We start from the raw sequence: 53,426 nt of genomic DNA on the forward strand, positions 1-53,426 counted from the left end.
AAAACAAATGGCCCTGCATGTATTGCAGGGCCATTTTTCTTTACGGGCAGCAGCCTTCAGGAATCTTTGTTGACCGGCTTGGCAATATCCACCGCCACCGGGTCGCTGGCAGGGAAGCTTTCCTTCAAGGCTTCATCCAGGGCAGCCTCATCGTGTTTCTTCTTTTCGCCAGGTTTCTGTTGAGACGGAGCGGCGGGCTTTTCAGCCGGTTTTGCATTGCCGGTATTCATGGAAATTCTCCTGGTCATCAGGCTTTTACGCCTTTGCTCCATTGGGAGCGAATAAAAGATGTTTATTTTTTCAGGCTCATGTGGTTGACCACGGTGACAACACCGTCCACGGTCTTGGCCACATCCACTGCATGGGTCAGCTGCGTATCATTGTTGACGAAGCCGCTCAATTGCACCTCGCCCTTGCGGGTTGTGACTGACACATCCAGGCTCTTCATGTCGGGGTCGGCCAGCATCGCCGATTTCACCTGCGTGGTGATAACGCTATCGTCTATCTTGTTGCCGACGGTTTGCGTGCCCTCTTTCAAGCTCAGCTTGTTGTCAACGCCCGCAACGCCTTCTATGCCCTTGGCAACGCTGAGGCTGCGGTCTATCTGCGCCTGGCTGTCGGCGAAACCGCTCAGCATGACCTGGCCTTTATCGGTAGTCACTTTGATGTCCAGGCTCTTGACCTCGCTATCCTGCACCAGTGCCGCCCTCACCTTCGCGGTGACAACGGAATCATCTACCTGCGTGCCAACCGTCTTCGGCGGCGCCGCTGTGGTGGCGTCCTGCGTTTTGTTACAGGCAGTCAAGGCAGCCACTAGTGCCAGTACTGCAATCACGGTGGCACTGGCAGTGGTAGTGGTAGTACGGGCAGAAGAACGATTTGAATTTAATAGTCGGATCATGATGTGCTCCATCCAGGGGGGTGAAAGAATTATCACTATGACCGGATGGTAGGCCGCGGCAGGCGCTTGATCTGTACGCTAGCGAACGCTGAAACATTTCTGCAATGTCATTTTCTGCACAAAAAAAACCGGCATGCTGGAAGCACGCCGGCCGGTTTTTCTATGCAGAAGCTACAGGCTAGGCATAACAGCGCAGCCTTTGTGAAAATTCCACCAGCGGCTTAATTCCGCTTGTTTCTGCCTTGTGGCACCAGTCCTGCAACTGCTTGACCAGCTGTTCCGACGTGGCGGTGGAGCGGCCCCATATCGCGGCAAGCTCATGGCGCATCGCATACATCGTCTGCAAGGCATGCGAGCGGGACAGCGCATCTGCCAGCTTAAGCCGGTCGGCGTCATGCAGCGAATCATTGTCCTGGCCCAGCAAGGGCTTGACCGTTTCCAGTACCTGCGCCTCGTTTGGGGATTGCCGGCGCAGCTTGCCCAGTTCTTCCGCATAGGTGCGCTTCAGCGATTTGGCATACTTGGCCAGCACATCGTAGCGGTGGCGTATCACGGCCTGCAAGACCTCCGGGTCCGGCACCGGCTTGGCCGATGAAAACTGCGGCTTGGGCGCCACATGCTTGACGCGCGCCAGGCCCAGGGTTTCCAGGATGCGGATATACAGCCAGCCTATGTCGAACTCATACCACTTGCTGGAAAGCTTGGCCGATGTCGGATAAGCGTGATGGTTGTTGTGCAGTTCCTCGCCGCCGATGACGATGCCCCAGGGGAAAATATTGGTGCTGGAATCCTCGGTGGACCAGTGGCGGTAGCCCCAGAAATGGCCGACGCCGTTGATGACGCCGGCAGCCCAGAACGGTATCCATGCGATTTGCGTCAGCAGGATCAGCACCCCGGGCACCAGGCCGAACAAAGCAACGTTGGTCAGGCCCATCAGCGTCAACCCAAGTATCACATAGCGCGAATAGACATTGCGCTCCACCCAGTCGTCCGGCGTGCCGGCGCCGTAGCGCTGCATGGTATCGTCATTGCTGCTTTCCTTGACGTACAGCACGACCCCGCCCCACAGCACCCGGTTGATGCCATGGATTTGCGGGCTATGCGGATCATCGACCGTGTCGCATTTGGCGTGATGCTTGCGGTGGATCGCAGTCCACTCCTTGGTCACCATGCCCGTCGTCAGCCATAGCCACAGGCGGAAGAAATGGCTGGCTATCGGGTGCAGATCCAGCGAACGGTGCGCCTGATGGCGGTGCAGGAAAATCGTGACGGACGCGATGGTGATGTGGGTCAGGCCCAGCGCAATAATCACCAGCCCCCACCAAGGCAGGTCAAACAGGCCAGAAAACAGGAAAGCTTCCATTTACCCCTCTTTTGCGTGTTGCATATAGACCGTCAATATAGGCTGGATCAGCCGCAAGCAGGTTGATCCAGGTCAAATCCCGGCAGGAAGCGTTAACACCGGCACATGCCGTCGTTACGGGTTATGCGTTATTCCATATTAACCGAATACGACAAACGATCCGTAAAATGATGCAAAGCATTATCCTGCGCTACCCTTGGAACCGTATATGGCTGCTGTGTCCTGTTATGCAATGTGCCCGGAGCAACATACGCATACCTGCAATTTTGTAAGCCATTGCCTATGCTATATTTTCAGGCCGGTGCCGCTGTGGCCTGCATTAACCTTGTTCAAGAGCAAAAATGATGAATCCGCTATCCCACCATTTCCTGACAATGGCCTATAACAATGCGTGGTGCAACCACCGGTTGCTGAAGGCCTGCGCACAGCTGAGCCAGCAGGACTTCACTGCGCCGCGCACCAGCTTCTTCCCCACCATTCGCGCGACGCTGGGGCACATCATTACCGTGGACTGGTTTTACCTGGATGCCCTGGAGCGCGAGTTGCGCGGTGAGCCGCCCCACGAGGATTGCCGCCGTTTCTTCACCAACCGTGAGCCCTTCGACACCTGCGCAGAACTGCAGCCGCAGCAGGCAGAAACCGACCGCAGGCTGATCGCCTATTGCGAAGCCCAAGCAGATGCCGACCTTGGCCGCCAGGTGACGATAGAACGTCCGGCTAAAACGCAGCGCGATACCCGCACCCGCCTGCTGGCGCACTTGTTCCAGCACCAGATACACCATCGCGGGCAAGTGCATGCGATGCTGTCCGGCACCGATGTGGCGCCGCCGCAACTGGATGATTTTTTCTGCGCGGGCGACGCCGGCCTGCGTGCCGGCGATTTTGCGGACCTTGGGTGGACGGAAGAACTGGTGTGGGGTAAGCCCGACTGAGGAGCTCAACCAGCTCCCTCTTCGCCGGCTTATGCAGCGGCAGTTCGCAGCGCGACCACATCGCGCCGCGGCGGCGCGCCGAACATGCGCGCATATTCACGGCTGAACTGCGACGAGCTTTCATAACCTACCTGGAATGCCGCCGTTTCCACGCTAGCGGCATTGGTCATCATCAGCCGGCGGGCTTCCAGCAGGCGCAGCTGTTTCTGGTATTGTAGCGGCGTCATCGCTGTCAGCTGCTTGAACTGGCGGTGGAAAGCCGACGCACTCATCTGCGCCGCCAGCGCCAGCTCATCTACCCTCACTACTTCGGTAAAGCGTTCGCGCAGGATGTGGATGGCATGCACGACACGCTGCGCATGGCTGTTGGCCAGCGTGAGCCTGGCGATTTCACTGCCGTGCGGGCCGCTCAGCAGCCAATAGCAAATCTCCCGCATGATGGCTGGATACAGCGCCGGTATCGCCTTGGGCGTGTCCAGCAGGCGCACCATGCGCAGCACGCAATCGGCCATCGGCCCATCGAAATCGGTAACGAAGACACCCGAGCCGCCGGCCCCTTTGTCGCCGCCGGCCTTCGGCGGCGCATCCAGTTCTTCCATTACATCTCGCATGATGGCAAGGTCGAATTCGACGATCACCCCAAGATAGGGTTCCTCCGGGCTGGCCTCTGCCACCCTGCCGCTGGCCGGCATTTCCACACTGACGACCAGCGCCTGTCCGGCCCGGTAGTCGAAACGCCGGTTCCCGAACACCGTCCATTTCGCGCCCTGCACGACGACGCATAGCGCCGGCTTATAGATCAGGTGGCTGGGCTGTTTTTCATGGTCTGAGCGCAGGATAGTCAGCCCCTGGACGGCGGTGCGATACGGGTTCGCACCGGGCCTTTCGTCCGTATAGCGTTTGACAAGTTCCAGCAAGGCATCCGGCATGGCGTTTTCCTCAGAAGGTTGCAAGGGATTTTCAGTCAATTCCCTTAGCGGCCATTATAGGCGTGGGTATAGGCGCGGGTTCAGAAAAAAGCAGGAATAGGCAGGAAATGGCTGAGTTCCGGCATTCATGCGCAGCCGCCACGGCAGTACCATGCCCCCACACCACTCAACCAGGAGCATGCCATGAACACCGACTACACCCGCGTTTCCACTTCCACCAAAATCGCCATCGTCACCGGCGGCAGCCGCGGCCTGGGCCGTAATACCGTACTCAATCTCGCCAGCCGCGGCGTTGACATCATCTTCACTTACCATTCCAATACGGCCGAAGCGGACAATGTTGTTGCGGCGGTCAAGGACATCGGCCACAAGGCGGTGGCACTACAACTGGACACCGGCAATGCCGGCTCTTTCAGCAGTTTTGTGCAGAAAGTACAACAAACCCTGGGCGAGCTCGGTGCGCAGCGTTTCGACTATCTGGTCAACAATGCAGGCACCTCGCTGCACAAGGCATTCGAGCAGACGACCGAAGAAGAACTGGATACCATCTATAACATCCACTTCAAGGGTGTGTTTTTCCTGACGCAGAAGCTGCTGCCGCTGATCAACGATGGCGGCAAGATCATCAACGTGTCTTCGGGGCTGACACGCGTTGCCTTCCCGGGGATTGCGGCCTATTCATCGATCAAAGGCGCCGTTGAGGTGCTGACGCGCTGCCTGGCGAAAGAACTCGGCCCGCGCGGCATTTCCGTCAACACCGTCGCTCCCGGCGCCATCGCAACCGATTTCAGCGGCGGCGTGGTGCGCGACAATCCCGAGGTCAACAAGCGTGTTTCCGACATGACGGCGCTAGGGCGCGCCGGGCAGCCGGATGATGTAGGCCCGATGATCGCGTCGCTGCTGTCGGACGACAACCGCTGGGTCAATGCGCAGCGCATCGAAGTGTCGGGCGGCATGGCACCCTAGTCCGCTCAAAAACGGTAGCTTGGGCAAACGCCTCTCTGCCCAGCCTGCACACAGAAAGGCGCATGTCATTTGACGTGCGCCTTAGTCACTTTCAGCGTGTACGCGTCTTGCTGTCCAGCACGTACTTCTCGTCCAGTGCTTCCACGTTGGAATACTGGACGGGCAGCATCAGGCGGATCTCTTTCATCGGGCTGCTGTCCACCTCAAACTTGTAGCCATCCACCAGTTGTGGCTGGCCGCCAACACGGCGGATCACGCGGTAGGTACCGCGCGGCAGGATGGACGGCACCCACCAGGACGTAGTGCCGGGGCTGATGCCGGGGCCGTAGTTATACAAGGGCTTTGTATGTTCGCTCCAGTCGGCAGCGAATTGCGCTGCATCCGCAGTACCGGTAGCGGGCGCGGTTGCAGGGGCGGCCGCCTGCTGCGCAGGCGTCGCACAGGCGCCCAGCGCCAGCAACACCGCGGCGCTCAGGAAAACAGAAGGAATGCGTATGGACATGGCCGATACTCCTTTCAATGCCGAGGGACCGTTCCTCCAGGCTTATCTCATTGTACTGCTTCACAAAAATAAAGCCGGGCTCAATGAAGGCCGCTTTCTTTATGGAACGATTACTTGTATCCTCGCTAAGCAATCTGCCTGCGTCTGGCATGCACTGCAGCGTATTATCGTCATCTCTTACCACTACGTGGTGTTCACCCACATCGCCATCAATGAACTTATCGAAAAATTTTGCCGTCACCATCATCCTGATCGCTGCCAGCGTCGCCGTCGCCCTGCTGTCCAATCTGGGCTCTTCGCATGCTGTGCTGCAATACCTGTATATCGCCGCACCCGGCACGCACGGCTACGACAGCATCGCCGCCGGCCAGCTATGGCGGCTGGTGACGCCGATCTTCATCCATTTCGGCTTCCTGCACATATTTTTCAACCTGATGTGGATATGGGATCTGGGCCGGATGATAGAACTCATCCGCGGAACCCGCTTCTACCTGATTTTTGTGCTGCTGGTCGGCATTGCCTCCAATGTGATGCAGTTCAGCGTCACGCATTCACCCTACTTCGGCGGCATGTCCGGCGTTATCTACGGCCTGCTGGGGTATGTATGGATGCAGTCGCGCCGGCCGGGTGCCAGCTTTGAGCTGCACAAGAACACGGTCGTGATGATGCTGGTGTGGTATGTGGTCTGCTGGACCGGCCTGCTGGGGCCGATTGCCAACTGGGCACACACCGGCGGCCTGCTGATGGGTGTGCTTGTCGGTTACCTGGACAAGGGCCGCGTCCGGCGCTAGGCAGGCGCAATCCACGCCGGATTGCTTGACTGATCCGGCGGCACCCGTATGCCTATGCGGGCTTTACTTCCCGCAAATCCGCCACCGCCAGTTCGCCGAACTGCTCGCCCAGCAGATAGTCCACCAGGCGGCGCGCACAATCCTCGGCCGAGACCAGATCGCCGTTGCGTTTGAAACCTTCAAACTTCTCGCGCTGCGGGAAATTTTCCACCGGCGTGGCGCGAATTTCCGCCTGCATGTCGGTATCGATGATGCCGGGTGCGAGGCTGCAGATTTTCAGTGCCGGCGTCTGGTCCAGCGCGGCAGCACGCGCGTGATGGTCCACCGCAGCCTTGGTCGCACAGTAGATGCTCCAGCCCGCAGTGGCATTGCGGCCCGCACCGCTGGACACATGCAGGATGCGCTTGTCGTCTGCATGACCGGCAGCGGCAGCAAACGCCGCCGCCAGCAGCAGCGGCGCCGTAACATTAACGCTGACGGTACGCGCAATCGCGGCCAGATCATGCGTCTGGATCGCGCCCACCGGCTGCAGCATGCCGGCATTATTGATCAGCACAAGCGATTTGCTGTCACCGATAAAATCCTGCAGCGCGCCGCTTGCCAGCCATGCCGTCAAGGCAGCCGTATCGGACAAATCCAGCGCCGCCTGTTTAAGCGTATCGGGGAAACTCTGTGCCAGCGCGTCATTGCCGGCGCGGGCCAGGCCCAGCACGGGGATGTTGCGCGACAGCAGTGTGGCGGCGATGGCGGCGCCGAGGCCGCGGGTATGTCCGGTCAGTATGGCTTTCATGGGCTATTATCCTTGGATGGTTTTCAGCAAAAGTCGGGCTAAGCTGCTACTCTATCTGAAATTCACCATTCTTGAGAGGAGCCATCATGTCGCTTACCATGTACCGCGTTTCCGTTCCCGTCTTCGTGCGCGGCCTGCGCGTGCTGTCTTCACTGCTGGAGAAGGCATCCGCCCATGCACAGGAGCATGGCATTCCTTCCGAAGTGCTTATCAACGCGCGGCTGGCGCCGACCATGCTGCCACTGGCGGCCCAGGTGCAGCGCGCCAGCGATTCATCCAAGCTGGCGATAGAACGGCTGAGCGGCATCCCCGCGCCGCACTTTGCCGACAAGGAAACCACCTTTGTGGAACTGGAAGAAAGGATAGCGCTGACGATCAACTATCTGGAAAGCGTGGACGAATCGCAGCTGAACGCCAGCGAAGACACTACCGTGGTCCTGAGCTTTGGCGAATTCAAACCCAGCTTCAAGGGCAGCGACTACCTGCTCAGCTTTGCAATCCCCAACTTCTTTTTCCATGTCACCACCGCACATGACATCCTGCGCCACAACGGCGTGGCGATAGGCAAGCGCGACTACCTCGGGCCTTATACGCCACCGGCATAGATCTAGCCTGCATAAAGCCCCCTCTCCCGCGTGCGGGAGAGGGTTGGGGTGAGGGGAGTTAAATTGGGTTACAGATTTTTTACACCAGTGCCGGCAAAGAGCGGTGGCTGACGGCGGTCTATTTTTTTTGCGAGCCCAGGTCCGCAAACTTTTCAACTCAGATTGACGCCCCTCACCCTGGCCCTCTCCCGCACGCGGGAGAGGGGATTTAAAGCGGTGCACCTAATCCCTACGTAGCCTGGGTGGAGCGCAGCGCAACCCGGGATTTGGCTCGCGGACTAGCCCTCCGACTTTGATCATCACACGTGTTTGCGATTGCCGGAATCTGTTCCAGCATCCTGATGTGCTCCCGGATTGCGCTGCGCTCCATCCAGGCTACACGCCACCTTGCTTGTACATCGTCGAAACTGCCTCAGGATTCGCTTGCCGCCAGGCTTTCAGCATGTCTTCCAGCGCCGCCGCATAATCGAAATCCGGCTCTGCCCTTTCTTCCAGCGGCTGCACTACTTCCATCACAAAGCCCTGCTCTCCGTCACGCGCCCAGTCCTGCTGTAGCGCCTTGCAGCGGTGCACTCCGCGCTGTAATTCGAAGCGGTGGCGGTTCATCGCGCCGGTAGTATTGGTGCTGGTATCGACAAAACAGGCGCCGGTGGCCAGGTTGCGAATGACGTACAGCCCGTGCGGCGTCAGCGCCATCTTGTAGGCAAATTTCAGTTGTGCTTTCTTGAGCTTATCCACGGCGGCTCCCCGACAAGGCACGGCGCTGTGCATGCAGGCGCTGCACGCTCAGGTGCTGCCAGGCCGCGCTGCCATAGCCGGCGGCAAGGTTGCGGCCTATGTCGGCCCAGGCAGGGTCGTCCGGGTCCAGCCCCAGGTGGCGCAGGTAGTGTTCGCCGGTGACGACAAACTGGCGCCGGTAAGGCAGCAGGAAACGGCGCGCTTCATTCTGCAGGCATTCCTGCGCCAGTGGGTAGCTGGCAAACCAGTGGTTCAGGAACACGGCGCTTTCACCCTCGCACCAGAAATCACCCATGTCGTCGCCCGCATGCGATTCGCCGCCCAGCACGGTGCGTGCATGCTCCCATTGAGCGAAGCCGTTTTCTCCGGCGACGATGTTGAGGCTGTGCTTCAGCTGCCAGCTTTCAGGCAAGGGCCAGCGGCGCTTCTTGCTGATGCGCTGCGCGCGGGCGAGCGCTTCCGGCTGCGCGCTTTCCAGCGCGTTCAGCAACAGGCGGGCACGGGTTTTCAGTTCGGTGACGGCGGCGCTCATGGCTGCGGCTCCACAATCAAACATGAATTAAGGCAGGGATACAAGCTATGGCCATTTGCAGCGGCCAGGAAAAAAGACGGGGATAACATGACAATGCTCCTGTTCGTTTTTTGGCTACCCCGCTGTCGCCAAACGAAACATGCGCTTATCACATCAAAAGAAATATGATGAACTCTAGGGTGAGAGCCTCTTGTGCGGGCAGGCGTCCCTAAACACCTGAAGCCGGAGTGTAGTGCATGTTGGCGGCAGCGGTCAATAGGCCGGCTCGAACAAAAAAGCGCCTTGCGCAGCGCCTGCCTGCGTTTTAGGCAGGACAACAATACCATTTAAAATCAGTTACTTGCAAACAGCCAAGGCAGCTTATCCACAGGATTGCACACATTTTTTGTGAACAAATAGCGAGGCTCCATTTTTTACGCTATTTGCCATATTGATCAGGTAAAATCATTTGCAGCCGGCGCCCGCCGGTAAAAAAATCGCGCGCCATCCCACAAAAAAACAGCGATTGCCAGTCCGATAAACTGCCGACAGGAGACATGCATGCTCAACTACGCCGCCAACCTCAGCCGCAATGCGACGCTGATGCCCAGCAAGATCGCGCTCCGCTTTGGCGAAACCAGTATCAGCTATGCGCAGCTGGACGCCGCCGCCAGCCAGGTGGCCAACGGCCTGAAGGCCATGGGCATCGCCAAGGGCGACAAGGTCGTGCTGTCCTGTCCCAACCTGCCCTACTTCCCCATCATCTATTACGGCATCCTGAAGCTGGGCGCCGTAGTGGTGCCCATCAACGTGCTGCTGAAAGCGCGCGAGGTGGCCTACCATCTGCTGGATTGCGACGCCAAGGCTTTCCTGTGCTTTGAAGGCACGCCGGAACTCGCCATGGGCAAAGAAGGCTGGGAAGGTTTCCGGCAGGCAGAAAGCTGCCCGCATTTTGTGATGATCACCGCCGACCCGGCCAAGCCCTCCCCCATAGAAGGCTGCCGCACGCTGGGCATGATGATGAAGGACCGCTCGCCTGCTTTCAACATCGAGCTGACGGACGCCAACGACACTGCGGTAATCCTGTACACATCCGGCACCACGGGCACGCCCAAGGGCGCCGAGCTGACGCATTCCAATATCGCGATGAACATCCAGATCTGCCAGAACCTGATGAAGATGGACAGCCGCGATACGCAGTTGCTGGTGCTGCCCCTGTTCCATACCTTCGGCCAGACGGTGCAGATGAACGCCGTCATCGCCGCCGGTGCGACGATGGTGCTGCTGGCACGCTTTGACCCGGACGCTTCGCTCGCCGCCATGCAAAAACACAAGGTCACGATCTTTGCCGGCGTGCCCACAATGTATATCGCGCTGCTGAACCTACCCGGCGCGGCGGAGCGGCATGACCTGAAAGAAATCGCCACCAACCTGCGGCTAGGCCTGTCCGGCGGCGCGGCGCTGCCGGTGGAAGTCATACACCAGTTTGAAGACAGGTTCGGCATCAAAATACTGGAAGGCTACGGCCTGTCGGAAACCAGCCCCGTGGCCACCTTCAGCAACCTGGATTTCCCGTCCATCCCCGGCAGCGTGGGCCAGCCTGTCACCGGCGTGGAAGTGCGCGTCGTCGATGAAAACGACCTGCCGCTGCCTGTCGGCGAGGCCGGCGAAATCGTCGTGCGCGGCCATTGCGTGATGAAGGGTTACTACAAGCGCCCCGACGCCACCGCCGCCGCCATCCGCAACGGCTGGCTGCATACCGGCGACATCGGCAAAAGCGACGAACACGGCAACTTCTACATCGTGGACAGGCTGAAGGACATGATCATCCGCGGCGGTTTCAACGTCTATCCGCGCGAGCTGGAAGAAGTGCTGATGACGCACCCGGCACTGGCGCTGGCCGCGGTCATCGGCGTGCCGCACGAATTGCACGGCGAAGAGATCAAGGCCGTCGTCGTGCTGCGCGCCGGCCAGCAAGTCACGCCGGACGAGCTGGTGGCATGGGGCAAAGAGAACATGGCGGCTTACAAATATCCGCGTATCGTGGAGATAGTGGCGTCATTGCCGATGACCGCGACCGGGAAGATATTGAAGCGGGCGTTGAAGGTGGCTTAGCGAGAATTTTCTTCGCCGTAGTGCCGTAGGGTACGTTAGCGAAGCGTAACGTACCAGCAATGCCCACACGGTGCGTTACGCTTCGCTAACGCACCGTACAAAAATCGGGTTATATCGGAACCTTGGGCAGATGAAGCCTTTCCTTCACAAATCCAGCATCATTTCAAACCCGCCATAAATCATCCGCTTGCCGTCGAAGGGCACCGCGTCCGGGCTCATCATGCCGGCAAAGCGCGGATCCTTGACGGCTTTCTCGTTGATGGCATCGCGCTGCTCGCGCGATTCGTAGACTATCCATGAGAAGATGACGATCTCCCCTTCTTCCAGATTCACGCTTTGCGGAAACGAAGTCAGCTTACCGGGCTTGACGTCGTCGGCGACGCATTCACGGTATTCCAGCGCGCCAAGCTCGCGCCAGATCGCGCCGCATTTGCGCGACATGTCGCGGTAGGCGTCCAGGTTCTTTCTGGGAAGCGGCAAGACAAAGCCATCGACATAGGGCATGATGTTCTCCTCGGAAAAACATTCCGCAGGGCGCGCGGCGTGCCCGCTGGTTTGCCACATCAGCTTAGCCACCGCGGCCGGAGAAAACAAGCAGTTTTCATATTGCGCAAAAGATGGGAAGCCTGCCGCGAGGAAAACAGGGCCATTATCAAGACCACTAATAACTACCAACGCCGCTGCGCGGGCAAGCTTGCTAGATTTCCCCTGCCGTCGCCACCAGGCGTATGCCCAGCAAACCCATGACGCCGCCGGCCACCCTGTCTATCCAGCTTTTGTAGCGCAGGTAGGCGTCGCGCGGCGATGCCGAGGACAGCATCATCGCGACGACGCTGTACCAGCCCGCTTCTATGCAAAAAATCACAAGGGGCAACGACAGGAGCAGCGCCATCGGCACATCATGCGGCATCAGCGATGCGAAAACGCTGCCGTAGAAGATGGCGGTCTTGGGGTTGCTGAGCTGGGTGCCGAGGCCGAGCAAAAAGGAACGCCTGGCACTTTGGCGCGGCGCGCCGCTGTTGCCATCGTTTGCCGTCAATGGCGATGCGGCGCCCATCCAGATCTTGTAGCCGAGATAGGCAAGGTAAGCACCGCCGGCGATCTTCAACAGCATATACAGCGTAGGCACTGACGCCATCACGGTTTGCAGGCCGAGCAGCGCGGCAGCGGCAAACAGGCTACCGCCTAAACCCATGCCGGCAGCAGCTGCCAGGCCGTTGGCACGGCTGGATGTCACCGCCGTGCGCGCAACCATCACAAAGCTGGGGCCGGGGCTCATCGCACCGATGACGATGGCGCCGGCGATGCTGAGGGCTGTCATTGCTGTGTTCATGCTGGCCTGCTCTTTCACAAGGATGAAGGGGATTTCAATTCTTGTGGAAGATTATCAGTTTTTGCGCGGGTATGCCGGGCTAGTATTGAAGATTGGCACCCTACCGAACCATGCCCGTCCTGATGGCGTTTACAGCATCGCCTCCAGCTTGCCCTGCCTGTCCAGCTTCAGCAGGTCATCATAGCCGCCCACATGCAGGTCGCCGATAAAAATTTGTGGCACAGTGCGCCTGCCGCTGCGGGCCATCATCTGCTGCAGCTGCTGCTGGTCGGCACTGACATTGATCTCGGTAATCTCCGCACCTTTGGCGCCCAGCAGGTGCTTGGCCATCATGCAGTAGGGGCAAGTGTCGGTACTGTAGACGGTGACTGTTTGCGTTTGTTCCATCATATCCTCCATATGTTCGTGACGAAAAATCCGTTGCGGTAAAGCGGCGGATGCCTGTTGCGGCAGGCATCCGGCCCTGTGCTTGGCGTCCTGTTATCAGTCCGCCGCAGGGAAATCGATGACAGTGTCGTTCACACGGTTGAAGATGTTGGTGAACGTGATGGCGGCGATGACCATCGAAATGTCGGCAAGCTGCGCGTCGGTGAAGCCGGCGGCTTTTACAGCACCCAGCACTTCAGCAGGCACGGTGCCGCGTGTCGTGATCAGGTAGCGGGCAAAGCTTGCCAACGCGTCGTTATGCACGTCGCCTGATGGCTGGCCATGGCGCAACGCCAGGATGGCTTCGCGGCTCAGGCCCGCTTTTTTGCTCATTGCTGTATGAGCGGCCACGCAGTAGTCACAATCGACTGCTTCGCTGACGGAGACTTTGATGACTTCTATTTCCTTGGTGCTAAGGCTGCTTTTTTTAACGGCGCCATCCAGTGTCAGTACGGCTTCCAGTGCGACCGGGCTGTTGCTGCCCAGCGTGGCATAGGCATTGGGCACCATGCCGGCGGCGCTTTTGATGGCGGCGAACAGTTGAGCGGCTTGGCCGGTGGCTTCGGAGATTGCTGGGTTGTAAAGACGTGTCATGATCATTTCCTTATAAAAGTTGGGGAGTGTTGCGATGTCAACGTCGTGTTGGCATGGAGAGAAGTATAGGCACAAGCATTGTTTATTTTAATGCTCATAAAGCGCTATAATTTGCTCAAACGTCTCAAACGTCTCAAATGTTTCAAACATCGCCAACTGAGGAAAACCCATGGACGCCCTGAGCCGCCTGCTGACGCTCTACCCGCTACGCACCGCGCTGGATGTGCGCTGCCATTTCAAGGCGCCCTGGATACTGGAGCACGCAAGCACGGCGCCCGGCACCGCGTCTTACCACCTGATCGTATCCGGCCAAGCCTGGCTGGACGCCGCGGGGGAAAAAGGCATGGCCTTGCAGAGCGGCGACATCATCGTCTTTCCCAAAGGGCATGCCCACCGCTTGCACATGGAGGGAGACGAAGGCAGCGTGACGGCGGCCACGCCCAACCGGCTGATGGACGGCCCGGAGGTCGTGCGCCTGGTCGGCAATGACGGCAGCGGCGCCGTGACGGAGATCATGTGCGGCGAGTTCACCTTTGAAGCCGGCGCCAATGTATTGCTGAATGCATTGCCGGAACTGCTGTTGGTGCGTACCGCGGGGCGACAGGATTTTGCCGGCCTGCAGGCGCTGATCACGATGCTGCGGCTGGAAACGGATACGATGCGGCCGGGCGCCAGCGCGGTAGTGTCGCAACTGTCTTCCGCTTTGTTTGCGCTGGTGATCAGGGCCTGGCTGGAACAGGCAAAATCAATGTCGGGCATGCTCGCCGTGCTGGCCGAGGAACGTCTGCAGGCACTGTTGCAGGCCATGCTGGCGGCGCCGGAAAAACCCTGGGAACTGAAAGACATGGCCGCGGCCTGCCACATGTCGCGCGCGACGTTTGCCCGGCTGTTTCGCAGCGTGGCGGGCATCACGCCGGCCACGCTGCTGATGCAAACCCGCATGGCGCAGGCCGCGCAATGGCTGGCGCAGGGCAAGCGCAGCGTGGGTGAAATCGGCGAAGCGGTGGGCTACCAGTCGGAAGCCGCTTTCAATCGCGTTTTCAAGCGCAGCTTCGGCGTGGGGCCGGGCCAGTACCGGCGCAATGCAAAGCAGACGGGCTGAGCACTGACGCTGGCTGAAAGCATCTGAAGGTGTCTAAAAGCATCTGCAGCCGGCTGGAGGCGCCGGATCTTACTGCTGCTTCAGCCGATTGACAAACCAGCGGCCCGCCGGCCCCGGCGGCGCGTCCTTGAGGTGGATGGCATGCATGGAAAATGCATGGCCTGTCATCGTCATCGCTTCCAGCGTCACCGGCACCAGGCTGCCGCGCGCAAAATCCTCCTCCACCATGTGCAGCGGCATATGTCCCCAGCCTAACCCGGCGCGCAGAAAGGCGTGCTTGGCGCCCAGATCCGCCAGCCGCCAGGTCTGGGGCGACAGCACGCCGAAGTTGCGGCCCTCCGTCAGCGGAGAGCGGTCGGTCAGCACCAGTTGCACATACTGGGATGCCACCGCGCGCGAAATCAGCCCGCCCAGCACGGCAAGCGGATGCCCCGGCGCCACCACGGTGACCACCGGCGTGCTGAGCAGGTAATCAGACGCAAACTGCTCCGGCACCTCCGGCAACGAGCCCACGATGCCGATGCGACAGCGGCCGTCCAGCACCGGCTGCACCACGGCGCCCAACGCCTCCACATACAGGCGCAACGGCGTGGTGGGGAAAGCAGCGTGGAAAGCCTGCACCGCCTCCGTCAGCCGCGCAATGGGGAACATGACATCCACCGATACCGCCAGCTCCGGTTCCAGCCCTTCGGCCAGCGTGCGCGCCTTGGCCTTGAACACATCCATGCTGTGCGCCGCCGCCCTGGCGTCCGCCAGCAGCGCGCGCCCGGCCTCGGTCAGTTGCGGGTAGCGGCCGGTGCGCTCAAACAGCGCAAAGCCGACCTGCTCTTCCAGATTGGCCAGCGTATGGCTGACTACCGACTGCGCGCGCCGCAGCTTGCGCCCCGCGGCAGAAAAACTTCCCTCTTCGGCAGCGGCAATAAAGGTGCGCAACTGGTCCATGGACATGGCATCAAGCATCTATCTTCTCCTTGGATACATTCCATCTAAATATATAGGCTTTTACGATAACAGTATAGCGCCTATCATTCCTCCATCGCTTCACACACCAGCTTGGTGAATCAAATCAGCTTAACGAAATAACAAGGAGCATCAGATGAACCAGATTTTCACACCCCTTGCCGAAAAGGCATCCGCAGCCGTCGATGCACGCAAGATCATCTACCGCACGAAGGGCAAGGCACATGGCGGCATTACGCGGCTGGTGAGCCCCGGTGACCTGGGAGAACTGATCAAGCCTTTCGTGTTCCTGGACCTGTTCAGCATGTCGGCCGGCGGCCCTGCGATGAACATGCACCCGCATTCCGGTATCGCCACCGTGACGGTCGTGCTGGACGGCAGCCTGGAATACCGCGAAACCACCGGTCAGCATGGCACGCTCTCCAAGGGCGGCGTGGAATGGATGAGCGCCGGCGGCGGCGTCTGGCACGGCGGCAATGCCGTGGACCATGTGCGCGGCTTCCAGTTATGGCTGGCCTTGCCGCAGCAGGATGAAAACAGCCCCGCCCACAGCCGCTACATGGGGCAGGAAGAAGTACAGGCAGAGGGCCCGGTGCGCGTCATCATCGGCAATTACGGCAAGGCAGGCAGCAAGATCACCACCAGCGCCTCCATCAATTACCTGCAGGTGACGCTGCGCGACGGCGAACGCTGGCGCTACCAGCCGCCCGCCGGCCACACGGTAGCCTGGGCTGCCAATGCCAGCGGCAAATTGCATGTGGCCGGCGCAGTGCTGGACAAGGAAGTGGCGGTGTTCCAGGAATCTAACGCGGCACTGGAATTTGTGGCGGAAGGCGATACCGAATTCGTTATCGGCTCTGCAGTCAAGCACCCGCATGAACTGGTCACCGGCTATTACTCGGTACACACCAGCAACGAGGCACTGCAACGCGGCGAAACCGAAATCCGCCGCATAGGCGCAGAGCTGCGCGCCGCAGGAAAACTGTAATTTTTTGCGCCTGCACCGCCGCCGGCCCGGACGACGCAGGCGCAGTACGAATAGCACGGGCTTGTTTTAAACCCTAATACAACACTTAATGCAATATTCACGCACCACTAACGCACAATGTGCAGGAGCTATCATGAACAATACATCCGTCAATTCTTCCTCCGTCCCTTTCATCGGCCGCCTGCTGATGTCAGCAATCTTTTTACTGAGCGGCGTCGGCAAGCTGGCCGCACCCGCCGGCACCATAGGCTATATCGCGTCCAGCGGCCTGCCTTTTGCCACGCTGGGTTTCATTGTGGCAGTCATTGTGGAAGTCGGTGGCGGTGTGCTGCTGGTGCTGGGTTATAAAACCCGCCTTGTGGCCTCGGTGCTGGCTCTCTTTACCATCGCCGCCGGCCTGGCTTTTCACCATGCCTTTGGCGACCAGAACCAGATGATCCATTTCCTGAAAAACCTGGCAATGGCAGGCGGCCTGTTGCAGGTAGCGGCCTTCGGCGCCGGCGCTTACAGCCTGGATAACCGCACACCCGCTATTGCACAGCGCACCGCGTAAGCGAATGGCAAAAATGCCCCGGCCGCAATAAGGCCGGGGCATTTTTTTGCGTAAAAAAGAGAACCGTCGCATTGATGAAGCGCAGCGCAATCCGGGAGCAATCCACAAGTCTTGGATGCATATCCCGGATCGCGCTGCGCTCCAGGCAGGCGACCAGCCCCCCTCGTCCATCACTCCAGCGGCTTCAAATCCTCCAGCATCGTCGGTATCAATTCCGATACCGTGGGATGAATGTGCATCGCGTGCGTAATCGTTGTATACGGCGCCCCCGCATACATCACATCCAGTATGCCGTGTATCGCTTCATCGCTCTCTATGCCCAGCAGCGACGCGCCCAGTATCTTCTTGCTGGCCGCATCCACCAGCACGCTCATGAAACCCTGCGTCTCGCCGCGCTCCCTGGCCCGCCCTACCCTGGTCATGGGCATCTTTGCCTTTAACAACTTGCGGCCGGTGGCGCGCGCCTCGGCTTCGCTCATGCCGACGCGGGCCAGTGGCGGATCGATAAACAGCGCGTAGGCGGTAATGCGGTCGCTGATTTTTCGCTCTTCCTGGGTGAACAGGTTGGCGGCGACAATCTCATAATCATTGTACGAAGTGTGCGTGAAGGCGCCGCGGCCATTGACATCGCCCATGGCCCAGATGCCGGTGACATTGGTATGCAGCTGCTCATCCACGGTAATGTAGCCGCGCGCATCGGTGAGGATGCCGGCCTTGTCCAGCCCCAGGTCCTGCGTATTGGGCGTGCGGCCCACGGCCAGCAGCAGATGCGAGCCCGCCACCTGCCCGCGCTGGCCCTCCTCCCCATAGCTCAGCACCACATCAGCACCATTTTTTGCAGCCTGCAGCTTTTTCGCGTTGCAGAGAATGGTGATGCCTTCTTTTTCCAGGATGGCCTGCACGGCGGCAGACACTTCCGGGTCTTCGCGGCTGACAATGCGGGGGCCGTTTTCCAGCACCGTGACCTGGCTACCGAAGCGGCGGTACATCTGCGCAAATTCCAGCCCTATATAGCTGCCGCCGATGATCAGCAGGTGTGGTGGCAGGAAATCGATCTCCATCATGCTGGAATTGGTCAGGTAATCCACCTGGTCCAGGCCGGGGATATCGGGCACCAGCGCGCGGCCCCCGGTGTTGATGAAAATCTCCGACGCATGCAGCTGCGTTTGGCTGCCGTCTATCGCCAAGGTATACGGGCCGATGAAGCGCGCGTGGCCTTCGATCACGGTCAGGTTGGGCGTGCCACGCAGCCAGTTGGCAACGCCCTCGTTGGATTCCTTGACGACCGCATCCTTGCGGGCCTTGACCTGCTGCATATCGACACGGACAGCGCCGTCTATCAGCACGCCGTATTCCGCCGCGCGGCGCGCCATCCAGGCGGCACGCGCGCTGGCGATCAGCGTCTTGGTCGGTATGCAGCCGACATTGGCGCAGGTGCCGCCGAACAGTTTCCTTTCGACGATTGCTGTCTTCCTTCCAGACTTGGCCAGCTTCACCGCCAGCGAAGGCCCTGCCTGGCCGGTGCCTATGACAATTGCATCGTATCTGGTGTCCATATGCGCTCCGTGGGATGGCTGGTGTAGGATGATTTTACAGGCAACTTGCAGTTGAATGGAGAGCGGCGTGCGGGGTAATGTAGTTCGGATGGAGCATAGCGTAATCCGGGGATGGCTACCTGCGGCCTGTGGAGCACATCCCGGATTGCGCTGCGCTCCATCCAGGCTACAGCCCTCAATTTTCTACATCAGTTGAGAGGAGATTTAATCCGGCTGCGCTTATTTCATTTTTACTTCACCGCCTGCAAACCCGCCAGCAGCGCCTTATGAAACCCCTCCGGATCTTCCATCTGCGGCGCATGGCCCAGGCCGTGGAATTCCACCAGCGTGGCGCGCGGGATCATCTTGGCGACTTGCGTGCCGAGCACGTTGTAGCGGCCTACTTTGGCCTTCACGTCCGCCGGAGCGACATCGCTGCCGATGGCCGTGGTGTCCGCATCGCCTATCAGCAGCAGCACCGGCATTTTCAGCAGCGGGAATTCATAGACCACAGGCTGCGTAAAGATCATGTCGTAGATCAGTGCCGAATTCCAGGCCACCAGCTTGTGGCCGGGGCCCTGGTTCAGGCCCGCCAGCATATCCACCCAGCGCTCGTATTCGGGTCTCCAGCGGCCCACATAATAGGTGCTGAGCTCGTATTTACGCACGCCGTCGGCGGAGAGCTTCAGCTCGCGCTCATACCACTGATCCACATTGCGGTGCGGCACGCCCAGCGCCTTCCAGTCTTCCAGGCCTATCGGGTTCACCATCGCCAGCTGTTCCACCTGCTCCGGATACATCAGCGCATAGCGCGCCGCCAGCATGCCGCCGGTGGAATGGCCCAGCACCGTCACATGCTGCGCGCCCAATTTTTCCAGCAGGCCATGCGTGTTGATTGCCAGTTGCTGGAAGGTGTACTGGTAATAAGCGGGCTTGGTAGATGTGCAAAAACCGATCTGGTCCGGCACGACAACGCGGTAGCCGGCGGCGCTCAGCGTGCGCATGCTCTCTTCCCACGTGGCCCCGCAAAAATTCTTGCCGTGCATCAGCACCATCGTGCGGCCATTGGGCGTGCCGGTGGCGGCCACGTCCATGTAACCCATTTTTAGATGCTGGCCCTGGCTGTCGAACTCATAGCTTTTCAGCGGATAGGGATAAGTAAAGCCTTGCAGCTCCACGCCATAGGAGGGAGCTGCAGGCGCAGAGGTTTGCGCGATTGCGCCGGAGAATGCGCATGCCAGCACAAGGCTGAGCGAAGAAAGTAAAAAACGGGGCATGTGGGGCCTGTTGATGTATGAGCGAAATAGATAGATGTAGAGCGGTCCGGATACGTGGCGCGGCTTGGCGATGGCAGCGGCGCCACACGTAATGTAGCACCGAGTGCGCAATTATGTCGGCGGCGTATCCCGCAGGAAAGCAGACGCGCTGCGAGCGATCAACGCATCGGCACCGTGCACGGCCTCGCCGAGGTTTCTCAGGTAATCGCTGGGCGTGATCCCTATGACCTGCCGGAACATGCGCGTGAAGTGGCTATGGTCGCAAAAACCCAGTTCGGCGGCCAGCTGGGACAGAGGAAGCCCGCCGCCCTCCAGCCGCAGTCTTGCATGTTCAATGCGCCGCCGGGATACGAAGTTCATCGGGCTGTCGCCGGTTGTCACACGGAACATGCGCGCAAACTGCGAATTGCTCATGCATGCGGCGTTGGCCAGGGATGTCAGCGTCAACGCTTCGCCAATATTCGTGTCCACATAGATACGCACCCGTTCCATGGTGCCGGGTTTCAGTCCGCGCGGCGACGTTGCGCGCCGCGTTCGCCTTGATTGATCCATTTTCGGTTCTCCATCATTGATGCGAAACGAAAGCAAAAACAAACGCGCCTGCCGGTAGCCTTGATGCGGTGCAGTGGTGTTGCGGTGCAGGCCGGCCTGTGCCGAACAGTGTTTGAAGATGATAGCCCAGCAGAGTGAAGTCCGCATGACAATAGACAGGTTTTTTTAGCTCACGGCGAAGACAACTAATTACCTTATAGCACCATACAGCACCTTACAACACCATAGAGCGCCGAAGATAGCTTGGCGCCCAGCTTAAGCGGCAGTATCGCCTTTCCGGCCGGCCATATGGAAAGTCGCCGCCTCGGCGGCAACGCAAAGACAGCACAATCGTACTAGAGAAAATGGCCGCCCAAGAACAGACTGGATCGAAATTTGTCCTGATTTTGCCGGGATGAATTTTTCATCCCGATGCTTGCCCAAGCTAGGCTGAGCCGCATTCAAGTCAAACCCCTACCTCTCCAAGGAGAAACCCATGTCAAATCCAGGTGCAACAAAGCGTAGCGAAAAGGGATTGCTTACGCCGGATAACTGTGTCGTGACACTGATCGACCTGCAGCCGCAGATGCTGTTCGGCGTTTCCAACTTCGATCGCCAGAGCGTGATCAACAACAATATGCTGCTGGCAAAGGCGGCGCGGATTTTTAATGTGCCGATGGTGCTGACCACCGTCGAAAGCAAGAGCTTCAGCGGCAATATGTGGCCGCAGATACAGGCGATCTATCCGGACCAGGTTCCCATCGAACGTTCCAGCATGAATTCCTGGGATGACAAGAATTTTGTCGCTGCAATAGAAAAGACCGGCAAGAAGAAAATCGTGCTGGCCGGGCTGTGGACTGAAACCTGCGTTGCGCTACCCACCGTGCAGGCCATCCAGGACGGCTATGAAATCTATGTGGTGGAAGACTGCTGCGGCGATGTCAGCCAGCTTGCCCATGACAATGCGATGAAACGCGTGATACAGGCAGGCGCAAAACCGGTGACCGCATTGTCCACGCTACTGGAATGGCAGCGCGACTGGGCAGAAAAAGACACCTACGATGCCGTCATGGATATCGTAAAAACGCATTGCGGCGCATATGGCGTGGGCGTGGAATACGCCTACACGATGGTGCACGGCGCACCGGCATCCAAACCTGCTTCCTACATGATTCCGCGCTGAGCGGCCCAGGCTCCCTAGCCTGTATTGTCGGCTGTACCTTCCCGGCAGCACCAGTGCCACCGGGAAACATACCAATAACATTGAATAACAAGGCGACCATGACACGACGTACCTCCTCTTTCACCGCAATATTGGGCCTGGCATTATTGACGCTGCTTGCGCTTCCACTGCAAAACGCGGCTGCCGCGGCGCCTACGCTCCCGGCTGGATTTCACACCCGCACCGTCAGGACCGCGGATGGCGTGGATATCTTTGTCAGGTCCGGCGGCACCGGCCCGGCTGTGGTGCTGATCCACGGTTTCGGCGACACCGGCGACATGTGGGGACCGCTGGCGAAGCAGCTGGCTGCCACGCACACCGTCGTCGTGCCAGACCTGCGAGGCATGGGCCGCTCCTCCAGGCCAGCTTCGGGTTATGACAAGATGACGCAGGCTGGAGACATCCGGGCGGTGCTGACCGGGCTGGGGCAGGATCATGCGACGGTGGTCGGCCACGACATAGGCACCATGGTGGCCTATGCATACGCCGCGCGTTATCCGGACAAGGTGGACAAGCTGGTGGTGATGGATGCGCCGGTGCCCGGCGTGGCGCCATGGGACCAGATCATCCTGAGCCCGCAATTATGGCATTTCAATTTCGGCGGAAAGGATGCAGAGCGCCTGGTGGCCGGACGCGAGCGCATTTACCTGGACCGATTCTGGAATGAATTCGCCGGCGACCCTTCCAGGATAGATGAAGCAACACGCGCCTACTATACAAAACAATATGCGCAGCCCGGCGCCATGCGCGCGGCCTTTGCGCAATTCAACACCATTGCCGCCAAGGATGTTGCAGATAACCGGCTTGCCGCACAGACCAAACTGCCGATGCCGGTGCTGGCCATCGGCGGTGAAAAATCATTTGGCGCGAACATGGCGGGTGTGATGCGCAATGCCGCCACCAACGTGCAGCAGGAGGTGGTGCCAAATGCAGGCCACTGGCTGATGGAAGAAAGCCCGGACACAACGATCTCTCTGATTACAAAGTTTCTCAATAATTAAGGCTCTGCAAGCACTACAGACATAAGCGCGTCTCCTGCATTGCCCTGCCGTAGAAGGCAGTCAAGGCAATGCTTGGGCCTTGCCCCGGAAACAGGGCAAGGCTTTTTTACGGCTGCGGCTACTGCTGCCGCTGCTGCCGCAAATCAGCGAGTACAAAGAACATTTATGTGCGCGTATTATGTACGCGTAATCGAAGCGCCGCCGTCCACCAGCGATGCCGTGCCGGTGACAAACGATGAATCATCCGATGCCAGGTATAGCACCGAACGGGCCAGTTCTTCCGGTTTTGCCGCGCGTTTCAATGCATGCAGGCCGGTGACAAAGGCCTGGGATTCAGGTGTGTTGTTCATGTCGCGGTACATGTCGGTATCCACGGCACCCGGCAGGATCGCATTGACGCGCACGCCCTGTGGGCCGAATTCCGCGGCCAGCGCCTGCGTCAGGCCTATCAGGCCTGATTTGCTCGCAGCATAGGCAGCAACACCGGGAAATGCAAAGCTGTGGCCGACAAAAGTGGACGTGAAGATAATGGAGCCGGCGCCATTTTTCAGCATCGCAGGAATCTGGTGTTTCGCGCCCAGGAAGGCGCTGGTCAGGTTCACGTTCAGCGCATCGGTAAAGCCCTGCGCCGAAATACCGGTGCTGGGGCCCATCTCGCCGAGGATACCGGCGTTGTTGAATGCCACATCCAGCCGGCCGAATTTTGCAACCGCCAATTCCACCAGCGCCTGCGCATAGGCTTCCGACTGCACGTCGCCCGCCAGCGCAATGGCAATGCCACCTTCCGCGGTGATTTCCGCAACCAGGCTGTCAAGCTCGGCCTGGCGGCGCGCGCCAACCACCAGCTTGGCGCCTTCCTGTGCAAACAGTTTTGCAGTGGCACGGCCTATGCCTGCACTTGCGCCTGTAATGATGACGACTTTTTCGTTTAAGCGATTCATGATTGTTTCCCGGTATGGTGGATAAAGGTGTTTCACATTCCGGTAATGCGGTCTTGCTGCGGCGCGGTCTGTACAGCCACTATATGTTTCATCAGCCTCGCCAGCAATGCGCCAGGAATTGATGCATCGTTCATCATTTATGAATCATGGGTGGTTTGTCCCGAAGGCGGAGAGGATAATCTTGGGAAAGAAAATGCCGCAAGTTGAGGTTAAGCAATTTGTCCGCTATAGCCCCATTGCGGTCCTTCGCGCTTCGCAATAGTGGACATTCAAAAAATTCGAATTCCTCTGCTAGAGGTATTCCGATAAGCTATTTATTCACGATGTCTCTAACTGTTCCAAAAATATTTGGCCATCGTCCAAGTCTTTTACATCGTAAGCACTGACTTAGTTCTAAGAAGCTTCTATAACCATAGACCGAAGCAATTGAAGCCTTTCGTCGTTGGCAAGCGACATCATTTCGTATGCTTTTTCGAATTCGCTGAACTGAGAGGATGATATCTTCTGGTCGCACTCGTCAAGCCAATCAATAATGAATTCAAGCGCAAGAAGCCATTCGTCGTAGCGAAGAATATATTCAAGTGCCGCTTTTTTTTGTGCTGTGTTAAGCAAATCGAGCACGCCAAGCGCGGCGGTCTCGCATTGCAAAATTATATTTTCTCGCTTCACAGGCATTGTTAATTACCTAGAGATTCTTTACTAGTTCAGAGATAGTTCTAACCGTCCGCTCCTAGCTGGTTGAAGGCCGAATGCTCAAGTCTCCGCCGCCTTAATCTCAGTAAACTCAGGCCAGCTACACAGTGGAGTGAAGTCCATCTTCCATATGTCAACTTCGAAAGGAGCGTCGCTCTCATCGAGATTCAGAACTGCTGAAACTAATACCCCATCGGCATCCTTGAACTCACAAGCTGCGACGGTGACCGCATATCGAGCAGCTTCACCCCCATCAGTAAATTTCAAAGAACCCATTCCACCATCGTCCATGACCTTTACATATAGTTGAGCTGGATTTTCCTGCCGCCCGGATGCTTCAAATAGGAACCGGACCACGGGTAATTCATGCGGATAAATTAATCTCATACAACCTCATGTGAGTGGGTAAGGTCCGCTTTCGGCTCGTCAGAGACCGTCGCCTGCCGCGATATTCTCATGAACGGTTTAAGCGAGGGTATACAGCATTAAATAGTAGGCGTTTTAGAACGACTGCTCTTGGCCGATTTGGGGCATTGTGCAACCGGTTATTACTTAACAACGACAGCCTGCAAGAATTCAAGCAATGGCGCAAATTCTGGGCGTTCCTTGCCGACTTTTGAAATGTGAATATCAAACCATTGGCCATCAACGTATGCACTGGCAAGCAGATTTGTCTGGTTGATTGGTGTGCCCTGTGGATGGTCTATAAAGAATTGGGCTATTTTGAATTGCCCGTCATCTGACTTCTGGAGTTCCTTGGCATCTTTGTACTGTGAGTTCTTGAGCGCAGTTTCCAGGCAGGTATCCGATGACTGGCACACGTTGGTCTTGTCTATGTAAACCGAAAAGAACAATTTACGGCGCTCACTGGAAAACATATAGTACACAGCAGTGTCACCTGGCCTAAGCTGTTCCCTGGTCAACGTCCAGTCTTCGCGGGGCATGACTATTCCGCGCACGCTACCGGGAATGGATAAGCGGCGTTCCGTTGGTGTGTCTTTCACGTCGGCCATTGCGGCGGTGTTAAAAAAAATGAGAGTAACTACAAAAAAATGACGGAAGGCGGTAAGGAAACTCATCGGAACCTTTCTCGGGTGTTGCATAACATGCGAACGGGAATTTAACTTCAAATTCGGTGGAATCACACACAGTCTTGCATCCACGACTAACTGACTATCCTTGGCCATTTTTTGCTAGCCTTTATCTTTAACCTATCCTTAGTAAGGACACCTCCTGGTCACTTAACGCCAAGCGGTTCAGCGCGTATCTTGGCGTTGAGATTCATAGGACCGCTTTTCAATAATGGCTCCACTTCCTCAAAGGGCTTCCGTTCTTTCCAATTTCGGATGACTTCAGTTAAAACCCTGGTTGCTTCTTCCTTTGCCGGCCCGGTCGGTCCGCCACCGCGCGCCTCTTCTTGAAGCATTCCTTTTAGATTTCCAAGTTGTTCGCAATCTCGAAAATTGGTGATGGCGCCTGCAGCATCACGCTCCACACGCCCTGGCCAGTAGGCATCAATGATGCCATGAAGGATTAGGGCGAGGCTCTTCATTGATTCCCTCTCATCATTTTTCGATAGTGCGTCAAGAGCAGATTGCCAGCGCATTCCTGATACGACAATATAGGCGTCCGCGAAGTCGCTGCGATTGAACCTATTTCCTTCGAGGAGCGTTGAAGGAACGCATATGTGATTGAACACCCATTGCGACTGCGAATTATTGAGCGCCGTCGCAATCGTTAATGCATTGGCTGTTGGTTCCTGTGCAAATGCAACGCAGGGAATAATCGTTGCCGTCAGTGTGAGCAGTAACCTTCGCATATTAGCGGGCCTAGCCTGAGAGTAATGGAGAGAGTTTTTCTATCATGGCGCAAGCGCATATTTACGAGACCCGCCACGCAACATTACCATCCTGACACGGAAACGTTGTCAATGCAACATCAAATTGAGGCGATGGACGAAGGTCCGCTTGTGGCCGACTTGCGACGGCCCCTTGACTATATATCTACGCCCGCCGAATTTCACTCCTCAGCCAGTTCTCTAGGTTTCCTTGGGAAACAAGGAGACCAGACTCCGCCAGGGCTTCTATGCGTGCTTGTACAACCAAACCAAGCTCGTCAAGTTTCAAAATTTCAGCATTGAATGCCTCCAGTACCACAGCTATCACCCGCGCAACCTTCTTCCAATGTGCGCCTACCTCTGAAAGGATAAGGGCATCAATTTTTTCGCTATCCAAAGTGTGTCTGCCTAATGTGCTTAAATTTTGAAAGAATAAATCCTTAACCTTCGACCGTCTGGTTTTGGCCGGCTGCTGGCTGTCACCTAAAAATTTCTTGTATTTACAAAATGACGGCTCTGAATTATTTAAGTACGTCTAAAAACGCGAAATCACGGGCAGCTTCAAGTCGTTGAATAACGTCCGCAAATTCATTTTCACTAACTCCGGCATCAATAAATGCGTACTGCTGAGAAGAATCTACCGGGGTAATGTCGAATTTTTCTCCGAACTCGTCTTCGATTACAGAATGCGCGACAAATCTAGCAAAGCACAAACCATCTAGGGGGATATAAAACCAACCTCTTATTGCCCTCGCTTTGCTAGAATTGAGGACCCAAGTATCCACATTCTCATGGCAGCGTTTTGGCTGCGGCTCCCATTCGCCAATGCTCACGCTTGCAGGACGAACGATATACGCCTCGCTCACTTTAGAGAACAGTGTCTTTCCATATTCTGCTATCTTATTTGTTGGCGGCTCGCAATATTGAAACATCGTATACCTTTGTTTTTGAAGGCACTTCCGAATGACCTTTTTTGCCGACTCCCGCCGGACTAGAAAATTCCTCAGATGCTATGCTTTCATATATATGGGCTCAACATCGTGTAGTACACGAATTATTCCACACTCGATAAAAAATTGGCCCCTTGAATCTTCCAAGCAGCAAAGGCCGTCATCACTTTCATGGAACGTAAAATCAAGGTTGTCCCACGCTGTAAACATTTCCATCCGCGTGCATGCATTGCATATCAAATGCAAATTTTCCCTCCTACCCGACCAAGTAATCCGAATCGTGAGCTGACTCAGTGACACCGAGTATTCCCAAATAGTTGCAATTGCTCCGCGCGATAGCTCAATAGTCCTACAGAGTTCATTGATGCGGTCATCGGACATCATATTTTTCTAGCGATGCTGGGCATTAAATACTTGTAGTAGATACGTGGTCGTAGTTGCATTTTTTTCATGGTGGTTATATTTATTAACAGGAAGTCTGGACGTTAGCACCTGGCCGATTAGGGCCAAATATATCTGTGAAATCTACTGCGGTTCTGAAACGGACCATGCCGCAACAATTTCCTGATGCAGAATATCCACCGTACCGTTTATGTCGTCGCAAGCAAGGTATGGAATGGAAAGCGCATTAAATTGATGCTTGTATTCCGAAATTTTCTGCATTACCAGCATCGACGATACGACTGAAATGCTTTCTCCTCGCACCATCGCAATGGCCGTAGGAAACACTATTTCCACGAGTGGATGAAGAACCCTCGCTGACCATTCTGCTAAAAGAATCTCAAGACATTCCGCAGTTGCAGTACTTGAGTTAGGCGGTCTGCAAATTTCGTGCAGCACCATGAACGCTGCGTTAGGCGAAACTCCTGTGCCAAGTTCAATAAGGTCACAGCACCTTTGCTTATCCTCATAGGGGAGTCGGCAGTCGACTACTTCGATAAACTCGGTTTCCGTCATATTAGCGACTATCCTGGCATATAAACATTAGCAAAGCAAATCGACTAGAGGGCATATTCGAGTGACCGCTATTAGCCGGTCACAGCCATACTTTATAAAAGCGCCCACTAGAATCTCGCACATTCAGGGAGGCGCCATGAACACCCCCTTGGTCGAAACAGAAGACGTGCTTGAACTGACAGCGCAGACTGACGCATAATTGCCCTTGCCTTGCCGCTCTGATTGTCAGTTTAACAAATTTGATGTTGTGTTTGCAATATTTTCGCTGCAGTATCTTAAGTAGCTTCGATTCAGCGCATTTTTTAACAACGGCCTGAGATAAACCGAAACCGTTATCGGCTAAAAGCTAGCTTGGAGGAGAATATTTTTCTGAAAGCGTGTCGATTTTGTGCGCCGCCATCCGTCGTAGAGATGAAGCACCGATTGCCCATTCCACCTTAACCAAGGAAACGCGATGAACAAACAGATCATTCTCAACTTGCCAGTGAAGGACCTGAATAAGTCCAAGGCCTTCTTTTCCGCGCTCGGCTTTACTTTCAGTGACCGATTTAGCGGCGAGAACGCCGCATTCATGAACATCGTTGGCGACACCATCCAGGCCATGCTGACGATCGAGCCTTTCTTTCAGTCCCTGATCGACAAGCCCGTCGTGCAGGCGAAGGAAGCCAATGAAGTTGTCATCTGCCTGAGTTGCGAAAGCCGGGAGGAAGTCGACACCCTCATCGCCAAGGCGGTCGCTGCTGGCGGCCGCACGCCGCACCCACCAGAGGACCACGGCTTCATGTATGACCAGGGTTTCGAGGACATTGATGGCCACCTGTGGAACTTGGTCTGGGCGGCGCCAGAGGCCTAAGCGCGGACCACAGCGCAAATTCATCCTGCATCACGCATATCCTGATGACATGCGTGCCTAAGCGCTGACGCTGCCCGTGACAGGCAATACGATGCCGGTGATATAGCTGGAGCAGATCGATGAAGCCAGGAATACATAGGCTGGCGACAGTTCCTCCGGCTGCGCGGGCCTGTGCATGTCCACCCCGGTGCCGAATTTGGCGATGTCCTCTCCGGATTTATCTGCAGGGTTCAGCGGCGTCCATACCGGCCCCGGCGCAATGGCGTTGACGCGTATGCCCTTGGGCAAAAGATTGGATGCCAGCGATTTGGTGAAGGCATGGATGGCGCCCTTGGTGGCAGAGTAATCCAGCAGGCTCTTTTCACCTTCCAGCCCGGTTACCGATCCAGTGTTGATGATGGAGGCGCCTCTCTTCAAATGCGGGACGGCGGCCTTCACCATGTGGAAATAGCCGTACACATTGGTCTTCATCGTTTCGTCGAAGCGTTCTTCGCTTAGGTCCAGGATGGAATCGGCATGCTCCTGGAAGCCGGCGTTGTTGACCAGCACATCCAGCTTGCCAAACTTGTCCACGGCTTTCTTGACAGCAGATGTGCAAAAAGCAGCGTCCTTGACGTCGCCTGGAATCAGCAAGCATTTGCGGCCTTCGGCCTCCACATGCATCTGCGTCTTTTTTGCATCGTCATGCTCGTCCAGATAGATAATCGCCACGTCTGCACCCTCGCGCGCAAACAATACGGCCACAGCGCGGCCTATGCCGGAATCACCGCCGGTGACGATGGCGACCGCATCTTTCAATTTGTTGCTGCCCTTGTAGGCCAGAGCAAGGAACTGCGGCTGTAATTCCATCTCCGATTCATGCGCCGGTTTTTCAAGGTGTTGCGCGGGCATCGGCGGCGCAGGACGTGTGATGTCGCTGGTCTGCATCGCTTTTTCCTCGCTGTCTCCTTTGGCCTGCGGTTTTTCCTTGTCCCTGTTGTCCTGCTCGCGCTGGAATTCGCGCTGCTTGCCGGCGGTGTTCTGTGCGCCGGCGTTTTCCTGTTTGGTTCCGGATTCGGATGTTGACATGGCCATCTCCTTCATCTGCGAGTGATATTTTTGGGTAGAGGCACCGGTGCGCCGCCGGTCAGGCGGCCTGTTGCATCGCATAAAAATTGCGAGAAAATTTCAGTGCAATGCGGTAGCAGGATGGCAGCCATCGCCACGCGCTAGCCACCATCTTGCTACACAGCCCCTACGCTATTTGGATTTGCCGTGGCTGGCGTCCGGTCCTGTTCCGCTGCTGCCCGATGCTGAAGCGGTGGCCGATCCCTTCGCCTGCTCCTGCTGCTGACCGGTTGCAGCCGCTGCACCTGTTTCCGAGCCCTGGGCTTGCTGGCTGGAACGGCTATTGCGCCAAGTGCCGAATTCATCGGAAAACTTCTGGTAACGTTCCTTGCGCCAGTCGTTGTAGTCGTTGTCCAGGTTGCGGATCTGCTCGTCACGCCATTGATGGTAGTCAGCGTCAAACCGGCCCTGGTGATTCTGGCCGGGGCTGTATTGGCCGTATTGCTGGCCGTGTTGCTGGCCAGACTCGCCATAGCCGGCGCCGTAATCGCGGCCGCTGCTGCCATACCCTTGGCCGCTGTTGCTGTAGGCCTGGCCGCTGCCGCGCTGACCTTGGCCATATTGCCGGTCGGAAGACCCATAGGCGCCGTATGGCTCGTACTCGCGGCCACCATTGTTGCCGCCGGCGTTGTTCCCGCTGTTCCGTCCCGCATTGCGCTCCAGCCAGTCGCCGCGGCCATAAGGCTGGCCGAAGTAGCGGCTGTCGTCGCTCTGGCCGCTGGTTTCGCGGCTGCGCTCGCCGTACAGGTCGTCGTCGGCAGCATAGCTGGTATCGAAATCGTCATTCGGCGAAAAGCTGCGGGCGGTCCTTTGCGATGGCGACGAATAATTGCCGGAACGTGAACCCTGGCTGTTGTCGCCGCGTTCGCTGTAACGGTCACTATCGTTTTCAGCCCAGTTGCCGCCACGCCCCTGGCTGGAACGCTCATTGCGGTCGCCACGGCCGGAGCGGCCGTCGTTCTGATTGTTCTGGTTGTTCTGATAGGAACCTGCATGTTCGTTTTTGTTTCTCATCTCTATCTCCTCAAGAATCTTGTGTCACGGCGTGACAAAGCTACTCATTGCCCGGCGGCGCCTGAAAGCGGCCAATGACCGGCACGGCCCTCACGAGGCGCCGACGAAGTGCCGTATCAGTCTAGTCAGATGCCCGTGGCGAACGTATAGGAAGAGACCGATGCTGGTGTAAGAATCCGCTGTCGGCGGGTGCAGCGCAAATCAGCGCCGACCTATCGACAGCAAGGCTTCTTTCACACGCGCCAGGCCGAAGCGCCATACCTGTTCCGCCTTGATGTGCGGCATCGTGGGCAATTCGGCGGGGTCGATGAACACATTCAGTATGGCCGGGCCGGGAGCCTGCAACAGCTGCTGCAGGCCGCTGTCCAGTTCCGAAGGTTTTTTCACAGTGAAACCGTGTGCGCCGCAGGCCTGTGCATAGGCGGCGAAATCAATGTTCGGGAATTCGCTGCCTTTGTAGGCAGGCAATCCGGCCTCTTCCATCTCCAGATGCACCAGCCCCCACTCCTTGTTGTTGAAAACAATCACCTTGACCGGCAAGCGGTGTTCGACGCTGGTCATGAATTCGCCCAGCAGCATCGTAAAGCCGCCGTCGCCCACGCATACGACGACCTGCCTGTCGCGGTTCAATACCTGCACGCCATTCGCCTGGCCCAGGCTGGTGCCGACTGCCGCATTGTTGAAAGACGCGAGGATGCGCTGCTGGCCGCTCTGGCGCAACCAGTTGCCACACCACAGCGTGACAATGCCGGTATCGATGATGACCGTGGCGTCATTGTCCAGCTTGTCGCTGACGGCGCGCACGACTGCTTCGGGGTTGATGAGTTCGGACTCGTCCTTCAGCACGGCACGCTTGTCCAGCATCGTGCTCCATTTTTCACGGTCTGCAGTGACCTTGCCCAGGAAGCTGTTGTCCTCTCTTTGCGGTACCTGCAGCAACAGTTGCGAAAGCGTCGGCCCGACGGAACCCTTGATGCCCAGCTTGACGCCGGTGCGGCGACCCAGGATTTCGGCGCGGGTATCTATCTGGATCACATTGCCATGCTCGGGCAAGAACTCGGTGTACGGATAATCGGAACCCAGCATCAGCACCAGATCCGCATTCTTCAGCGCATCCACGCCAGGCGCGCCGCCTATCAGGCCCACGCCGCCTATCCATAGCGGATGCGAGTAAGCCACCATGTCCTTGGCGCGGAAGGTGTGCATGACCGGCGCATTCAGCCGCTCCGCCAGTTGCAGCACCAGCCGTATTGCCGAACGGCAGCCGTCACCGGCGAAGATGGCGATGTTCTTGGCGCCCTGTATCAGCTGGGCGGCTTCGGCCACATCGGCTACTGCCGCAGCCGTTTCCGACGTAGGCCGCAAGGTCGGCAGGCTCAGTATCCTGCCCTTGGTCACGGCGCTGAAGACTTCCGGCGGGATGTTCAGATGCGATACGCCGCGCATGCCGTAGGCATTGGCAATGGCCTGGTGAAATACATGGGCGGCCTGCTCGGGGCTGGCCAGTGTCTGCGTGTACACGGCCACGTCGCGGAAGAGCAGGTCGGGCGTATTCTCCTGCAAATAATCGTTGCCGCGCTGCGTGGCGGGAACGCCGCCCGAAATCGCCAGCACCGGTGCATGGTCCTTGTGGGCTTCATACAGCCCGGCAATCAGGTGGTTGGCGCCGGGACCGGTAGTGCCGCAGCACACGGCAAGTTCTCCCGTCAGCTTAGCCTGGCCGGCGGCGGCCAGCGCGGCGCCCTCCTCGTGGCGCACGCCTATCCACTGAATGTCGCGCTGCTTGCGGATGGCTTCCGTCAGCGGATTCAGCGCATCGCCGACGACGCCGAATACATGGCGCACCCCGACCTGGTGCAGGGTTTCTACCAAAAGCTCCGCAACGGTTTTCGACATTCTGTTCTCCTTGATCAATGTAGCCGCAGCCTCGCTGCAGGATTGGAGAAATCATGTTAAGAGGGCAACCACCGCAACTCTATGCGCTAGCGCACACTGTTATGGAAGAATCCATACAGAAATGTAGCCCAGCGAACAGACTGTCCTACGCAGATGCAATAAGCTGGGCGACGAATATGCAGTGGATGTGGGCTGAAAACAGGGGGAATAGCCGCAAAAAAAGACTAATTCGTAGGAAGGCTCCCACTCATGTGCATCGCCCAGGCGTCCAGCGCTGCTGCGTGTCGGCTGTCACGTTGGAATGCAGGCGAAGGCTAAGATAAACCGTATGCGCTCTATGAAATGCAAACAATTTCCAAGCAATGAAGGAACGCCATGCAACTAGGAATTCGCAATTATTTTGTGTATATGTCTTTTCCGCCGACCGAGGTTGTTGATTTCGACAAGCTCAATGCGGTGTTCTTCAAGCATGCGTTTCGCAGCAGCGTGCGGGTGGGTAAAGAACTATACGAACTGCCAGTCGGCGTGTACCGTATATCGTCGGAAGAAATGTCCATTGCCGAAGTGTTGCAGCTGGTGACGCGCTGTGTGGAAGGCATCGTCAAAAGTATGGAGATTCTGGTGGTGGAAGGATTGAAATTCCAGGGCATGGGGCTTAAGGCGATTGCCCGTAAAAGCATTAATTTAGCAATTTAGTACGGCTATTCAGCCGGCGACTCTAACAATATCAACAACGCTGACAACTCAGCACCGATTAACACTTCGGCGCTGAATTCAATCGTTTCTGCCGTCACCACATACATTATTTTTTATTTACCGCAGCCTCCAGTTGCTCCTTGTTCATGGCGGAGCGCCCTTTGATGCCCTTGTCTTTTGCTTCGTTATACAACTGCGCGTAGGTGCGGCCCGCAGCGCCCGCATGTGAGCGCTTGCCGCCACGGTGCGAAGCGGATACATCTTGGACACTGGATTTGCTGGCGGTTTTGGATTCTCCATGCTGGGCGCGCTCTTTGTTGACAGTGCGCGCAGCAATCTCTTCCGCGCGGCCAGTGCTGCCGCCCCTCTCCTTGACGCTTTCCTTGATATGCTGATACTGGCGTTCGCGTTTGTTGCTCCATGTATTTTGGGGCATGCGGTTCTCCTTGTATTTTTCGGCTGGGAATGAGAGTAGATCAGACTTTTTTTTCAAAAAAACTCATATAGCCCATCTACTCCATCAGCTTAGGACAGGTGGATGCGAATGCGGATAAGACAAGAACATACTGGCTTGTAGGATTTGAAGAATGACGATTAACCCTGAACCGCATTATGCAGGGGCCGCACAAACGTCGACTTCGTATACGCCAGTTCAAAACCTGCCCTTAGCGCATTGCGCGCACTGACGTTGGACGGGCGGGCCGTAATACTGGCCAGTGCAAACCCTTCCCTTTGAGCATCCAGCAGCCTCGCCTGCAACAGGGCCTGCTGTATGCCGCGCCCGCGGTATGCCGGCAAGGTGCTGGCGATATACAGGTGTGCGACCGCCGTGCCCTCCGGCTCGATAAGGCCGAGGCCTGCGGAGCCCGCGACATTGCCGTCCACGATCGCAAGGTATAAACGCGTATCGCTGCGCGCCATGGCGATCCTTGCCAGCGCTTCCAGTAACGCCAGCGGCCGTTGCTGCATCTGTACAGAAAAACCGGCAACGCAGGCATTAAAAAATTCTGCTGCATTTTCAGCAGTGACATGCACGATTTCCACGCCGGATGCCGGATGGAAAGCTGCCCCCGCATCATCCAGGCTTTTAATATAGGTGTTGCTGAACGCATTGACGCTATAGCCGCGAGCAGCCAACAGCTTCAATGCCTCAGCATCGGCATACGGACAGACATCGATTTCAGTTGCCAGGCCGTGCGCCGCATACGCGGCTTCCAGCGCAGCCAACTCATCCAGACTTGCAGAAGCGCCCAATCCGAAGCCGGTCACATGGTTTAGCTTGCGGCCGAAAGCGCCGATGGTCAGCGCCGCCATGCCACCCGCAATTGCAATAGTCCGAGCCCTCTGCCCTGGATACAGTTCGGCATAGGTTTCCACCTGCCGCGCCAGATGCTGCGCTTCGGCGCGCTCCAGGCGTTGTGCCAGTTGCGGAGTGATAAAGATAGCTGCCATAAGAGAACAAAGGAAAAGGGGAAATTCGAAGTTGAAAATCAATGACAAGGACCGATTCTAGCATTGCAGCATGAGGCAGCCAGCCCGCCATCAAACCGGCATTGTCCGTTGGGGCCAAGTCCGTTAAACTCAGCGTATGCTTACCCAACTCTCCGACGAATCCCTGATGTCGCTTTATTGCGAAGGCGATTTGCTGGCTTTCAAGGAACTGTACCGGCGGCATAGCCAGGGCCTGTACCGCTTCCTGGCATGGCGCTCGCCGCGCAGGGAATGGGTGGATGAAATCGCCCAGGATAGCTGGACCGGGCTGCACCATGCGCGCGAGCGCTACCGCGCGAAGGCGGGTTTCCGCACTTACCTGTACCAGATTGCGCGCAACCGCCTGATCGATTTGTTGCGGCAACAGCAGATCACGCTGGCAAGCGAACTCGGGCAGGCAGCAGACGGCAGCGATGTGTTTGAACAGATCGCCGACCATAGCAATGAAGAATTGCCGCCCGACGCCCTGCTGGAAAACAAGCAGCAGATTGCCGGCCTGTACGCCGCAGTAAGCGCGCTGCCCGGCGAACAGAAGGAAGCGCTGGTATTGCAGCAGTTCAGCGGCATGAGCCTGGATGAGATCGCACAGTTGACCGGCGTGCCGGCAGAAACAGTAAAAAGCCGGCTGCGCTATGCCATGCGCAAATTGCGGCAGCTACTGGTACCCGCGCTTGCGCAGGAGGAACAGGCATGAGTAATACAGAATATCAGCATGGCCGCGAAGACGCGGAACTGGAAGACTTGCTGCAAGGCCGGGGCGAACTCGCGTCGCACTTGCAAAACTTGCCGCAGCAAACGCCGCCACCGGAGCTGGACGCCGCCATCTTTGCACAGGTGGAAGCGGCATTGCGCGAAGGCAAACCCCAGCAACCGGCACCGGCTGCTGCCAATGACGCCCATATTCCCGAAGCAAGGCCCGCGCCGCTGCCCGTGCGCAAGCAGCCCTGGTGGCGCGGTGCGCCGCTGGCGACTGCCGCCAGCGTGGCAATTGTCGGATTCCTGGGCCTGCAATGGCGGCACCAGCTGGAGCTGGATGTGCCGGTGCCTGGCCCTTCCATCCCTGCCGCGCCGGCCGTCCAGGCAGCGCAAGCGCCTGTTGCAGAACCCGGAGCAGCATCGGAAGCAGCGGTAAAAGCAGCAGAAAAAGAAACATCAGCAACATCAAGAGAAGCATCAAAAGAGCCTGCACGTGCGGCGGCAGATATACCGCCGCTTGCTGCGGCTCCTGCCCAGACTGTGAAGAAAAGTGCAGATCGTGCCGCTGCCGGCACCGCACCTGCGGCGGCACAAGCGGAGGCCGCGCCGCCGCCAGAACCGGCAGAAGGAAGCACTGCCAAACCGGGCATCTCCGGCCGGGTAGCGAGCTACAGCGACCTGCCGCAACCGAAAAAAGCCGAAACAGTGCAAGACGCGGGAATGCAGGCGCGCGCCATCGCCAATATCTCGCCAGCCCCGCCGGCTAATCCCGCGCCCGTACCTGCGCCTTCGCCTGTACCTGCGCCCGTAGCTTCGCCAGCACCAGCGCCCTTGCCTTCGGCGGTTGCCGTCGGACCGGCATTCGCCCCTGCACCTGCCCCGGCAGTGATAGCCTCGCCCGATTATTCACGGCGCAGCGCAGAGCCTCGCCTGAAGGCTTCGGTTGCCAAGCCGCTCCCCAATGGCCCGCTTACAGAAAAACAGGCGAGCAACGCCAGGGAGCAACTGAACCTGGTCGAGGAATTGCTGAAAGCCGGCCTGCGCAGCGATGCATTGAAAGAGTGGAACAAGTTCCGCAAGGCCTACCCGGACTATCCGGTGCCCGACACCGTCACTGAAAAAATCCGCGCACTGCAAGAGTAAAGCCGCACCGGCAAAACGCCGGGCGGCTTGCGGGCCCGCTCACTGCCGGCTGCTATCGGACGGCTTCACCAGCCCTTGGGCTTGACTTCAAATTCGCCGACGAATACCGTGTCTCCCCTGTCGCGCAGCCTTAGCGTGATCATTTGGTCCTTGGCGTCCGCGGTGCCGAAGCCGGTGGTCAGTTTCAGTTGCAAGGTCGTGGCGCCGGCGACGACCTGCTGGCGGTTGCCGTAGAAATTCGCCTGTATGCGGTATTTGCCGGGCTTGGCATTGCGCAGTGAAAATTCTTCCGGCCCATAACCCTGGGTCACATCAGCCGACATGTGGCCGCCCTGGCGGGTCAGTTGATGGCCGTAGTAGCATTTCTCGTTATTCGGGTCGGTTACCCACAGGTCCATGTCGCTGTTGTCGGCATCCCAGGTCATTACCGCACGCACGTCCAGCGGCAAGTTGCGCAGCAGGCGCGGATCGACGCGGCTGGTGTCCAGCCTGATCTTTTGCGTACCGGCCCTGGCGATGATGGCATTCAATTCGGCCAGTGAAATCATCTCTATGTCGCGGAACCGGCTGTCCCATTTGCGCATCACCACTTCATTCAGCTGGTCTATCGCCGCCTGGTATTGCTTGCCTGCCGCATAGGCCAGGCCAAGGTCACGCCAGGATTGCGGCTCTTCTTCGGCCAACTGCTGCACCTTGATGAAGACCGGGATCGCCAGTTCGGGCGCATTGGCCTCCAGCAGCCGGTAGCCCAGGATGCGCAGCACCTGGCGGTTTTCCAGATCCATTTCTGCGAGGTTGGACATCACCCGCAAACCCAGGTCGCGCTTTCCTTTTTCAAACAGCATGTCTGCCGCATCGAGGAAGAAGGCGCTGCTGTTGGCGTAGCTGGGCTTTTCATCCAGATAGATCGCGTAGATGGTATCGGCGCTGGCGGCCTTCATGCGCGCGATATAGGGGGCGTCGGAAGTCCATTTCTTGAGTGCGATGCCAATGCTGCTGGCCAGGGAACCGGCCTCCGCCTTCTTCAGGCTGCCGGCGGCTTTTTCTGATGCGACATCTGCTGCCTGTGTTCGTCGGGATTCGGCCCGTGCCATCATCGGCGCGGCGGCAGGCGCTGGCATAGGTACCGGGATAGGGGCCGGCATCATTCTCGGTATCGGCAAGGGATTTGGCGCGCCCGGCATCTGGTCGGCAAAGGGTTTTTCAGCGACATCGTTTTTGGGGAAAGGCGTATCCCACCATTGCTGCTTCAGCAGGAATTGCTGCACCACGCTGTCCAGGTGCTTGTCGCGCTCCTGCTGCAACTGCTTGCCACGCAGGGCTTTCATCATGCCGTAGGCTTTCTGGTAATTTTCTGGCGGCGTGATGTCGTAGCGTGCATAGTCCTCCAGGCTTTCCAGCACGATTAGCGAGGTCTCGCGGCTGGGAATGCCGAATTGCTGGCCCAGGCGGCGGATTTCGGCGCGCTGGTTGTCGTAATCAGCTTCCAGCGCATGCAGGCGGTAGCTGGCCCACAGATAGGCCGCCAATGGATGCGCGGGCGACTTTGCCGATACCGGTATCGGCAGCAGCCTTTGCCGACCGTTTTGCGATATTGTCAGCTGCAGCTGCGCTTCAGGGTTTTGCAGTATGCCGGCCACGCGCAGCACGCCGTTGCGCGCCTCCACGGACTCCAGTTGCAGACGCGTGGCGCCAGTGGCGCTGATGCCGGTGACGCGGGTTCCCTCCGTCAGCAGTTCCTTTGCCGCGGCGCCCGGCAATTGCGGCGATACCTGTATCAGCTTGCCGCCGCTGCGTTCCGCCAGGGCGGCCAGCCTGCCGGTATCGGCTACCGGCGAGGAGTTCAGCGCATACAGGCGCTGGCTGGCTGCCAGCACCGGTGCAGGTCCGTTGCCGTAGTTGTTCAGGCCATCGCTGACCAGCAGGTATTCGCCGACATCGGCCTGCGGCTGCCAGCTATTCAGTGCGCTGGCGCCGTCATAGACGGTGGCTTGCAAGGCAGCGCGCAAGGCGCTCCAGTTGCCGTTGCTGATCTTGTACACTTCCCTGGCTTCCGGCCGGTCGCGCAAACGGGTCAGCCTGACTTCGGCCTTGCCCACAGCCTTGAAATAGGCATCCAGTTCATTCAGTTCCGCATCCAGCGCGCGATTGGCGCCGGAGCCTGAGCTATCCCACAGCAGGCCGATTACCGTGGGCAGGCTGCGCCTGGCCGCTGCCGCTGATTCTCCGGTTACGGGGATTTCGGTAATGAAGTAGGAATTGCCGTCGCGCTCCTGTATCGCAGTTTCGGCTTGCATCGTGGCGGGCAACAGCAGATCCAGCGTGCCTGCGGGCGTATAGCGGTTCCTGCTGAGGCTAGCCTGGTAACCGTCCATGCTACGCTCAAACCGGATGTCTGCCGCCGCGCCGATGGCGCCCATGCTGCCGTTGACCTGGGGTGCGTCGGCAGCACCGTGCAGTTTCAGCGTCATGCGAAAGTCTTTCAGGCTCTGGCCGGCTGCAAACGCCAGCGGCAGGCGATACCGCAGGCTGGCGCCTTGCGGCGACAATGACTCCATATAAGTAAACTGCACGGTACGCGTGCCGCCCGGCGGGATGGGATAGATGCGCAGCTTGAAATTATTGCCCTGCGTTGCCTCCAGCAAGCCAGGATCTACCCTGCGCCGTTCTATGGCCTCGAACACCTGCCGGCCCTTGGCTTTTTCCACCGGCACGGCCGGACGCAGCGTGCCGTCCATGTCTAGTGCAAAGCCAATGATCTGCTGGCCGTCCTGCAGCGGAAATTGCAGGTTGCCCTCCAGCTGACGCGGATTGGGGTTGAAAAACACCATTTCCACCGTGGTTTCCGCCATCCGGCCGTTGATATCGGCTGTCAGCTGCAGGCTTTGCAGCTGAATAGGCTGTTCACCGTTAATCGTTGTCATCAGGCTGCCGCCGCCGGTGGGCGATAGCGCATGGGCGGATATGCCCGTCACCGCCGCTGCAATGGCGAACAAAGTGGAAACAATACCCCGTGAAATAGGCTGCAACATGGAATCCTCCGTAAAGTCAGGCCAGACGGCTTGTTCACTTAAACGGAAGGAACTGACAAACGGGGTTAAAAAAGCCGATTTATTTTACGGCGGCAGAAAACAGCACCGCCGGCCTGCTGCGCCCGCCCGCATAGTACATCGCCGCCCCTCCCGTTGCTGCCGCGATCAGCGCGATAAACATCGCCGACGGCGCAGAATGGGTCAGCAGCATGCCGCATACCAGCGGGGCCAGTGCATCGCCCAGCGTACACAGGTTCTGCACGCCGTAATAACTACCTTTTTGCGCTGCCGGCGCGATAGTGTCGATAAACAGGTATTCGGCCGGAATCACGATGACCTCGCCCAGCGTGAACAGCAGCATGGAAAATATCCACACCGGCAACGTATCGGCGAACATGAATCCCGTGAGGCCGGCGACAAACATCAAGGAACCGCCGCCTATCCAGCGCATCAGATTGCCGGCATGGATAAATTTACTCAGCGGATATTGCAGCACGACTACGCCGACAGCATTGGTCGTGATTAAATACGGAATCAGCGCCGAGGCCTGTGCCTCCCCCTGCGACACCATCAGGTATTGCGACAGGTAGATCGCAAAACGGCCGTAGACAAATGCGCTGAGCAGGCTGCCCATGGTGAACAACCGAAGCTGGCGATCAGTCTTCAGCAGCCGCAGTGTGCCGCCAAAACCGAGCCTGGCCCCTGAATTCGCGGCATCGCCGCCCGGTGGCATTGCCTGGCTGCCCTGCGCGCGCGGCGCCGCGCGCGACGACAGCACAGCAAACGCGGCGGAAATATAGAAAGGCCATGCCTCGCCAAAACCCAGCACCAGGCTGCCCAGCAAGGGGCCGACTGCAAACCCCAGGTTGATCAATATGTAATTGAGCGAGAATGCCCGGCCACGCTGTTCCACGGGCAGCAGTTCTGCCAACAGGGCTTTCAGTGCGATGCTGCGCAATGTCATTGCCGCATCGGTACAGGCCAGCACCAGTACGACGGCGATGGCGCTGCTGACCCAGGTAAACGTAAGCGATAGTATAAAAACAGCCGCTACCGCCAGCGCCATCAGCCGGTGCTTGTTGAACCTGTCTGCCAGGTAGCCTGCGTACAGCCCGAATGCCGTGGCCATCATCAGCGCCGCGCACAGCAGCATGCCTGTCTGTTGCTGGTCTAGCCCCATGCGGCGTGTCAGGAAAATCGCCATGAAAGGAATTGCGGCCGCACGGCCCACCATCAACACGAAGGAGCTGAGCAGCAGGCGACGGGCGGATGGCGGCAACGGTTTCGCGTGGTTCATACACTGGTCCTTGGTGGTCCTAGGTGCTTCTTGGTGATAGTGAGCGGGTCAGCCTTGACATCAAAAGGCTGCTTCAGCCGGTATGGACAGTATGCAAAGGAAAGAGGAAAATAAAAATGGACAGAATCCAATAATAAATTTCCTCTTTTATCCGGGCCCCGGGCCCGCTCTGCCATGCGACTGATAGACCAATACCGCCGCCTGCACGCGCTGCTGCAAGGGCAAGACGAACAGCCCGGCTTGCCTGCGCTGGCGCAAGGGCTGCATTGCAGCGAACGCAATGTGCGCATCCTGCTGGGCAAAATGCAGCAGCAGGGCTGGCTGCGCTGGGAGGCCGCACGCGGGCGTGGACACCTGTCGCGCCTTAGCTTGCTGCAAACCCCGCAGACAGCGGCGATGGAACACTTGTCGGGCCTGCTGGAAGAAGGCGAACTGGAGCAGGCTTTCGACAGTCTGGACCACAGCCAGCGGCAGCGGCTGGTGGAACGTCTGCCGGAATTCCTGGGATTAATGGATGGAGACAACACGCAATTGCGCATGTCGCTGTATCGCGCGGTGCAAAGCCTGGACCCGCTGGACGTCACAAGCCGGCTGGAAGCGCACCTGGTGCGGCAGATATTTGCAAGGCTGACCGAGTTCGACCCTGTCTCCCGGCAGATCGTCCCGGCACTGGCGCACCACTGGGAATGCGCCGACGGCGGCAGCACCTGGCATTTCTGGCTGCGGCCCGGGCTGATATTCCATGACGGCACACCGCTGCAGCGGGAAGATGTGCGGCAAACGCTGCTGCGGCTGCGCGATACGCCGTTCTATTACCAGCCACTGTACAAGAACCTGCAGTCGGTGGAGCTGGATGGCGGGGATGGGCGTGACGCCGGTGTTGGGGCCGGCTCCAGGATCAGCTGCAAGCTGGCACAGCCGGATTACCTTTGGCCGCACCGGCTGGCGACGGCCAATGCGTCCATCGTGCCGCGCGCCAGGAAAAATGATTTCGGCCGGATGCCGGTCGGCAGCGGCCCTTTCAAACTGGTGCGCAACAATGAATACCGCATCACGCTGCAAGCCTTCAAGGAGTATTACCGGGAACGCGCGCTGCTGGACCAGGTAGACCTGTGGATGATGGCGCCGCCAGCCGGCGCAGAACCCTTCGACCTGCAGTTCGGCCATAGCGACACGACAATGCTGGACACAACAGGCAAGGCCAGGGATGTATTGTCGCAATCACAGGCGGGCTGCACCTACCTGGTCTGCAACAGCCGCCGCCCGGCCTTTGCGAAGGCGGAACAGAGACTGGCGCTGGCGGACTGGCTAGCGCCCACCAACCTGATCGCCGCCGGAGACGTGCAGCGCAGGCCGGCCGCAGGCATACTGTCAGCCTGGAAGCATAGGGTCGCGGAAAGCCGCAAGCGCTACACCCGCCTGCAAGGCAAGCAGCTGACGCTGGTCGCCTGGAACACGCAGGAGATGATGAAGCTGGCCGCCGCCGTCATCGCCAGGCTAGAGAAAGCCGGCGCCAGCGTCCGCCTGGTGACGCTGCCCAACGCGCCGGCCGGCAGCGACTGGCAGCAGCACGCCGACCTGATGCTGGAAAACGAGATTATCAACGCCGACGAGGATTTCGGCTGCTACGAATGGTTTGCCGCGGACAATGTGATACGCCAATGGATGTCAGATGAATGCGATGCGGTAGTGGAGCAGCAACTGACGGCGATACAGGCGATGCCGCTCAGCACGCGGCGCATGGCTGCGTATGAAGAATTGGGCAGGCAACTGGTGCAGCAAGGCTGGATCATTCCCATTCTGCACGAGCATCAGCAAATCCAGGCAGCGCCGCATGTGGCCGGCCTGCGTGCAACGCCGCTGGGCTTTGCCTCTTTCAGCGAGCTATGGATACGGGGCCAGGGGCCGGGCGGCTGATCTGCCGCCCGGCGGAGTGGATGCGCATTAAAATTGATGCGCCAGCGTCAGCCGGAGCGTACGCGGCTCCACCGGATGAAAATGAATGTCGTTGACGCCGTCCGCGGATTCTCCGCTGAGGCGGGACTGGTAATAGTAGTCTATATCGCTGGCCTGCCGGTTGAACAGGTTGAAGACGTCCAGCGTCAGCTTCGTAGTGGCAGCCAGCTTGTAGCCGACGCGCGCATACGCCAGCGTGGTGGAAGTGGAACGCACGCTGTTGTCTTCTATCAGCGGACGCGGACCAAAATAACGCAGCTCCAGGCCGCCGTACCAGCGGCCGATATCGGTGACGGTAACGCCGAAAGACGCCACCTTGTCCAGCGAACCGGGAATATAGTCGCCGACGGCATCATGCTGGGTGTAACGCGAGCGGGACGCGGCCAGGTCCAGGTCGAACAGCAGCCATGGCGCGGCAATGTAATGATTGTTCCATTCCACGCCGGTGCGGCGGCTGGCGCGGCTGGGCTCGGTTTCGCCGGCATCGCCGACAAACACCAGCTCGGACGCGATATCCAGCCGCCACAGCGCCAGCGAACTTTGCAGCCCAGGCACAATCTCGGTACGCACGCCAAGCTCGCCGCCCCTGGTCTTGACCAGCGGCGTGACGGGGATGGAGGCGCCGCCATCCGGCAGGCGGGTCTGCGTGGTGCCGCGCGCATCGTTGCTGTGGAAGCCGCGGCCGTAGTTGATGAAGTATTCGGTCTTGTCCCAGGGGCCAAAGATCAGCGACAGCTTGGGTGACACGATGTAGTCCCTCACCTTGCCGGAATCGCCTTCTATGCTGCTGTTGACGTTGAAGCGATAAGTGTCGTAGCGGATGCCGGCAATGCTGCGGAACGTGGGCAGCCACTGTATCGTGTTCTCGGCGTAGAAGCCGGCGCTGGCTTCCCTGACGTTGTCCTGGCGGATGGTGGACGTGCGCTGCTGCGCGACGGTGTTATAGATGCCGACAGGCGACAGGGTATCGTAACGTGTTTGCAGCCCTATCTTGTTGCGCATGTCGAAGCCGCCAATGTCGGCCAGCCAGGTCTTGCTGAGGTTGACGCCGCCCATGCGGCGGTGCTCGCTCTGGTTGAACTGGTCGCCATCCGCAGGATTACCCAGGAAATAGGTAAAATTGCTGAACAGGTCCAGTGTGGACTGCACGATATAGGCATCCATTTCGACAATGGAATCCTGGCTGCGCTTGTGCATCGCATAGGACAGGCTGTAGCGCGACGTGGCGCCGCCGTCGGTGGGGTCGATTGCGCCGAAGCGGTCTATCAGGCCGGACTGCACTGCCCGCAGCGGGATCTGGTCGGTGGAATTCCAGTTATTCTTATAGGCCATCGCGGTGATGCTGAAACCATCTTCCTGCGTGCCCTGGCTATAACGCAAGGTAGCGCTGTATTTGCGTACTTTCTCCGGCGTATCCCACGGGCCGTTGTTGCGGTTGATTTCCAGCCCATACAGCAGGGTGCCGTTGAGTGCGGCAAGCGAATCCGCAAGCACCGCGCGCTGATAGCCGTAGCTGCCCAGGGAAAGGCTGGCAATACCGGCAGGCAGGCTGTCCGCCAGCCGGATGTGGGCGGCACCGGCGGAGGAAAAATCGCCCTCCTCGGCAAAATAGGTGCCCTTCTTGTAGTCGATGCGCTGCACCAGCTCGGGGATCAGGAAGTTGAGGTCGGAATAACCCTGGCCGTGCGCATGCGTGCGCATATTGACGGGCATGCCGTCCACATAGGTGGCGAAGTCGGTGCCGTGGTCCAGGTTGAAACCACGCAGGAAATACTGGTTGGCCTTGCCGTCTCCGCTATGCTGGGTAACGATCATGCCGGGCACAAATTCCAGCAACTCCCCGGTGCGCAACGCCGGGCGGCTGGCGATCAGGTTGGAGGTCACGGTGCCCTGGCTGGCGGCGTCCGACGTGCCGACGGCATTGTTGTAGTTGCCGACCACAGTGACCGTCTGTGCCGCCTCGGCCTCTTCCGCCTGAGAATGCATGCAAGTCAAACCCATGCCGGCAGCCAGCAGACTATTGCCTACGGCAAGGGCAAGATTTCTTTTTTTCAGCGGCATGCATGCTCCGTCATTATTATTATCGCTTTTGCCTTGCCTTGTAAGACAAATAATCAAATCATCACAAGCACGCTTAAAGCTATTTGCAAGAATTGCGCCAGAACAATCCCAACCAGATAAAGGGCCGATACATCGGCGTATCTTCACATCCTTATTACGTTAGATATTCGATATCGGATTCAATTGTTTTGATTCGGCTGTACGAGGCTTGTGCAAACCTTCACACCGGCAAGGAGTCCCCTGTTTTATCGGACAGCATCAATGGGGAGAGGACAGGGACGGCTCGCACGAGTCGGCGATGCCAGCCATATCGGCGATAGCGGTGACATCGGCGGGAATAGAAGAAAGATGTTTATCGAGTATCGGCGAGCCGCCTAAGCCATCATCGGGGGCGATGTAGCACTGAGTAAGGCGGCCAGGATCAGCGCCGATAACAGTACGAAGAATTCTATTCTCAGCACCAGCACAAATCGCCACAATGCAGGCAGGCTTGCGGCAGGATCGTGCAGTTGCGCCAGCAGCGAGGGCATGACAATGAAGCGGTTGACGCCTCCCAGCAATGCAGCAAGCAATACGGTTGCCAATTTCAGCAGCAACGTGTTTCCATAGGGATTCCCGCTCAGCTCGCCGAAGCTGGACAGGTTGTGCATGGAATTGAATATCCCGGTCAGCGCTATTCCGGCAACGGCGATGCTTGCCGAGGAGGACAGCGCCTGTAGATAGCGCGCGCAATCTGCCCGGCTCTGGCTATCCGCTCTCATGCCAGGAAAGGTCAGGAAACCGGCAATCGCCACCTCGCCAACCCACATGCTGATCAATGAAAGATGAAGCCAGTCGGCTAGCATGACCCATGTCAGGTTGCCGTCACCGGCAGCGTGGCTGCTCATGCTGCGCGTGTAGAAAAAGGCCAGGGCAAAAAGAATGCCGAGTTTTGCCGGAAGCCTGCCATTGCGGCGCCATAACAGCGACGCCGCGCCTGCCGCAAGCAGCAGGAATACCAAACCGCCCAGCCACGCGTGGCCGTACTGCGTATCGGCCAGCAAGGTAAGCACCGCCGGTCCGGCAGACATGGTATCCACCTCGGCCATCGCTGCCGCTTCCATCCAGATCAGTGCCGCGCTGGCCAATATCGCTGCAAGGACAGCGGCCAGCGCCGCTTTCCGCAAGCGGGGAAGATAGCCCGCGGTCCATGAGGAGCTGCTTCTCGCAGCCCAGGTGACAGACAGATTGGCGCCTACCGACACCGCCATTGCGAGATTGAGCGCTACCGTGAATGCGTGCTGCGCCGACGCCAGATTCAAACCCAGACCCAGACTCAAATCCAGCGGCATGCTATTTCACGCTGAATACGAATTCACCTTTTGTCTTGTGGCCGTCATGCGCCATTGCCGACCACTGTACATGGTATTCCCCCGCAGCCAGCGCAGGCGGCACAGCAGTGATGAGCTTGGGATTGTCCTTGCTGACTTCTTGCCGGCTCAGCGCGATTTCTGCATTGCCTGCACCGACCAGCCTGATCTTGGTGAATGCCGATTCCAGCGCTTCGTTGAACTGGAGGCGGATCTCCCTGGGCGCGGTGCTCAGCTGGCTGGCCGCTTTGGGCTCGGAATCTTCCAGTTTGGCGTGGGCCTGGGCCAAGGACACCGCTGAAACCAGCAATACAGCGGCGGTGATGGAAACGGCATGCTTGAAATTCATTACTTGCTCCTGTTAAGCCCTGAATATTACCGCGTTTTCTTCAAGGACATGCCCGCGAGAACTTTCGCCTAACTATTCAAGAATAAATTATTTTCTGATTTATTCATTTATGCATTTATTTAAATATTCATTCATGTATAATTCGTGCATCGGCAGCAAAGATGACCGCCGATAAAGAAGAAGAGCAGCCGCTATCGCCGCACACCCACATTAGACCTGCGTCATATCTGAACTATAAGGCTCATTGGTGGGGACGATAGCGGAGTGCTACCCAAATGCATTGTATGGATGCCGGCTTGCCCCAGCGGCAGACCGACCAGAGGTGTACATCGGTTCCACGCGTCTATAGCGCTGCGATAAAGAAGTGCCCAGCTTATCCACGGTGTGCTGGCAGCAGGAGAGCGACAGCCAATCGCTATACGGCTCCATGGGGGACATGGTAAAAACCCCGCTTTATTTTTACTTCTCTTTTTGAAAGAAACAGCCCTGCCCCATGATCATTTCCAAGCAAAGAATCATCAGCGAATACGAGCGTGAATATGAACGTTTAAGCCATCACCATCCAGCCCGCCGCGAACACGCGCTGCAGGCCGCCGCGCAGGCACTCGGCATTGCGGAACAGCTCATCGCGGAAACGCTGGACGAAGCCGAACTCCTGGATAGCCTGGAGTTTGCATAACAGCGTGTCATTCACATGTCATTACCGTGCCTAACAAGCTTACCTCGAACCCGTATTGAGCCGCATTGGCTCAATGCGGGGTCGGCGTTGGCTTAGTTGGCTTAGTTGGCCTACCGTGCCGGTGGTCCGGCGAGGTTACACTGACCTTACACCTACGTTACGCCACGTCCGCAGCGTTGCCGGGCGCTTCATTATTTTCCTGAATGCGGCCATCGCGGATTTCCAGCACCTCATCACCGAACAGGCGCACGTCTTCGCTGTCGTGCGTGATCATGATCAGCGGGATATGCACGCGCGAACGCAGCTCTATCAGCTCGTGCCGCATGCGGTTGCGCAGCTTGGGGTCCAGTGCGCTGAAGGGTTCATCCAGCAGCAAGGCCTGCGGGTCGCTGACCAGCGCGCGGGCCAGTGACGTGCGCTGTTGCTGCCCGCCGGACATCTGGTGCGGATACTGGCCGGCTACCGCTTCCAACTCAAACACTTTCAGCCAGTGCGCGACGCGTTCATCGAGCACATGCTTGCCGGGATTGCGCCAGCCCTTGTGCAGGCCGAAGCTGATGTTCTGCTGCACGTTCAGGTGCGGGAACAGCGCATAGTTCTGGAACAGGAAGCCGGTCTTGCGCGCCTGCGGCGCCAGGTTGATGCCACAGCTGCTGTCGAACAGAACGTTGCCGTTCAGCTGTATGCTGCCGCTGTCCGGCGTCAGCAGGCCGGCGATGGATTGCAAGGTAATGCTCTTGCCCGCGCCGGAGGGGCCGTAGATCACGAGGCTGTCGCTGCTGGACACAAAACTGACGGCCAGCGCGAACTCGCGCTTCTCGCTTTTTAATACGGTGCGGATATCGACCGCTATCCTGAAAGCTGTCATCGCGAAACCACCTGCCCCGGTGCCAGGCGCCCCGCCGCCAGCAGGATGGCGATGCAGGTGACGGAGGTAATCAGCACCAGCATGCCGGCCTCATCATCTTGGCCGGCCTGCACTGCCTCATATACGGCAATGGACAGGGTCTGCGTCTTGCCGGGTATGCTGCCGGCCACCATCAGCGTGGCGCCGAACTCGCCCATGGAACGCGCAAACGCCAGCAAGGCGCCGGACAGAATGCCGCGCCACGCCAGCGGCAAGGTAATGCGAAAAAAAATCGCTGCTTCGGAAATACCCAGCACGCGGCCGGCTTTTTCCAGCTGCGGATCCACCACTTCAAACGCCGCCCGGGCGGCCTTGAACACCAGCGGAAACGCCACTACCGCCGAGGCGATTACGGCACCCTGCCACGTAAAAATGAGATTGATGCCGAACTGGCTCTGCAGCCAACCCCCTATCGGCCCTTTGCGGCCGAGCAGCACCAGCAGGTAATAGCCCATGACGGTGGGAGGCATCACCATCGGCAGCGTCAGGATGGCATCGGCCACGTCCTTGCCGGGAAATTTGCCGCGCGCCAGCAGATAGCCGGTGGCCGTGCCGGTCACCAGGCAGATGCCGGTAGCCCATAGCGCAACAGTAAGCGACAGCGACAAGGCCGTCCAGGTTGGACCCATGAAAAATTCCAAGAGGTAAAACTTCAGGATATCAGGGTTTGCTGAAACCGTATTTGGCGAAGATAGCCTGTGCTTCCGGTGTCAATGTGAAATCAACAAACTGCGCGGCTTCCACTGCATTGGCAGAAGCGGCAGTGGCGGCGATGGGATAGGTGATCGGCTTTTGTGTCGGCACGGTCAGCGCTACCTTGACCTTGTCGCGCTGTATCGCCGCGTCGGTGCCATAGACAAAGCCTGCATCCACTTCCGCGCGGGCGACATAATCCAGGCTCTGGCGCACGTTTTGCGCCATGATCATCTTGCCTTCCAGCGCGCTCCAGGCGCCGGCGGCTTCCAGCACCTCCTTGGTGTAGCGACCGACAGGCACGCTGGCAGGGTTGCCGATGGCAATCTTTTTAAAGCCGGGCTGTTTCAGGTCGGCCAGCGATTTGACGGCTGCGCTGCTGTCGCTGGGAAGGATGACGACCAGGGTGTTGCCGACGAAATTCTTGCGCGTGGAGGCGGTGATCAGTTTTTGCGTCTCTGCCTTGTCCATGGTTTCCTGGTCGGCGGAAGCAAACACATCCACCGGGGCTCCCTTGGCGATCTGCTGCAGCAAGGTATCGGAAGAGGCGAAGTTGTATTGCAGCTTGGTCGCCGGATGCCTGGACTGGAAAGCCGTGCCGATTTCCTTGAAGGCATTGGTCAGGCTGGCGGCGCCGGACACGATCAGGTCGCCTGCTTGCGCCTGGGGAATAGCAAACATCATGGACAGCGATGCTGCAAGAGCGAATGCCAGGCCGGTTTTTTTGACGATCATGATAGGTATCCGTGTGATGAAATAAACGAGGAAAGCAGCTGCCCGGAAAGCGATGGGCCAAAAGCGCAATATATATAAAAACATAGCGCTTTGCAATCAGGGCAAACCGCGACGCTCAGGGGCCAGCCACGCCGGAGGGCCGCTTGCGGTACACTGGAGGAATATTTCACTCATTGCAGCAATGCATGGCGGCACATATTGCGACCGGTATGTGCATGCGGCGTCAATTCATGTTTCAGGTAAAGGTTTTATTGTGACGGAGCTTCCCAAACTGGACTATGCGGCATTGGCTGCATTGGCCCAACAGTCCGCCGGCATCACTGCCGCCTGCGCTTGCGGTACAGTCAGCCTGGATGGCTGGATTAGCGTCCCGCTGTCGCTGGATGAAGAAAACCTGCAAGATATCGGCACGCTGCTGGAAGACCCGTACGCGGACCCGACCTTTACCGAATTCCATCCGGCAGGCACCCGCTACGATGCGCCGGATGCACCCATCGCACCGCGTTATTTCCCGTATAACCGCTGTACCGTCGCGCAATGCAAGAATTGCGGGCGCCATTATCTGCGCTATACCGAGGCCGGCGGCTATTTTGTGGACCGCCGGATACGCCAGCTGTCTTCACGCCTGCTGGTGGACGCGCCGCTGTAATACTGCTGTAACGCCACTATAGTGTCGTGCCGGCTCAAGCTGACAAGCCCAGGCCAGCATGCTCACAGCGTTGCCCCGAACAGGGCGCCTGCCCCAATTGCTACGCCCATGGACAGTGCGCTCCAGAAAGTCACGCGCAGCACGCCCTTCTGCACATCGGCGCCGCCCGCCCTGGCGGCCAGGCCCCCCAGCACCGCCAGGAACAACAGCGACGCCACCACGACCGCCGGGCTGGGATTGGTTGGCGGCGCCAGCGCAATGGCCAGCAAAGGCAAGGCCGCGCCGATGGAAAAACTCAGCGCAGACGCCATTGCCGCCTGCAAGGGCCTGGCACTCAGGGCTTCCGTGATACCCAGTTCATCCCTGGCCAGCGCGCCCAGCGCGTCGTGCTCTATCAGCTTGGCCGCCACTTTCTCCGCCAGCGCAGGGTCAAGGCCGCGGCCGATGTAAATATCCGCGAGCTGGTAAAGCTCGCTTTTGGGATGGCTGCTCAATGCCGCGCGCTCTTGCGCCAGTGCCGCCTGTTCGGCATCCAGCTGCGACTGCACCGACACATACTCCCCGGTTGCCATCGACATCGCGCCGGCCACCAGCCCCGCTGCCCCCGCCACCAGGATGCTGCTGTGCGAAGCCTGCGACGCCGCCACGCCCAGCACCAGGCTGGCGGTGGAAACGATGCCGTCATTGGCACCCAATACCGCCGCGCGCAGCCAGCCTATGTTTTCCAGTTTGCTGTGCTGTGCCTGCGCCTTCTCCATGGCTTTTCTCCTCGGGCTAAGTTGCTGAGTCTATCCGTGTATGCGCCTTTATTCTACCCGGCGGCCATGCCGGCCAGCAATCTCCCTTGAGGCATGGGCGCCACCTGTATAAATCCTGCCAGAATCGCCAATGCATCTGCTGATAGAATGAACCGAGGCTCAGTCCAGGCCGCCGGGCTGCCCCCTTTTTTTGGTCGGTAAAGCCGCCTTACCATGCGCATCAGCAAAGAACAGGAAATGTATGGCAGACCCGCAACAGGAAAACAAGCTGGAAAATTTTGCCTGGCTGCGCGCCGCCGTGCTGGGCGCCAACGACGGCATCGTCTCCACCTCCAGCCTGATCCTCGGCGTGGCCGCTTCCCATGCGCAGCACAGCAGCATCCTGATTTCCGGCATTGCCGGCGCGGTATCCGGCGCCCTGTCGATGGCCGTCGGCGAATATGTGTCCGTGCAATCGCAGGCGGATTCCGAAGCAGCCGCGCTTAAATCAGAACATGCAAAGATCCGCGCCAACCCCAAGGATGAACACCAGGAACTGGCCGACATCTATATCCAGCGCGGTATTGAGAGCGGCCTGGCCGCCCAGGTCGCCAGACAGCTGATGGAACACGATGCGCTGGGCGCCCATGCCAGGGACGAACTGGGCATCACCGGCACCTTCAGCGCCAAACCCCTGCTCGCCGCCTCCTCCTCCCTTGCCAGCTTCGCCGCCGGCGCGTCGGTGCCGCTGCTGGAGGCTTTGCTGGTGCCGGAAGATGCCTTGCTGCCTGTGGTTGCTGTTGGCTCATTAATACTGCTGATGATACTCGGTGCAGCCGCCGCCAGGACCGGCGGCGCCAATGTGTTGCGGGGCAGCTTACGGGTGGGGTTATGGAGTTCTATTGCTATGGGGATTTCGGCGGGGGTTGGGGTGTTGCTGGGGGGCCTTGCTTAGGCCTTTTAGCGTGCTTGATGGCGTTCTTGATGTGTTTTCGGATTGCTGGTCGGAGGTAGCCCGACAGCTACTCACTTTATTTTGCTTCGTCAAAATAAAGTAAGCAAACAAAAGACGACCGCAGACTTGCCCTTCGGGTGATGGCGGCAAGCACCATCACATTTTGTGCATGACAAAAAATGGGAAACAGACGAAACTCGCCTGCGGCTCAAACAACGTCTGTTTCTGTTCCATTTTCTGTCACGCACAAAATGCTGCGTCCCCAGCGGATTTAAGGTCAAAAACAGCCGCAACCAGATTCTCCAATTTTTGAAGAAAATAATCTTTTCATAGATAAATCAGCATGTTACATCATCGGTTTTGTTTTGACGTTGCAGTTGCAGTTGCAGTTGCAGTTGCAGTTGCAGTTGCAGTTGCAGTTGCAGTTGCAGTTGCAGTTGCAGTTGCAGTTGCAGTTGCAGTTGATTTTGACCTTCACCCGCTCGGGACGCTGCATTTTGCGCTTCGCAGAAAATGGATTAGAAAGGAACGTTGTCTGAGCGCAGCGAGTTTCGTTCCTTTCCCATTTTTTGCGATGCGCAAAATGTGATGACGCTTGCGTCATCACCCGTAGGGCAAGTCTGCGGTCGCCTTCTTTTTGCTTACTTTTTCTTGGCGAAGCAAGAAAAAGTGAGTAGCCGCCGGGCTACCCCCGGCCTGCAATCACAAAGAACCACTGAACCGGAAAAACCAATCAAACCACTAATTCTCCAAAAACCTCTGCGCATCCAATGCCGCCATACACCCGGTACCCGCACTGGTAATCGCCTGGCGGTAGATATGGTCCTGCACGTCGCCGGCGGCAAATACGCCGGGGATGCTGGTGGCGGTGGCCATGCCTTCGAGGCCGGTTTTGGTCTTGATGTAGCGGTTGTGCATGTCGAGCTGGCCGTCAAAAATGCTGGTGTTGGGCTTGTGGCCGATGGCAATGAACAGGCCGTGCAGCGTGACGTCGGTGACGGCATTGTCGGCGGACTTGATCCTGATGCCGGTGACGCCGGTTTCGTCGCCGATGACTTCATCCAGGGTGTGGTTCCATTTGACCTCGA

Annotated in this window: 58 protein-coding genes; 19 read left to right on the top strand and 39 right to left on the bottom strand. The window is 58.2% G+C overall.

Going from position 1 to position 53,426, the window contains the following annotated elements:
- Positions 1–56 precede the first annotated feature (56 nt).
- The 3 genes from ACO0LO_RS19355 to ACO0LO_RS19365 all read right to left on the bottom strand — a co-directional run bounded on the left by ACO0LO_RS19355 (position 57) and on the right by ACO0LO_RS19365 (position 2,264).
- Positions 57–230 carry a hypothetical protein gene (locus ACO0LO_RS19355; RefSeq protein ID WP_422966432.1) on the bottom strand — a complete coding sequence of 58 codons (174 nt, stop codon included), beginning with the start codon at positions 228–230 and terminating at the stop codon, positions 57–59.
- A 62-nt stretch (positions 231–292) separates the two neighbouring features.
- Positions 293–901, bottom strand: a complete 609-nt coding sequence (locus tag ACO0LO_RS19360) for a BON domain-containing protein (protein WP_422966434.1) — start codon at positions 899–901, stop codon at positions 293–295.
- Positions 902–1,079: 178 nt separating this feature from the next.
- Complete coding sequence (locus ACO0LO_RS19365) at positions 1,080–2,264, bottom strand: DesA family fatty acid desaturase (protein WP_422966436.1); 1,185 nt, start codon at positions 2,262–2,264, stop codon at positions 1,080–1,082.
- A gap of 341 nt (positions 2,265–2,605) precedes the next feature.
- On the opposite strand from ACO0LO_RS19365, the gene ACO0LO_RS19370 reads away from it, so the two are divergent.
- Positions 2,606–3,196, top strand: coding sequence for a DinB family protein (locus ACO0LO_RS19370; protein ID WP_422966438.1), 591 nt, complete (start codon positions 2,606–2,608; stop codon positions 3,194–3,196).
- A 29-nt stretch (positions 3,197–3,225) separates the two neighbouring features.
- Here ACO0LO_RS19370 and ACO0LO_RS19375 read toward each other — a convergent pair whose 3' ends face one another.
- On the bottom strand, positions 3,226–4,149 hold the full coding sequence (locus tag ACO0LO_RS19375; protein WP_422966442.1) for an AraC family transcriptional regulator N-terminal domain-containing protein: 924 nt from the start codon (positions 4,147–4,149) through the stop codon (positions 3,226–3,228).
- A gap of 159 nt (positions 4,150–4,308) precedes the next feature.
- On the opposite strand from ACO0LO_RS19375, the gene ACO0LO_RS19380 reads away from it, so the two are divergent.
- A complete protein-coding gene (locus ACO0LO_RS19380) occupies positions 4,309–5,091 on the top strand; it encodes an SDR family NAD(P)-dependent oxidoreductase (RefSeq protein WP_422966444.1) in 783 nt (260 codons plus the stop codon).
- A 91-nt stretch (positions 5,092–5,182) separates the two neighbouring features.
- Here the strand turns inward: ACO0LO_RS19380 and ACO0LO_RS19385 are convergent, their stop codons facing one another.
- Positions 5,183–5,593: a hypothetical protein gene (locus ACO0LO_RS19385; RefSeq protein ID WP_422966445.1), complete on the bottom strand. Its 411-nt coding sequence runs from the start codon at positions 5,591–5,593 to the stop codon at positions 5,183–5,185.
- Between the two features lie 212 nt (positions 5,594–5,805).
- Here ACO0LO_RS19385 and ACO0LO_RS19390 point away from each other — a divergent pair, with 212 nt between their 5' ends.
- The gene (locus tag ACO0LO_RS19390) at positions 5,806–6,384 is read left to right on the top strand and encodes a rhomboid family intramembrane serine protease (RefSeq protein WP_422966447.1); all 579 of its coding nucleotides are present in this window, start codon (positions 5,806–5,808) and stop codon (positions 6,382–6,384) included.
- 52 nt (positions 6,385–6,436) lie between these two features.
- On the opposite strand, the gene ACO0LO_RS19395 is transcribed toward ACO0LO_RS19390, so the two are convergent.
- A complete protein-coding gene (locus ACO0LO_RS19395) occupies positions 6,437–7,174 on the bottom strand; it encodes an SDR family oxidoreductase (RefSeq protein ID WP_422966448.1) in 738 nt (245 codons plus the stop codon).
- 86 nt (positions 7,175–7,260) lie between these two features.
- Here ACO0LO_RS19395 and ACO0LO_RS19400 point away from each other — a divergent pair, with 86 nt between their 5' ends.
- Positions 7,261–7,779: a DUF1993 domain-containing protein gene (locus tag ACO0LO_RS19400; RefSeq protein WP_422966450.1), complete on the top strand. Its 519-nt coding sequence runs from the start codon at positions 7,261–7,263 to the stop codon at positions 7,777–7,779.
- A 375-nt stretch (positions 7,780–8,154) separates the two neighbouring features.
- Here the strand turns inward: ACO0LO_RS19400 and ACO0LO_RS19405 are convergent, their stop codons facing one another.
- Both ACO0LO_RS19405 and ACO0LO_RS19410 read right to left on the bottom strand, forming a co-directional pair.
- A complete protein-coding gene (locus ACO0LO_RS19405) occupies positions 8,155–8,517 on the bottom strand; it encodes a GIY-YIG nuclease family protein (RefSeq protein WP_422966452.1) in 363 nt (120 codons plus the stop codon).
- Entirely contained in the window at positions 8,510–9,049 is a 540-nt protein-coding gene (locus ACO0LO_RS19410) for a hypothetical protein (protein ID WP_422966453.1), read from the bottom strand. The genes ACO0LO_RS19405 and ACO0LO_RS19410 overlap by 8 nt, the downstream gene beginning before the upstream one ends.
- 540 nt (positions 9,050–9,589) lie before the next feature.
- Here ACO0LO_RS19410 and ACO0LO_RS19415 point away from each other — a divergent pair.
- Positions 9,590–11,143, top strand: a complete 1,554-nt coding sequence (locus tag ACO0LO_RS19415) for a long-chain-fatty-acid--CoA ligase (RefSeq protein ID WP_422966455.1) — start codon at positions 9,590–9,592, stop codon at positions 11,141–11,143.
- Between the two features lie 144 nt (positions 11,144–11,287).
- Here ACO0LO_RS19415 and ACO0LO_RS19420 read toward each other — a convergent pair whose 3' ends face one another.
- From ACO0LO_RS19420 to ACO0LO_RS19435, 4 genes are all read right to left on the bottom strand, one after another.
- Complete coding sequence (locus ACO0LO_RS19420) at positions 11,288–11,647, bottom strand: DUF1428 domain-containing protein (RefSeq protein WP_422966457.1); 360 nt, start codon at positions 11,645–11,647, stop codon at positions 11,288–11,290.
- Between the two features lie 193 nt (positions 11,648–11,840).
- On the bottom strand, positions 11,841–12,476 hold the full coding sequence (locus ACO0LO_RS19425) for a LysE family translocator (protein WP_422966459.1): 636 nt from the start codon (positions 12,474–12,476) through the stop codon (positions 11,841–11,843).
- A gap of 129 nt (positions 12,477–12,605) precedes the next feature.
- Positions 12,606–12,866, bottom strand: a complete 261-nt coding sequence (grxC, locus tag ACO0LO_RS19430) for a glutaredoxin 3 (RefSeq protein ID WP_422966461.1) — start codon at positions 12,864–12,866, stop codon at positions 12,606–12,608.
- A 93-nt stretch (positions 12,867–12,959) separates the two neighbouring features.
- Positions 12,960–13,496, bottom strand: coding sequence for a carboxymuconolactone decarboxylase family protein (locus tag ACO0LO_RS19435; protein ID WP_422966463.1), 537 nt, complete (start codon positions 13,494–13,496; stop codon positions 12,960–12,962).
- A gap of 169 nt (positions 13,497–13,665) precedes the next feature.
- Between ACO0LO_RS19435 and ACO0LO_RS19440 the strand changes: the two genes are divergently transcribed.
- Entirely contained in the window at positions 13,666–14,598 is a 933-nt protein-coding gene (locus tag ACO0LO_RS19440; protein ID WP_422966464.1) for an AraC family transcriptional regulator, read from the top strand.
- Between the two features lie 69 nt (positions 14,599–14,667).
- Here the strand turns inward: ACO0LO_RS19440 and ACO0LO_RS19445 are convergent, their stop codons facing one another.
- Positions 14,668–15,558: a LysR family transcriptional regulator gene (locus ACO0LO_RS19445; protein ID WP_422966466.1), complete on the bottom strand. Its 891-nt coding sequence runs from the start codon at positions 15,556–15,558 to the stop codon at positions 14,668–14,670.
- A 136-nt stretch (positions 15,559–15,694) separates the two neighbouring features.
- On the opposite strand from ACO0LO_RS19445, the gene ACO0LO_RS19450 reads away from it, so the two are divergent.
- Both ACO0LO_RS19450 and ACO0LO_RS19455 read left to right on the top strand, forming a co-directional pair.
- Positions 15,695–16,546 (top strand): pirin family protein, encoded by an 852-nt coding sequence (locus ACO0LO_RS19450; protein WP_422966468.1) that lies wholly within the window; start codon positions 15,695–15,697, stop codon positions 16,544–16,546.
- A gap of 133 nt (positions 16,547–16,679) precedes the next feature.
- Positions 16,680–17,099, top strand: coding sequence for a DoxX family protein (locus ACO0LO_RS19455; RefSeq protein WP_422966470.1), 420 nt, complete (start codon positions 16,680–16,682; stop codon positions 17,097–17,099).
- Positions 17,100–17,269: 170 nt separating this feature from the next.
- On the opposite strand, the gene ACO0LO_RS19460 is transcribed toward ACO0LO_RS19455, so the two are convergent.
- From ACO0LO_RS19460 to ACO0LO_RS19470, 3 genes are all read right to left on the bottom strand, one after another.
- On the bottom strand, positions 17,270–18,655 hold the full coding sequence (locus ACO0LO_RS19460; RefSeq protein WP_422966472.1) for an FAD-containing oxidoreductase: 1,386 nt from the start codon (positions 18,653–18,655) through the stop codon (positions 17,270–17,272).
- Between the two features lie 230 nt (positions 18,656–18,885).
- A complete protein-coding gene (locus tag ACO0LO_RS19465; RefSeq protein ID WP_422966474.1) occupies positions 18,886–19,911 on the bottom strand; it encodes an alpha/beta fold hydrolase in 1,026 nt (341 codons plus the stop codon).
- 111 nt (positions 19,912–20,022) lie between these two features.
- Entirely contained in the window at positions 20,023–20,463 is a 441-nt protein-coding gene (locus ACO0LO_RS19470) for a helix-turn-helix transcriptional regulator (RefSeq protein ID WP_422966476.1), read from the bottom strand.
- A gap of 475 nt (positions 20,464–20,938) precedes the next feature.
- Here ACO0LO_RS19470 and ACO0LO_RS19475 point away from each other — a divergent pair, with 475 nt between their 5' ends.
- Positions 20,939–21,625 carry a hydrolase gene (locus tag ACO0LO_RS19475; RefSeq protein WP_422966478.1) on the top strand — a complete coding sequence of 229 codons (687 nt, stop codon included), beginning with the start codon at positions 20,939–20,941 and terminating at the stop codon, positions 21,623–21,625.
- A 98-nt stretch (positions 21,626–21,723) separates the two neighbouring features.
- On the top strand, positions 21,724–22,665 hold the full coding sequence (locus ACO0LO_RS19480) for an alpha/beta fold hydrolase (RefSeq protein WP_422966480.1): 942 nt from the start codon (positions 21,724–21,726) through the stop codon (positions 22,663–22,665).
- A 176-nt stretch (positions 22,666–22,841) separates the two neighbouring features.
- On the opposite strand, the gene ACO0LO_RS19485 is transcribed toward ACO0LO_RS19480, so the two are convergent.
- The 8 genes from ACO0LO_RS19485 to ACO0LO_RS19520 all read right to left on the bottom strand — a co-directional run bounded on the left by ACO0LO_RS19485 (position 22,842) and on the right by ACO0LO_RS19520 (position 28,043).
- A complete protein-coding gene (locus ACO0LO_RS19485; RefSeq protein ID WP_422966482.1) occupies positions 22,842–23,606 on the bottom strand; it encodes an SDR family oxidoreductase in 765 nt (254 codons plus the stop codon).
- Between the two features lie 393 nt (positions 23,607–23,999).
- Positions 24,000–24,281: a MafI family immunity protein gene (locus tag ACO0LO_RS19490; RefSeq protein ID WP_422966484.1), complete on the bottom strand. Its 282-nt coding sequence runs from the start codon at positions 24,279–24,281 to the stop codon at positions 24,000–24,002.
- Positions 24,282–24,359: 78 nt separating this feature from the next.
- On the bottom strand, positions 24,360–24,686 hold the full coding sequence (locus ACO0LO_RS19495; protein ID WP_422966486.1) for a DUF6984 family protein: 327 nt from the start codon (positions 24,684–24,686) through the stop codon (positions 24,360–24,362).
- A 161-nt stretch (positions 24,687–24,847) separates the two neighbouring features.
- The gene (locus ACO0LO_RS19500) at positions 24,848–25,486 is read right to left on the bottom strand and encodes a hypothetical protein (protein ID WP_422966488.1); all 639 of its coding nucleotides are present in this window, start codon (positions 25,484–25,486) and stop codon (positions 24,848–24,850) included.
- A 50-nt stretch (positions 25,487–25,536) separates the two neighbouring features.
- Positions 25,537–26,118, bottom strand: a complete 582-nt coding sequence (locus ACO0LO_RS19505) for a hypothetical protein (RefSeq protein ID WP_422966490.1) — start codon at positions 26,116–26,118, stop codon at positions 25,537–25,539.
- A gap of 184 nt (positions 26,119–26,302) precedes the next feature.
- Positions 26,303–26,533 carry a DUF3658 domain-containing protein gene (locus ACO0LO_RS19510; RefSeq protein WP_422966492.1) on the bottom strand — a complete coding sequence of 77 codons (231 nt, stop codon included), beginning with the start codon at positions 26,531–26,533 and terminating at the stop codon, positions 26,303–26,305.
- 124 nt (positions 26,534–26,657) lie between these two features.
- Positions 26,658–27,068 carry a hypothetical protein gene (locus ACO0LO_RS19515; RefSeq protein ID WP_422966494.1) on the bottom strand — a complete coding sequence of 137 codons (411 nt, stop codon included), beginning with the start codon at positions 27,066–27,068 and terminating at the stop codon, positions 26,658–26,660.
- A 543-nt stretch (positions 27,069–27,611) separates the two neighbouring features.
- The gene (locus ACO0LO_RS19520) at positions 27,612–28,043 is read right to left on the bottom strand and encodes a hypothetical protein (RefSeq protein ID WP_422966496.1); all 432 of its coding nucleotides are present in this window, start codon (positions 28,041–28,043) and stop codon (positions 27,612–27,614) included.
- 454 nt (positions 28,044–28,497) lie between these two features.
- Here ACO0LO_RS19520 and ACO0LO_RS19525 point away from each other — a divergent pair, with 454 nt between their 5' ends.
- Complete coding sequence (locus tag ACO0LO_RS19525) at positions 28,498–28,896, top strand: VOC family protein (RefSeq protein ID WP_422966498.1); 399 nt, start codon at positions 28,498–28,500, stop codon at positions 28,894–28,896.
- A gap of 57 nt (positions 28,897–28,953) precedes the next feature.
- On the opposite strand, the gene ACO0LO_RS19530 is transcribed toward ACO0LO_RS19525, so the two are convergent.
- The 3 genes from ACO0LO_RS19530 to ACO0LO_RS19540 form a co-directional block, all read right to left on the bottom strand.
- A complete protein-coding gene (locus tag ACO0LO_RS19530; RefSeq protein WP_422966499.1) occupies positions 28,954–29,970 on the bottom strand; it encodes an SDR family oxidoreductase in 1,017 nt (338 codons plus the stop codon).
- Between the two features lie 165 nt (positions 29,971–30,135).
- Positions 30,136–31,017 (bottom strand): hypothetical protein, encoded by an 882-nt coding sequence (locus ACO0LO_RS19535; protein WP_422966501.1) that lies wholly within the window; start codon positions 31,015–31,017, stop codon positions 30,136–30,138.
- 201 nt (positions 31,018–31,218) lie between these two features.
- Positions 31,219–32,913: a thiamine pyrophosphate-binding protein gene (locus tag ACO0LO_RS19540; RefSeq protein WP_422966502.1), complete on the bottom strand. Its 1,695-nt coding sequence runs from the start codon at positions 32,911–32,913 to the stop codon at positions 31,219–31,221.
- A gap of 375 nt (positions 32,914–33,288) precedes the next feature.
- Between ACO0LO_RS19540 and ACO0LO_RS19545 the strand changes: the two genes are divergently transcribed.
- The gene (locus ACO0LO_RS19545; protein ID WP_422966504.1) at positions 33,289–33,609 is read left to right on the top strand and encodes a hypothetical protein; all 321 of its coding nucleotides are present in this window, start codon (positions 33,289–33,291) and stop codon (positions 33,607–33,609) included.
- A gap of 106 nt (positions 33,610–33,715) precedes the next feature.
- Here ACO0LO_RS19545 and ACO0LO_RS19550 read toward each other — a convergent pair whose 3' ends face one another.
- Positions 33,716–34,045, bottom strand: coding sequence for a plasmid stabilization protein (locus tag ACO0LO_RS19550; protein WP_422966505.1), 330 nt, complete (start codon positions 34,043–34,045; stop codon positions 33,716–33,718).
- 158 nt (positions 34,046–34,203) lie between these two features.
- Positions 34,204–35,061 (bottom strand): GNAT family N-acetyltransferase, encoded by an 858-nt coding sequence (locus ACO0LO_RS19555; protein ID WP_422966507.1) that lies wholly within the window; start codon positions 35,059–35,061, stop codon positions 34,204–34,206.
- 136 nt (positions 35,062–35,197) lie between these two features.
- Between ACO0LO_RS19555 and ACO0LO_RS19560 the strand changes: the two genes are divergently transcribed.
- Positions 35,198–35,794: a sigma-70 family RNA polymerase sigma factor gene (locus ACO0LO_RS19560; RefSeq protein ID WP_422966509.1), complete on the top strand. Its 597-nt coding sequence runs from the start codon at positions 35,198–35,200 to the stop codon at positions 35,792–35,794.
- A complete protein-coding gene (locus tag ACO0LO_RS19565; protein WP_422966511.1) occupies positions 35,791–36,939 on the top strand; it encodes a hypothetical protein in 1,149 nt (382 codons plus the stop codon). The genes ACO0LO_RS19560 and ACO0LO_RS19565 overlap by 4 nt, the downstream gene beginning before the upstream one ends.
- Before the next feature lie 65 nt (positions 36,940–37,004).
- On the opposite strand, the gene ACO0LO_RS19570 is transcribed toward ACO0LO_RS19565, so the two are convergent.
- Positions 37,005–39,971 carry a VIT domain-containing protein gene (locus tag ACO0LO_RS19570; protein WP_422966513.1) on the bottom strand — a complete coding sequence of 989 codons (2,967 nt, stop codon included), beginning with the start codon at positions 39,969–39,971 and terminating at the stop codon, positions 37,005–37,007.
- A 79-nt stretch (positions 39,972–40,050) separates the two neighbouring features.
- Positions 40,051–41,268 (bottom strand): MFS transporter, encoded by a 1,218-nt coding sequence (locus ACO0LO_RS19575; RefSeq protein ID WP_422966515.1) that lies wholly within the window; start codon positions 41,266–41,268, stop codon positions 40,051–40,053.
- A 174-nt stretch (positions 41,269–41,442) separates the two neighbouring features.
- On the opposite strand from ACO0LO_RS19575, the gene ACO0LO_RS19580 reads away from it, so the two are divergent.
- The gene (locus tag ACO0LO_RS19580; RefSeq protein WP_422966517.1) at positions 41,443–43,185 is read left to right on the top strand and encodes an SgrR family transcriptional regulator; all 1,743 of its coding nucleotides are present in this window, start codon (positions 41,443–41,445) and stop codon (positions 43,183–43,185) included.
- 27 nt (positions 43,186–43,212) lie between these two features.
- On the opposite strand, the gene ACO0LO_RS19585 is transcribed toward ACO0LO_RS19580, so the two are convergent.
- The 3 genes from ACO0LO_RS19585 to copC all read right to left on the bottom strand — a co-directional run bounded on the left by ACO0LO_RS19585 (position 43,213) and on the right by copC (position 46,983).
- On the bottom strand, positions 43,213–45,285 hold the full coding sequence (locus tag ACO0LO_RS19585) for a TonB-dependent receptor (protein ID WP_422966519.1): 2,073 nt from the start codon (positions 45,283–45,285) through the stop codon (positions 43,213–43,215).
- Between the two features lie 374 nt (positions 45,286–45,659).
- Positions 45,660–46,616, bottom strand: a complete 957-nt coding sequence (locus ACO0LO_RS19590) for a CopD family protein (protein WP_422966521.1) — start codon at positions 46,614–46,616, stop codon at positions 45,660–45,662.
- A 1-nt stretch (position 46,617) separates the two neighbouring features.
- Positions 46,618–46,983: a copper homeostasis periplasmic binding protein CopC gene (gene copC, locus ACO0LO_RS19595; RefSeq protein ID WP_422966523.1), complete on the bottom strand. Its 366-nt coding sequence runs from the start codon at positions 46,981–46,983 to the stop codon at positions 46,618–46,620.
- A gap of 493 nt (positions 46,984–47,476) precedes the next feature.
- On the opposite strand from copC, the gene ACO0LO_RS19600 reads away from it, so the two are divergent.
- Entirely contained in the window at positions 47,477–47,662 is a 186-nt protein-coding gene (locus tag ACO0LO_RS19600) for a hypothetical protein (RefSeq protein WP_422966526.1), read from the top strand.
- A 157-nt stretch (positions 47,663–47,819) separates the two neighbouring features.
- Here the strand turns inward: ACO0LO_RS19600 and ACO0LO_RS19605 are convergent, their stop codons facing one another.
- From ACO0LO_RS19605 to modA, 3 genes are read right to left on the bottom strand one after another with little or no spacing between them, the layout of a single operon-like run.
- Positions 47,820–48,530, bottom strand: a complete 711-nt coding sequence (locus tag ACO0LO_RS19605; protein WP_422966528.1) for a sulfate/molybdate ABC transporter ATP-binding protein — start codon at positions 48,528–48,530, stop codon at positions 47,820–47,822.
- Positions 48,527–49,198: a molybdate ABC transporter permease subunit gene (gene modB / locus ACO0LO_RS19610; protein ID WP_422966530.1), complete on the bottom strand. Its 672-nt coding sequence runs from the start codon at positions 49,196–49,198 to the stop codon at positions 48,527–48,529. Before modB ends, ACO0LO_RS19605 begins: the two co-directional genes overlap by 4 nt.
- A gap of 31 nt (positions 49,199–49,229) precedes the next feature.
- The gene (gene modA, locus ACO0LO_RS19615) at positions 49,230–49,997 is read right to left on the bottom strand and encodes a molybdate ABC transporter substrate-binding protein (protein ID WP_422966532.1); all 768 of its coding nucleotides are present in this window, start codon (positions 49,995–49,997) and stop codon (positions 49,230–49,232) included.
- 253 nt (positions 49,998–50,250) lie between these two features.
- Between modA and ACO0LO_RS19620 the strand changes: the two genes are divergently transcribed.
- Positions 50,251–50,646 (top strand): hypothetical protein, encoded by a 396-nt coding sequence (locus ACO0LO_RS19620; protein ID WP_422966534.1) that lies wholly within the window; start codon positions 50,251–50,253, stop codon positions 50,644–50,646.
- A 62-nt stretch (positions 50,647–50,708) separates the two neighbouring features.
- On the opposite strand, the gene ACO0LO_RS19625 is transcribed toward ACO0LO_RS19620, so the two are convergent.
- The gene (locus ACO0LO_RS19625; RefSeq protein ID WP_422966536.1) at positions 50,709–51,404 is read right to left on the bottom strand and encodes a VIT1/CCC1 transporter family protein; all 696 of its coding nucleotides are present in this window, start codon (positions 51,402–51,404) and stop codon (positions 50,709–50,711) included.
- 241 nt (positions 51,405–51,645) lie between these two features.
- On the opposite strand from ACO0LO_RS19625, the gene ACO0LO_RS19630 reads away from it, so the two are divergent.
- On the top strand, positions 51,646–52,338 hold the full coding sequence (locus tag ACO0LO_RS19630; protein ID WP_422966538.1) for a VIT1/CCC1 transporter family protein: 693 nt from the start codon (positions 51,646–51,648) through the stop codon (positions 52,336–52,338).
- Positions 52,339–52,681: 343 nt separating this feature from the next.
- Positions 52,682–52,927, top strand: coding sequence for a hypothetical protein (locus tag ACO0LO_RS19635; RefSeq protein ID WP_422966540.1), 246 nt, complete (start codon positions 52,682–52,684; stop codon positions 52,925–52,927).
- Between the two features lie 152 nt (positions 52,928–53,079).
- Here ACO0LO_RS19635 and ACO0LO_RS19640 read toward each other — a convergent pair.
- Positions 53,080–53,426: FAD-dependent oxidoreductase (locus tag ACO0LO_RS19640; protein WP_422966542.1), on the bottom strand; the 347-nt coding region annotated here is incomplete at its 5' end.

Origin of the sequence: Undibacterium sp. TJN25 (genome assembly GCF_049339885.1) — a bacterium.
Lineage (GTDB): Bacteria > Pseudomonadota > Gammaproteobacteria > Burkholderiales > Burkholderiaceae_D > Undibacterium.

Excerpts from the sequence above, each read along its gene's own strand:
- ACO0LO_RS19355 (WP_422966432.1), bottom strand. The coding sequence starts at position 230 with ATGAATACCGGCAATGCAAAACCGGCTGAAAAGCCCGCCGCTCCGTCT.
- ACO0LO_RS19360 (WP_422966434.1), bottom strand. The coding sequence starts at position 901 with ATGATCCGACTATTAAATTCAAATCGTTCTTCTGCCCGTACTACCACT.
- ACO0LO_RS19365 (WP_422966436.1), bottom strand. The coding sequence starts at position 2,264 with ATGGAAGCTTTCCTGTTTTCTGGCCTGTTTGACCTGCCTTGGTGGGGG.
- ACO0LO_RS19370 (WP_422966438.1), top strand. The coding sequence starts at position 2,606 with ATGATGAATCCGCTATCCCACCATTTCCTGACAATGGCCTATAACAAT.
- ACO0LO_RS19380 (WP_422966444.1), top strand. The coding sequence starts at position 4,309 with ATGAACACCGACTACACCCGCGTTTCCACTTCCACCAAAATCGCCATC.
- ACO0LO_RS19385 (WP_422966445.1), bottom strand. The coding sequence starts at position 5,593 with ATGTCCATACGCATTCCTTCTGTTTTCCTGAGCGCCGCGGTGTTGCTG.
- ACO0LO_RS19390 (WP_422966447.1), top strand. The coding sequence starts at position 5,806 with ATGAACTTATCGAAAAATTTTGCCGTCACCATCATCCTGATCGCTGCC.
- ACO0LO_RS19395 (WP_422966448.1), bottom strand. The coding sequence starts at position 7,174 with ATGAAAGCCATACTGACCGGACATACCCGCGGCCTCGGCGCCGCCATC.
- ACO0LO_RS19400 (WP_422966450.1), top strand. The coding sequence starts at position 7,261 with ATGTCGCTTACCATGTACCGCGTTTCCGTTCCCGTCTTCGTGCGCGGC.
- ACO0LO_RS19410 (WP_422966453.1), bottom strand. The coding sequence starts at position 9,049 with ATGAGCGCCGCCGTCACCGAACTGAAAACCCGTGCCCGCCTGTTGCTG.
- ACO0LO_RS19415 (WP_422966455.1), top strand. The coding sequence starts at position 9,590 with ATGCTCAACTACGCCGCCAACCTCAGCCGCAATGCGACGCTGATGCCC.
- ACO0LO_RS19420 (WP_422966457.1), bottom strand. The coding sequence starts at position 11,647 with ATGCCCTATGTCGATGGCTTTGTCTTGCCGCTTCCCAGAAAGAACCTG.
- ACO0LO_RS19425 (WP_422966459.1), bottom strand. The coding sequence starts at position 12,476 with ATGAACACAGCAATGACAGCCCTCAGCATCGCCGGCGCCATCGTCATC.
- grxC (WP_422966461.1), bottom strand. The coding sequence starts at position 12,866 with ATGATGGAACAAACGCAAACAGTCACCGTCTACAGTACCGACACTTGC.
- ACO0LO_RS19435 (WP_422966463.1), bottom strand. The coding sequence starts at position 13,496 with ATGACACGTCTTTACAACCCAGCAATCTCCGAAGCCACCGGCCAAGCC.
- ACO0LO_RS19440 (WP_422966464.1), top strand. The coding sequence starts at position 13,666 with ATGGACGCCCTGAGCCGCCTGCTGACGCTCTACCCGCTACGCACCGCG.
- ACO0LO_RS19445 (WP_422966466.1), bottom strand. The coding sequence starts at position 15,558 with ATGCTTGATGCCATGTCCATGGACCAGTTGCGCACCTTTATTGCCGCT.
- ACO0LO_RS19450 (WP_422966468.1), top strand. The coding sequence starts at position 15,695 with ATGAACCAGATTTTCACACCCCTTGCCGAAAAGGCATCCGCAGCCGTC.
- ACO0LO_RS19455 (WP_422966470.1), top strand. The coding sequence starts at position 16,680 with ATGAACAATACATCCGTCAATTCTTCCTCCGTCCCTTTCATCGGCCGC.
- ACO0LO_RS19460 (WP_422966472.1), bottom strand. The coding sequence starts at position 18,655 with ATGGACACCAGATACGATGCAATTGTCATAGGCACCGGCCAGGCAGGG.
- ACO0LO_RS19465 (WP_422966474.1), bottom strand. The coding sequence starts at position 19,911 with ATGCCCCGTTTTTTACTTTCTTCGCTCAGCCTTGTGCTGGCATGCGCA.
- ACO0LO_RS19470 (WP_422966476.1), bottom strand. The coding sequence starts at position 20,463 with ATGGATCAATCAAGGCGAACGCGGCGCGCAACGTCGCCGCGCGGACTG.
- ACO0LO_RS19475 (WP_422966478.1), top strand. The coding sequence starts at position 20,939 with ATGTCAAATCCAGGTGCAACAAAGCGTAGCGAAAAGGGATTGCTTACG.
- ACO0LO_RS19480 (WP_422966480.1), top strand. The coding sequence starts at position 21,724 with ATGACACGACGTACCTCCTCTTTCACCGCAATATTGGGCCTGGCATTA.
- ACO0LO_RS19485 (WP_422966482.1), bottom strand. The coding sequence starts at position 23,606 with ATGAATCGCTTAAACGAAAAAGTCGTCATCATTACAGGCGCAAGTGCA.
- ACO0LO_RS19490 (WP_422966484.1), bottom strand. The coding sequence starts at position 24,281 with ATGCCTGTGAAGCGAGAAAATATAATTTTGCAATGCGAGACCGCCGCG.
- ACO0LO_RS19495 (WP_422966486.1), bottom strand. The coding sequence starts at position 24,686 with ATGAGATTAATTTATCCGCATGAATTACCCGTGGTCCGGTTCCTATTT.
- ACO0LO_RS19500 (WP_422966488.1), bottom strand. The coding sequence starts at position 25,486 with ATGGCCAAGGATAGTCAGTTAGTCGTGGATGCAAGACTGTGTGTGATT.
- ACO0LO_RS19505 (WP_422966490.1), bottom strand. The coding sequence starts at position 26,118 with ATGCGAAGGTTACTGCTCACACTGACGGCAACGATTATTCCCTGCGTT.
- ACO0LO_RS19515 (WP_422966494.1), bottom strand. The coding sequence starts at position 27,068 with ATGTTTCAATATTGCGAGCCGCCAACAAATAAGATAGCAGAATATGGA.
- ACO0LO_RS19520 (WP_422966496.1), bottom strand. The coding sequence starts at position 28,043 with ATGACGGAAACCGAGTTTATCGAAGTAGTCGACTGCCGACTCCCCTAT.
- ACO0LO_RS19525 (WP_422966498.1), top strand. The coding sequence starts at position 28,498 with ATGAACAAACAGATCATTCTCAACTTGCCAGTGAAGGACCTGAATAAG.
- ACO0LO_RS19530 (WP_422966499.1), bottom strand. The coding sequence starts at position 29,970 with ATGGCCATGTCAACATCCGAATCCGGAACCAAACAGGAAAACGCCGGC.
- ACO0LO_RS19535 (WP_422966501.1), bottom strand. The coding sequence starts at position 31,017 with ATGAGAAACAAAAACGAACATGCAGGTTCCTATCAGAACAACCAGAAC.
- ACO0LO_RS19540 (WP_422966502.1), bottom strand. The coding sequence starts at position 32,913 with ATGTCGAAAACCGTTGCGGAGCTTTTGGTAGAAACCCTGCACCAGGTC.
- ACO0LO_RS19545 (WP_422966504.1), top strand. The coding sequence starts at position 33,289 with ATGCAACTAGGAATTCGCAATTATTTTGTGTATATGTCTTTTCCGCCG.
- ACO0LO_RS19550 (WP_422966505.1), bottom strand. The coding sequence starts at position 34,045 with ATGCCCCAAAATACATGGAGCAACAAACGCGAACGCCAGTATCAGCAT.
- ACO0LO_RS19555 (WP_422966507.1), bottom strand. The coding sequence starts at position 35,061 with ATGGCAGCTATCTTTATCACTCCGCAACTGGCACAACGCCTGGAGCGC.
- ACO0LO_RS19560 (WP_422966509.1), top strand. The coding sequence starts at position 35,198 with ATGCTTACCCAACTCTCCGACGAATCCCTGATGTCGCTTTATTGCGAA.
- ACO0LO_RS19565 (WP_422966511.1), top strand. The coding sequence starts at position 35,791 with ATGAGTAATACAGAATATCAGCATGGCCGCGAAGACGCGGAACTGGAA.
- ACO0LO_RS19570 (WP_422966513.1), bottom strand. The coding sequence starts at position 39,971 with ATGTTGCAGCCTATTTCACGGGGTATTGTTTCCACTTTGTTCGCCATT.
- ACO0LO_RS19575 (WP_422966515.1), bottom strand. The coding sequence starts at position 41,268 with ATGAACCACGCGAAACCGTTGCCGCCATCCGCCCGTCGCCTGCTGCTC.
- ACO0LO_RS19580 (WP_422966517.1), top strand. The coding sequence starts at position 41,443 with ATGCGACTGATAGACCAATACCGCCGCCTGCACGCGCTGCTGCAAGGG.
- ACO0LO_RS19585 (WP_422966519.1), bottom strand. The coding sequence starts at position 45,285 with ATGCCGCTGAAAAAAAGAAATCTTGCCCTTGCCGTAGGCAATAGTCTG.
- ACO0LO_RS19590 (WP_422966521.1), bottom strand. The coding sequence starts at position 46,616 with ATGCCGCTGGATTTGAGTCTGGGTCTGGGTTTGAATCTGGCGTCGGCG.
- copC (WP_422966523.1), bottom strand. The coding sequence starts at position 46,983 with ATGAATTTCAAGCATGCCGTTTCCATCACCGCCGCTGTATTGCTGGTT.
- ACO0LO_RS19600 (WP_422966526.1), top strand. The coding sequence starts at position 47,477 with ATGATCATTTCCAAGCAAAGAATCATCAGCGAATACGAGCGTGAATAT.
- ACO0LO_RS19605 (WP_422966528.1), bottom strand. The coding sequence starts at position 48,530 with ATGACAGCTTTCAGGATAGCGGTCGATATCCGCACCGTATTAAAAAGC.
- modB (WP_422966530.1), bottom strand. The coding sequence starts at position 49,198 with ATGGGTCCAACCTGGACGGCCTTGTCGCTGTCGCTTACTGTTGCGCTA.
- modA (WP_422966532.1), bottom strand. The coding sequence starts at position 49,997 with ATGATCGTCAAAAAAACCGGCCTGGCATTCGCTCTTGCAGCATCGCTG.
- ACO0LO_RS19625 (WP_422966536.1), bottom strand. The coding sequence starts at position 51,404 with ATGGAGAAGGCGCAGGCACAGCACAGCAAACTGGAAAACATAGGCTGG.
- ACO0LO_RS19630 (WP_422966538.1), top strand. The coding sequence starts at position 51,646 with ATGGCAGACCCGCAACAGGAAAACAAGCTGGAAAATTTTGCCTGGCTG.
- ACO0LO_RS19635 (WP_422966540.1), top strand. The coding sequence starts at position 52,682 with ATGTTACATCATCGGTTTTGTTTTGACGTTGCAGTTGCAGTTGCAGTT.